Consider the following 45,599-nt stretch of genomic DNA (forward strand, 5'->3'; position numbering starts at 1 on the left):
TTGGCGCGCTTACGGCTGGGGCCACCGAAGCCACCACCAAAGCCACCACCGCCGCCAATGCTGAAAAAGCCCTGGTTGCCACTGCTAGCCCCAGGGGCGCCGTCGCGGATGTTGACGGTTCCGCCGCCGTTTTCAGGTAGTACGTTCTGAGTCATACAGAGTCTCCTCGTCTGTATGGCTCAGGGTCTTTTCCAGCAGGGTCTTGGCTGCGCTACATAACGCTCAGGCGTCAGCGGTCAATTACAAGAAGTGTCCGCGCGCAAAAAAGCCGCCGCAGAATGACTGCGGCGGCTTTCGCGTGAATCAGAGCGGTGAGATCAGCGCTTGTGCGCCAGCAGGTAAATCCCGATCAGCATGCCCAACACACACAACCCCGCCACGTAATACGCCGGTGCCAACGGGCTGAACTTGAGCAGCGCGGTGACCACCATCGGCGTCAGCCCGCCGAAGATCGCGTAGGCCACATTGTAGGAAAACGACAGCCCGGTGAAGCGCACCACTGCCGGGAACGCCTTGACCATCACGAACGGCACCGCGCCGATCACCCCGACGCACAGACCCGTCAGGGCGTACAGCCCGAACAGCAGCTCGGGGTGCGTGGCCAGGCTGTGGTAGAAGCTCCAGGAACTGGCCAGCAGCAGGAGGCTGCCGATCACCAGCACGCGGCCGGCACCGAAGCGGTCGCACAGCCAGCCGGTGCCGATGCAGCCGAGGCTGAGCAGGACGATCGCCAGGCTGTTGGCCTTGAGCGAATCGGTGGGGCTGACGTGATAGAGCGTTTGCAGCAATGCCGGTGTCATCAGGATCACCACCACGATGCCGGCCGACAGCAGCCAGGTCAGCAGCATCGAAAGGATGATCGCGCCGCGGTGATCGCGCAGCACCGCGCGCAACGGCAGCTCTTCGGCCAGGGCCTTGCGCTGCTGCATCTCGGCAAATACCGGGGTTTCATGCAGCCAGCGGCGCAGGTACACCGAGAACAGGCCGAACACGCCACCGATCAGGAAGGGAATGCGCCAGCCGTAATCGGCCACCTCTTCGGCGGTGTACAGGGTGTTGATCAGGGTCGCGACCAGCGAGCCCAGCAGAATCCCGCCTGTCAGCCCCGCCGTCAGCGTGCCGCAGGCATAACCGGTATTGCGCGCAGGCACGTGCTCGGAGACGAACACCCAGGCTCCCGGCACTTCGCCACCAATGGCCGCGCCCTGGATGACCCGCATCAACAGCAGCAGTACCGGCGCCATCAGGCCGATCTGCGCGTAGGTCGGCAGCAAGCCCATGATCAGCGTGGGCACGGCCATCATGAAGATGCTCAGCGTGAACATCTTCTTGCGCCCCAGCAGGTCGCCGAAGTGAGCCATGACGATGCCGCCGACGGGCCGTGCCAGGTAGCCGGCGGCAAAGATGCCGAAGGTCTGCATCAGGCGCAGCCATTCGGGCATTTCCGGCGGGAAGAACAACTTGCCGACGACCGCAGCGAAGAACACGAAGATGATGAAGTCGTAGAACTCCAGTGCGCCGCCCAGGGCCGACAGTGACAAGGTCTTGTAGTCGTTGCGGGTAAGCGGTCGCGCGGGCTGCTCGGTATTGCTGGGCACGGTGGTCATCGGGGTTTGCACTCTTGTGGGGCACGCAGGCCGCGCTGTTCGCGGCTTCTGGAATGGGCGGTCAAGGAAGATAGCAAATTGACCTGCCGCGCTCATAGGCACCTGGCCCTGTAGAGGATATTCATGAAGCGGCGGTCGAAGCGCTTGGCAACGGCCTATATACTGCGTCGCTCGTAGGAAAAGGCTGCATCTGATGTGGGATGTTGTGTGAAAACAGCGGTCAATCTGCTCAGGCAACGTTGCAGAGTTTTGCCACAAGCCGCCTGCATCGGTGAAAGGGGCGTACCATGTGCCGCGATCGTCGTTTATCTCGCGCCTTCAGGGCTATGGATGAATAGACTGACCGGGCCCGCGTGCGAACCTGCCTACACCGCAGCTCGACCGTCGCGCAGACCCTGTTCGCATCCAGTCTGATGCGCCCTCTCACGAAGCGTCACGGGTCAGAGGCCCCTCGGCATGATTGAGCTCGAACAAGAAGATCCCATTCCACAAGGCGACCTGGCCTTGCAGATCACCGCGCTACCGCGCGAAACCAACGGCTTTGGCGATATTTTCGGCGGCTGGCTGGTGGCGCAGATGGACCTGGCCGGCACCGCCATGGCCAGCCGTATCGCCGGGGGCCGTGTGGCGACTGTGGCTATCGACCGCATGGCCTTTCTGGTGCCCGTGGCCGTGGGCGCGCAGCTGTCGTTCTATACCCAGACCCTGGAGATTGGCCGCAGCTCGATCCAGATGATGGTCGAGGTGTGGAGCGACGACCCGCTGTCCAGCGAATGGCGCAAGGTCACCGAAGCGGTGTTCGTCTTCGTCGCCATCGACAGCAGCGGCCGCACCCGCGCCGTGCCGCAGCGTTAAGCTGCCGCTGGCCACCCTGGACAGCGGCCAGCGTAAGTGCGTCGCAACCTGGCCCCGGCGGCTCGCAACGTCCGCCGGCCCGCCGCGCTGACGCCAATGGCCGCCTTTCTCCCGCATCGCCAACAGGATCCTGCGAATGACCACTGCCAACGTCGACACCCTTGTGCTGGGCGAACTCAAATGCTGGCGCATCACCACGGCCCGGGCCGAGCTGGTCATCGCCCAGCAAGGCGCGCAGATTCTGCGGTACCGGAAAACCGGTGAGCCAGCGCTGTTGTGGCTGAGCGAACAAGCGCTGTTCAAGCAGGGCAAATCGGTACGCGGCGGTGTCCCGGTGTGCTGGCCGTGGTTCAGCAATCTGCGGCGCAACCCCGAGGCGGTGCAGGCGATGTACAACGGTGAGCCCGCGCCGGCTCATGGCCTGGTACGCGGCTGTGACTGGCAACTGCTGGGCATTGAAGAACAGGGCGATACGGTACGCCTCGAATTCGACATGCCGCAGGCGCAGGGCGGGTTGCCCGACTGGCCGCACAGCGTCGAACTCAGGCTGTGCATCGCACTGGGCGATTCCCTGCACATCACCTTGAGCAACCGTAATCTCGGTGCACAGCCCGTGACGTTGAGCCAGGCACTGCATACCTACTTCGCCGTCAGCGACGTGCGCCAGGTGCAGGTGCAAGGGGTGGAAGGCCTCGACTACATCGAGACCCTCGCCGACTGGGAGCAACGTACTCAGCAAGGCGCCCTCACCTTCGCCGGTGAAACCGACCGCATCTATCTCGATCCCCCGCCGCACCTGAGCATCGTCGATGCGCAGCACAAACGCCGTATCACCCTGCACACCCAGGGCTCGCACTCGGCGGTGATCTGGAACCCCTGGACCGAGCGCGCGACCGAGCTGCCGGACATGGCCAACGACGCCTGGCAGGGCATGCTCTGCATCGAGACCGCCAACGCCTGGCACGACGTGCTGACCCTCGCGCCTGGCGCCAGTCACGCCCTGTCAGTGAGAATCAGCAGCGAGCCGTTATAACGCGGCTGTCCATCCAATCGCGGGCCGGGCTCAGAGGTCCGCGTCCTCCACCACCCGCACCACCTGCGCATCCAGCGCATAGGCCGCATCGGCCAGGTCATTGCTGACCTTCTCCACCTTCAAGGGCCCGCTCACCCACAGTGGCGTATAGATGTCGCTGATCTTCAGGCCTTTCGGATAACGCACCAGCACCAGTTGGTTGGGTGGCGGCGGCGGTACGTGGATGCAGGCGCCCGGGTATGGCACCAGGAAAAACAACGTGCTGTTGCCTTTGGCGTCGCTTTCCAGCGGCACCGGATAACCGCCCAGGCGGATACGCTTGCCATTCATGGCAGGCACGGTCTTGGTGGAATACATCACGGCCGGCAGGCCCTTGCTTTGTTTCAGGCCGCCCTTGTCGGTGAAGGTGCCCATGGCTTCGGGCGAGTCATGGTCGATCTCGGGCATGGCTTCGAGCGCTTTCTGGTCCGACTTGGGCATCAGTTCGAGCCAGTCGGTTTCGGGCAGTTCGGCGTGAGCCAGGGCGCTGGCCAGCAGCAGGGGAAGGAGGAACAACGCGCGCATAGAGTGCTCGGCAACTCAGGGGATGAATTGCCGGGCATTCTATCTGCAATCAGCGCTTACGGATGAAGCCGTAGATCACCAGAATGATGATCGCGCCCACCAGCGCCCCGAAGAAGCCTGCGGCCTGACCGGCCTGGTAGATACCCAGTGCCTGGCCGCCATAGGTGGCGAGCAACGAACCTGCGATACCGAGCAGGATGGTCATGATCCAGCCCATGCTGTCGTCACCTGGCTTCAGGAAACGCGCCAGCAGGCCGACGATGAAGCCGATGAAAATGGTTCCGATGATGCCCATGGCAATCCCTCCTGAATGAAATGAAACGCGCCAGCGGCGGTCGAGCACGCTGGCACCTGTTCTCTCAGAGGGCAAGAAGCCCGGCGAGGTTCAATTCGCCGCGATCAACGCCTCTACCTCGGCGATCCTGGCCCGCAGGGTGGGCAGGTCCTGGCAGCGCAGGGTGGCGTGACCCACCTTGCGACCGACCTTGAACGCCTTGCCATAGTGATGCAGGTGGCAATCGCTGATGGCCACGGTCCGGGCTACATCTGGCACGGCGCCGATGAAGTTGAGCATGGCGCTCTCACCGACCTTGGCGGTCGAGCCCAGCGGCAGGCCGGCCACGGCGCGCAGGTGGTTCTCGAACTGGCTGCACTCGGCGCCTTCGATGGTCCAGTGCCCGGAGTTGTGCACGCGCGGGGCGATCTCGTTGGCCTTCAGGCCGCCATCGACTTCAAAGAACTCGAAGGCCATGACGCCGACGTAGTCGAGCTTCTCCAGCACGCGGCCAACGTAGTCTTCGGCCAAGGCTTGCAGCGGGTGCGCCTGGCTGGCCACCGACAGGCGCAGGATGCCGTTGTCGTGGGTGTTGTGCACCAGCGGGTAGAAGCGGGTTTCGCCATCGCGACCGCGCACCGCCACCAGCGAGACCTCGCCGGTGAACGCTACGAAGCCTTCCAGCAGGCACGGCACGCTGCCCAGCTCGGCGAAGGTGTCGACCACGTCAGCCGCGCTGCGCAGCACTTTCTGGCCCTTGCCGTCGTAACCCAGGGTGCGGGTCTTCAGCACAGCCGGCAAGCCGATGCTGGCCACGGCGGCGTCGAGGTCGGCCTGGGAAAGGATGTCGGCGAACGCCGGGGTGGGGATGCCCAGGTCGCGGAACAGACTTTTTTCGAAGAGGCGGTCGCGGGCAATGCGCAGGGCGTCGGCACTGGGGTAGACCGGGACGAACTGCGAGAGAAATGCGACGGTTTCAGCCGGTACGCTTTCGAACTCGAAAGTCACCAGATCGACCTCGTCAGCCAGCTGGCGCAGGTGGTCCTGATCGCCGTAATCGGCGCGCAGGTGTTCACCCAGAGGCGCTGCGCAGGCGTCTGGCGCCGGGTCGAGGAAGGCGAAGTTCATGCCCAGCGGAGTGCCCGCCAGGGCCAGCATGCGGCCGAGCTGGCCGCCACCGATTACACCGATTTTCATGGAATGAGCCTCAAGCCTGGCGCGGGTCTGGATTGTCCAGCACGGTGTCGGTCTGCTCGGTGCGGAACTGCTTGAGTGCCGCGTGGAACTGCGGGTGCTTGGCGCCCAGGATGCTGGCCGACAGCAGCGCGGCGTTGATCGCCCCGGCGCGGCCGATGGCCAGTGTGGCGACCGGAACGCCCGCGGGCATCTGCACGATCGACAGCAGCGAGTCGACGCCCGACAGCATCGAAGACTGCACCGGCACGCCAAGCACCGGCAGGTGGGTCTTGGCCGCACACATGCCAGGCAGATGCGCCGCGCCACCTGCGCCCGCAATGATCACTTCGATCCCGCGGCCTTCGGCCTCTTCTGCGTACTGGAACAGCAGATCAGGGGTGCGGTGCGCCGACACCACTTTCACCTCGAAGGGGATGCCGAGCTTTTCCAGCATCTCGGCGGTGTGGCTAAGGGTGGACCAATCGGACTTGGAGCCCATGATCACGCCAACCAGTGCACTCATCGTCGAACCTCTCCTGCAAGCGCCTGCGGGCGCGCTAAAAGCAACAAGCCACGCAGGGGACCGGCGTGGCTTGTTGTGTGGATTCTGATCGACCGGCTCGGCCGAAGGCGCGGGATTATAGCCTAGTGCAGAAGGAACCGCACACCCCTGCAAGCACAGAGCGGATCAAAGGGCAAGCTGTCTGGCGGGACAACTTCCACACCGGTTCACGGCGCCTCGCCCTGGCTGCCCACCGACTCCAGCTTGCGCCACAGCAACCGCACGTTGGCCTTGCGCACCAAGGCGCAGCGGTACAAACGGATTTCCAGCGGCACATGCCACTGCGCCGGACCGCAAATCGCCAGTTCTCCGCGCTGCAGCTCACCGCGCATCGACAGCCGTGGCACCCAGGCCACGCCCATGCCTTCCAGCGCCATGCTCTTCAGGCTGTCGGCCATGGCCGTTTCGCACACCGTGGTATAGCGCAGGCTGCGCTGGCGCAGCAGCAGGCTCACCGAGCGCCCCAGAAAGGCCCCGGCGCTGTAGGCCAGCAGCGGCACGCTGGTCTCGCCTTCCAGGTCGAACAGCGGCTTGCCGTCAGAGCCCACGGCGCAGACCGGAAGCATTTCGGTGGTGCCCATGTGCAACGAAGGGAAGATTTCCGCGTCCATCTGCAACGCCGCGTCAGGGTCGTAGAACGCCAGCATCAAGTCGCAGCCACCTTCCCTCAAGGCATGCACCGCTTCGCCGACGTTGGTAGCGACCATGCGTGTGGCGATGTTCAGGCCGTCATTGCGCAGTTGCGCGACCCAGTGCGGGAAGAAACCCGAGGCCAGGGAGTGGGCGGCGGCAATTTGCACCACTTCACCCTGCCCGCCTTCCAGATGATGCAAATGGCGCAGAACTTCGCCCAACTGGTCGACAACGGTCCGCGCGGTCACCAGAAAAAGCTGGCCGGCCTCGGTCAGTTCGATAGGCGTGCGTGAGCGGTTCACCAGGGTCAGGCCCAATGCCGCTTCAAGGCTGCGTATCCGTCGGCTGAAGGCGGGCTGGGTCACGAAACGCCGCTCCGCCGCCTGGGAAAAACTGCGGGTGGCGGCCAGTGCGCTGAAGTCTTCCAGCCATTTGCTTTCAAGGTTCATGAAGCCCGTCTCCGGCGCGCACCAAAATGGAACACGCTCGCTGGTCAGTTGACGTCACATCAATCGGTATGCCGTTTGTGCATAGGTTAGCGTGCATCAGCATTGGCCGCAAAAATGCCTCAGGCCTAGGATTGGCGGCATTCCGGCACATGCCGGGTCAACATCGAGATGATATCCATCATGTCCGCTGCTGCATCGTTCCGCGTCGAAAAAGATCTGCTTGGCACCCTGGAAGTTCCTGCCGATGCCTACTACGGCATCCAGACTCTGCGCGCTGCCAACAACTTCCACCTCTCCGGTGTGCCGCTGTCCCACTACCCGAAACTGGTAGTCGGCCTGGCCATGGTCAAGCAGGCCGCTGCTGACGCCAACCGCGAGCTGGGGCACCTGAGCGATGCCAAGCACGCCGCCATCAGCGCCGCCTGCGGCCGACTGATCAAGGGCGACTACCACGAGCAGTTCGTGGTCGACATGATCCAGGGCGGTGCTGGCACCTCCACCAACATGAACGCCAACGAAGTCATCGCCAACATCGCGCTGGAGGCCATGGGTCACCAGAAGGGCGAATACCAGTACCTGCACCCCAACAACGACGTGAACATGGCGCAGTCGACCAACGACGCCTACCCCACTGCGATCCGTCTGGGTCTGCTGCTGGGCCACGACGCGCTGCTGGCCAGCCTCGACAGCCTGATTCAGGCCTTCGCCGCCAAAGGTCAAGAATTCAATCACGTGCTGAAGATGGGCCGCACCCAGCTGCAAGACGCCGTGCCGATGACCCTGGGCCAGGAATTCCGCGCCTTCGCCACCACCATGACCGAAGACCTCAACCGTCTGCGTTCGCTGGCGCCGGAACTGCTCACCGAAATCAACCTGGGCGGCACCGCCATCGGCACCGGCATCAACGCCGACCCGGGCTACCAGGCCCTGGCCGTTCAGCGCCTGGCGCTGATCAGCGGCCAGCCGCTGGTCCCTGCCGCCGACCTGATCGAGGCCACCTCCGACATGGGCGCCTTCGTGCTGTTCTCCGGCATGCTCAAGCGCACCGCGGTCAAGCTGTCGAAGATCTGCAACGACCTGCGCCTGCTGTCGAGTGGCCCACGCACCGGCATCAACGAGATCAACCTGCCAGCGCGTCAGCCGGGCAGCTCGATCATGCCGGGCAAGGTCAACCCGGTGATTCCAGAGGCCGTCAACCAGGTGGCCTTCGCCATCATGGGCAACGACCTGGCCCTGACCGTGGCAGCCGAAGGCGGCCAATTGCAGCTGAACGTGATGGAGCCGTTGATCGCCTACAAGATCTTCGATTCGATCCGCCTGCTGCAACGCGCCATGGACATGCTCCGCGAACACTGCATCGTCGGCATCACCGCCAACGAACAGCGCTGCCGCGAGCTGGTCGAGCACTCCATCGGCCTGGTCACTGCACTGAACCCGTACATCGGCTACGAAAACGCTACTCGTATCGCCCGCGTTGCCCTGGAAACCGGCCGCGGCGTGCTGGAACTGGTGCGTGAAGAGCAGCTGCTGGACGAAGCGATGCTCGATGACATCCTGCGCCCGGAAAACATGATCGCCCCGCGTCTGGTGCCGCTCAAAGCGTAACCGACCGCTGTAACCGTCTCACCAGGTCGAGGGGCCTAGACACCCCTCCACCCTTCAAGGGCCCGCGTGCATGCACCGGGCCCTTTTTTTATGGCAGATCCAGCACCCCGGCGCGGCGCTCGATGCAAAGCATCAAAAGGTCGCGTGATCGCGCAGCGCCCTCTGCGCGTCTGGCTCACTAAAGTGCAGGGGTGCGAGGGTATCCGGCATGCAATTTGCTCGGCAATGTCCCTCACCCCCTGCGGACGCCCGAGCATGCTGCACAGCCACCTCACCACCCTCAATGCGGTTTCGCTGACCCTCAAGGTGTTCGCGCAGCAGGGCGTCGACCCGCAGCAACTGCTCGCCGGCAGCGGTATCAGCGCGGCAGACCTGGGCCAGGCCGACGCCCGCATCACCACCCAGCAAGAGTTGCAGGTGTGCGCCAACGCCGTGGCACTGCGTGAGGACATCGGCCTGGAGCTGGGGCGGCGCATGCACGTCTCGTGCTACGGCATGCTGGGCTATGCATTGCTGTCCAGTGCCACCTTGGGTGACGCCCTACGCTTGGCACTGCAATTTCCGGCACTGTTGGGAACAGTCTTCCACTTGCGCCTTGTAGAAGAGGGGAAACGCGTCTGGCTCAGTGCCAGCGAGCACCATGAAGCGCCCGGGCTGGCGGCCTTCAATGCCGAATTCTGCATGGTCTCGCTCAAAGTGATCTGCGATGACCTGCTGGGCCACTCGCTGCCCTTGCAAGCCGCCCGCTTCGCCCACCCTCGCCCCGGCTACCACGCGCTGTACGCTGACACCTTCGCGTGCCCGCTCGCGTTCCAGGCCGCCGACAACGCCTTTGCCTTCGACCGCACGTGGCTAGAGGCCCCGCTACCGCTGGCCGACGCTATCACTCACCAGGCGATGGACGAGCGCTGCCGGCGGCTGAACCTGGAGTTCACCGGGCGCCAGGCCTGGCTGGGGCGTATTCGTCAGCTGCTGCAGCAGCAATTGAGCGCAGCCCCTGGGCTGGATGGGCTGGCCCAGCAGATGAACTGCTCGTCGCGCACCTTGCGCCGGCACTTGCAGGCACTGGGCTGCAGCTATCAACAGCTGCTCGACGAGCTGCGTTTCGAGCAGGCCAAGCACTTGCTCAAGCAGGCGCACCTGCCGATTCACCAGATCGCCGAAACGCTGGGCTTCAGCGAAACCGCGAGCTTCCGCCACGCCTTTCAGCGCTGGTGCGGTGTGGGCCCTCGACAGTACCGCGGCTGAAGGCTGGCCACATCGATCCCCTTTTGGCCATTCCTGGCGTTCTTCGACCGGGTCAGCGCCCAGCACAATGGCTGCATGCCAGTGACCCGGAGAACAACAATGCTGACGATCTATTCCGATGACCACCGCCTGCACCACGGCCGCTGCGAGCTGATCGACGGCCAACTGATGCCCTGCTTCGAGATGCCTTCGCGCGCCGATCACGTCCTCGAGCGGGTCAAGACACGACAGTTGGGCGAGGTGCGTGGCCCCACCGACTTTGGCCGCGCACCGTTGCAGCGTATCCACAGCGACACCTACCTGGACTTCTTCGAAGGCGCCTGGGCCCGCTGGGCGGCGCTGGAGCGCGACGGTGACCTGCTGCCGTTCACCTGGCCAGCGCGCACCCTGCGCCAGGTCAAACCGACCAGCCTGCTGGGCGAGCTGGGTTATTACAGTTTCGACGCGGGTGCGCCGATCACTGCCGGCACCTGGCAGGCCGCCTACAGCGCAGCGCAGGTGGCCCTGACCGCCCAGGCCGCGATCGAGCAAGGCGCCCATGCAGCCTTCGCCCTGTGCCGCCCGCCCGGGCATCACGCCGCCGCCGAGGTCATGGGCGGCTACTGCTACCTGAACAACGCGGCCATCGCTGCCCAGGCATTTCTCGACCAAGGTCGGGCCAAGGTGGCGATCCTCGACGTCGACTACCACCACGGCAACGGCACCCAAGACATCTTCTACGCCCGCAGCGATGTGTTCTTCGCCTCGATCCACGGCGACCCGCAGGCCGAGTTTCCGTTCTTCCTCGGCTATGCCGATGAGACCGGCGAAGGCGCAGGGGAAGGCTGCAACGCCAACTACCCTCTGCCTGCCGGCAGTGACTGGGCTGCCTGGAGCGCTGCGCTGGAGGACGCTTGCCAGCGCATCGATGCCTATGACGCTGAGGTGCTGGTGATCTCGCTGGGCGTGGACACCTTCAAGGACGACCCGATTTCGCAGTTCAAGCTCGACAGCCCCGACTACCTGAAGATGGGTGCGCGCATCGCCCAGCTCGGCAAGCCGACGCTGTTCGTGATGGAAGGCGGCTACGCGGTCGAGGAAATCGGTATCAACGCGGTCAATGTGCTGGAAGGTTTCCAGCGCGCCTTGCCAGGAGCTTGCTCATGACCCTCAGCAAACGTCTGCTCGCCCCACTCGTCGCCGCCAGCCTGCTGGCCAGCGCCGTTCACGTCCAGGCCGAAGAGCAGCGCACCCTGCGCGTGTACAACTGGTTCGACTACATCACCCCGCAGACCCTCACCGACTTCAAGAAGGACAGCGGGGTCAAACTGATCTACGACATCTTCGACACCAACGAGGCACTGGAAGCCAAGCTGCTGACCGGCAACTCCGGCTATGACGTGGTGGTGCCGTCCAATGTGTTTCTGGCCAAGCAGATCGAGGCTGGCGTGTTCCAGCCACTGGACCGCAGCAAGCTGCCCAACTGGCAGCACCTGGACCCGGCGTTGATGAAGCTCATCGAAGCGAATGATCCTGGCAACACCTTCGCCGTGCCCTACATGTATGGCACGGTGTTGATCGGCTTCAATCCGGAGAAGGTCAAGGCGGCACTGGGCGAGAACGCGCCGGTAGACAGCTGGGACCTGATCTTCAAGCCTGAGAACATCGCCAAACTGAAGCAGTGCGGCGTGGCCATGCTCGACTCGCCTTCGGAAATTCTGCCTCTGGCCCTGGCCTACCTGGGCCTGGATCCCAATAGCAGCAAGCCGGCGGACTATCAAAAGGCCCAGGACCTGCTGCTGAAGATCCGCCCGAGCGTGACCTATTTCCATTCCTCCAAATACATGGGCGACATTGCCAATGGCGATATCTGCGTGGCGGTAGGCTATTCCGGCAGCTTCTCCCAGGCTGCCAACCGCGCGCGGGAAGCCAACAACGGCGTAGTGGTGGACATGCGCCTGCCCAAGGAAGGCGCGCCGATCTGGTTCGACATGCTGGCCATTCCGAAAAACGCCGCCAACCCCGAAGACGCCCATGTCTTCATCAACTACCTGCTGCGGCCTGAGGTGATCGCGCCGATCAGCGATTTCGTGGGTTATCCCAACCCGAACAAGGACGCTACCGAGAACGTCAGCCCGGCCATTCGCAACAACCCCAACCTCTACCCGACCGCCGAGGCAATGGCCAAGCTGTATACCCTCAAGCCGTTGCCGCGTGACGCCGAGCGGGCGCGGACGCGGGCCTGGACGCGGATCAAGTCCGGGACCTGAGGTCTGTGCGTGCGCTAGCGCGGTCTCTGACCGCGTCGGGTTCGAGCCTGTCTGCTCGACCTGCAATATCACTTGGCGGTTATCAGGCCGGCTACGCCGGCCATCGCGGCTGAAGCCGCTCCAACAGTCATCCACACACTCGCCAGGCCTTGCGCAGCCGTAGCAAGGCCTCGGCGATCTGCCTTTCCGGCACTGCTGCGAAGCCCAGCACCAGGCCGGCCCGGGCGTCCAGGGGTTCGTGGCTGTCTGGCAGCCAGTAGCTGCTCAACGGGTTGACCTCGATGCCCACCGCCTGCGCCCGGGCGACCAGGTCCTGCTCGCGCGCGAGCTTATCCACAGCCACTTTGACATGCAGCCCTGCTGCAACCTCAGGCATTGCCGCCAGCCCTGGTATGTCCAGCGGCCAGCCGGCCTTGAGCACGTTGCGCCGGCTGAGCGCCGCCTTGCGCATGCGCCGGATGTGCCGCTGGAAGTGCCCTTGGGCCATGAACTCGGCCATCACGCACTGGGTGCTGACCTCGGAGTGGCGCACTGCCAGCGCACGCGCCTGACCGAAGGCCGCTACCAGACGCTTCGGCAAGACCATATAGCCCAGGCGCAGCGCTGGAAACGCCACCTTCCCGAACGTTCCGACGTACAGCACCCGCCCCTGTCGATCCAGTGCCGCCAACGGTGCCAGTGGCGCACCCACGTAGCGATACTCGCCGTCGTAGTCATCCTCGATGATCCAGCGCCCCTCGCGCTCGGCCCATTCCAGCAAGGCCAGGCGCCGGGGCAGGCTCATGGTCACGCCGGTCGGGTACTGATGGGCAGGTGTGACATAGGCCAGGCGACAGTCTTGCACTGCGTTGAGCCGCTCACAGTCCAGGCCTGCCTCGTCCACCGGAACGCCGACGAGCTGAGCGCCGCCCATGGCGAAGGCGTGGCCGGCTGCGCGGTAGCCGGGGTTTTCCACAGCGACCCGGTCGCCCGGTCGCAGCAGCACCTGTGCACAAAGGCTGATGGCTTGCTGCGCACCACTGGTGATCATAATTTGTCCAGCGGTGCAGGCCAGGCCCCTCGAACGACGCAGGTAAGTCGCTATGAGCTCGCGCAGTACGAGTTCTCCAGCGGGGTCGCCATAGCCTAGCAAGGCAGGGTCTGGATTTCGCCAGAAACCCGCCTGCAGCCTGGCCCAGACGTCGAAAGGGAACAGATCGAAAGCCGGCACGCCTACCCGAAATGCGCGCGGTGCTCCCATAGCGGGCGCTGGCAGATGATGGGTTTTCAGCCACCCTAGCGACTCGGAAAGTCTGTCAGAACTGGATGAATGCTCAGTATCAGAATGTGTTTTTGTGGATAAGTCTGTTGATAAGCCTAGGGATAACCCTGTGGATAGCTGTGTGGATAGTTTCTCCAGCTCGGTAACATAAGTGCCATCCCCTACCCGGCTTTCGATGAAGCCTTCGGCATACAACTGGTCGTAGGCCCGCATCACGCTGTTACGCGACAGCCCCAGCATCTGCGCCAGATCGCGTGTAGCCGGCAGCCGCGTGCCACTGCCCAGCCGGCCATCCAGCACCCGCATGCGCAGCGCTTGATACAGCTGCTGGCTGAGGCCGCGACGCCGGTCCAGCACGATGCCGGCCGGATCGAAAGGCAACGCATGGGTACACTCGCGCATTGAATTGGACCTGTGAAAATAGCTGGAAATGGCGCTTACGCAGAGCCAATAGCCTGCCTAGGATGGGTTCATCGCACAAGGACCTTCAGCATGTACAGCAGTCCACCGCACCAGATGCATGACCTCGAACTGCTGCACCAGCACATGCAGGCCACCCGCCTGGCGGTGCTCATCAGCCATGGCGAACACGGCCTGCTGGCAACTCACCTGCCCGTGCTGGTGGATGTGGGGCAAGGCGAGTACGGCACCGTTCATGCCCACCTGGCGCGGGCCAATCCGCAATGGCGGGATCTTGCACAGGGCAGCGAGGTGCTGATCGTGTTTCCCGGTGCCGATGCCTACGTCAGCCCCGGCTACTACCCGAGCAAGGCCACACAGCCCAAGGTGGTGCCCACCTGGAACTACACCGCCGTGCACGCCTACGGCGCAGCGCAGGTGATCCACGAGCCCGCACCGCTGCTGGACATCGTCACCCGCCTGAGCGAACGCCACGAGCACCATCAACCCACGCCCTGGCGCGTGGCGGATGCACCGCTCGATTATCTGGACGGCATGCTGCGCGCCATCGTCGGCGTACGCGTGCCCATCACCCGCCTGCAAGGCGCACGCAAGCTCAGCCAGAATCGCTCGGCCGCAGACATCGCCGGCGTACATGACGCGCTGACTGCCAGCACAGACCCCATGGACAACCAACTCGCGGCGCTCATGCGCCCACGCTGAAGGAGCGACTCATGCCCAACGTAACCCTGCGCCCCGTCACCGCCCAGGACCACAGCCACTGGCTCGCGCTGTGGCAGGCCTACCTGGTGTTCTACAAGACCGAACTGGCCGATGAGGTCAGCAGCAGTACCTGGCAACGCTTGCTTGACGTGAACGAGCCGACCCACTCGGCGCTGGCCTGGGTCGATGGCAAGGCCGTGGGGATGGTCAACTGGATCTATCACCGGACCAACTGGAGCATCGGTGACTCCTGCTATCTGCAGGACTTGTATGTCGATGGCGAGCAGCGCGGCCTGGGGATTGGCGCGCAGTTGATCGAACAGGTGTGCAGCGCCGCCAAGGCGGCGGGCTGCAGCAAGGTGCACTGGCTGACCCAGGACACCAACGCCACCGCCATCCGGCTCTATGAGCACGTGGCGGAGCGTTCGGGGTTCATCCAGTTCCGCCGTAACCTGTAACGGTCAGCGCAGGTGGGCGTGCAACTGCGCAATGTGCTCCGGCCCGATGCCGCAGCAGCCGCCCAGCAGGCTGGCGCCGCGCGTGCGCCACTCTTGTGTCCAGCGCAGGTAGCCAGGCGGGTCGAGGTCTTCGCGCAGCTCGTCCAGGCCATCGTTGGCCGTGGCGTCCTTGGGTTGCGGGGGAAAGGCGTTGGCATAGGCGCCGATGGCGATGTCCACGCCCAGGTGCTCGAACACCGCCTTGGCCGCATCGATGGCCGCGCCGATCACTTCCGGCTGGCTGCAGTTGAACAGCAGGGTCTGCACGCCCAACCCGGCCACGGCCTCGGCCGCTTCGCTGACCGGCTCGCCGGAACGCAGGCGCGGGGTGTCGTCGGTGTCTTCGTCCTGCAAGGTGAACGAGACCCAGAACGGCTTGCCGTCTTGTGGCAGACGCGCCTGGATCGCGCGCACCTCGGCAATCGCGCTCTGGGTTTCCGCCAGCCACAGGTCCACGTAGGGTGTCAGCCCTCGCAGTAGCGGGGCCAGCACTTCATCGACCCGCTCCGGGGTGTACAGGTCCGGGCGATAGGAGCCGAACAGGGGCGGCAGCGAACCGGCCACCCGCACCTGCTGTGCCCCGGCATCAGCCGCCGTCCGTGCCAACTGGCCTGCGCTCGCCGCCAGCGCCTCACCTTCTTCAGCAAAGCGCTGCTCACCGATGTGGAACGGCACCACCGCATAGCTGTTGCTGGTGATCACGCTGGCACCGGCTTCGATGTAGGCCCGGTGCACGGCAATCACGGCCTCAGGCGCCTCGGTCAGCGCCAGTGCCGACCACTCCGGCTGACGAAACGGCGCGCCGCGACGCTGGAGTTCGCGGCCCATGCCGCCATCGAGAATGACTAACGGTCGTTCGCTCATATACATTCCACTTATATCGATATGAATAAAATTCACTAGTGACTTAATAGTTATAACTATTAAATATTGCCATACGATTTTTTTAAAACTATTTCAGGTATTTCCATGCGTTTTCCCGCCGTTGTCAGTGCAGGCCTGTTGGCCTTGAGCGTCATCACACAAGCCCATGCAGGCGCCACGCTGGAGCGGGTGGAGTCTCGCAAGGAACTGGTCAACGTGCTGATGGAAAGCTATCCGCCGTTCTCGTTCCTCAACGAGCAGAACCAGCTCGACGGTTTCGACGTGGACGTGGCCAAGGCCGTGGCAGACAAACTGGGCGTCAAGCTGCGCCTGGAAACGCCGTCCTGGGACGTGATCGCTGCCGGCCGCTGGAGCGGGCGCTACGACATCTGCATCTGCTCCATGACCCCAAGCAAGGCCCGTTCGCAGGTCTTCGACTTCCCCGTCGAGTACTACGCCTCGCCTGCGGTGATCGTGGTCAACGCCAAGGATGAGCGCATTCACTCGGCCAAGGACCTCAACGGCCTGAAGGTCGGCCTGACCAGCGCGTCGAGCTACGAAAGCTACTTGAACAAGAACCTGGTCATCGAAGGCGCCGAAGACAAGCAGCTCGACTACCCCTTCGAGATGGTGCAAGTCGCCCCGTATGACACCGACAACGTCGCCTTCCAGGACCTGGGCCTGGGCGCCGGCGTGCGCCTGGATGCGATCCTCACCAACCTGGTCACCGCGCAGCCGCGGCTCAAGCAGGACAGCCGCTTCAAACTGGCCGGCGCCCCGTTGTACGAAGAGCCCAACTCGGTGGCCATCGAGAAAGGCGACCCGGAGTGGGACGCCAAGGTGCGTGCGGTGTTTGCCGAGCTCAAGGCCGACGGTACGCTGGCGCGGCTGTCACAGAAGTGGATCGGCGCCGATATCAGTAAATGAGTGCTCATCGACCTGATGCCGGGCCCGGCGTGAAAGCCTCGGGCCCGCGCCTGCTGGGCTTTCGCACGCGCCTGTACCTGACCTGGCTGGCGCTGCTGGCGATCTTCGTCGGCTTCTTTCTCAGCTTCGATCTGCAGTTCGCGATCATCGTCGAGAAATTTCCCAATCTGGCAGGCTTCAAGCTCGGCCCTAATGGTTTCCTGCAAGGCGCGGCGCTGACGCTGTTCCTGTGTCTCTGCTCGATTGGCGTCTCGGTAGCGCTGGGCTTTGCCGCCGCCCTGGCGCGGTTGTCGAACAGCGCGGTGCTGCTGGGCATCGCCAGCTTCTACACCTCGTTCTTCCGCGGCACGCCACTGCTGATCCAGATCCTGCTGATCTACCTCGGCCTGCCACAGATCGGCCTGGTGCCCGGCGCGATCAGCGCCGGCATCATCGCCCTGTCGCTCAACTATGGTGCCTACCTCAGTGAAATCTTCCGCGCCGGCATCATCGGCGTTGCCCATGGCCAGCGCCAGGCGGCCCTGGCCCTGGGCATGAGCCGCAGCACGATCTTCTGGCACATCACCCTGCCCCAGGCCATGCGCACCATCATCCCGCCCACGGCGAACCAGTTCATTTCGATGCTCAAGGACTCGTCCCTGGTCTCGGTGATGGGCGTGTGGGAAGTGATGTTCCTCGCGCAGTCGTACGGGCGCTCCAGCTATCGCTACCTGGAGATGCTGACCACGGCGGCGGTGATCTACTGGCTGCTGTCGATCGTGCTGGAGCTGCTGCAGGCACGGCTCGAGCGGCATTTCGGCAAGGGCTATCAGCGTTAGTCGGGCTCATCTGAACCGGCTGGGTCGCTTGACCATGCCCATCTGCAGGCCAAACGGCTTGAACACGGCATTCAGCGACTTGAGGGTAGGATTGCCCACGCCTTGCTCGATCTCGATCAGGGTGCGCACGGAGATCTTGCACATTAAGTGCAGGTAAAGAAAAAGGGAGAGCATTGCTCTCCCAGAGGTAACCTTTCGCTGATCAACGCTTGAGATCAGCCCTCGATCTCGATCAGGATCTCACCCGGCGTCACTCGGTCACCCTTGGCGACATGAATGGCTGCCACCTTGCCGGCAATCGATGCCTGCACCTCGGTCTCCATCTTCATCGCTTCGGTGATCAGCACCGCCTGACCGGCCTTGACCGTGTCGCCTTCCTTCACCAATACATCGACGATGTTGCCCGGCATGCTGGTGCTGACGTGGCCCGGTTCGCTGGCCTGCTTGCGCTTGCTGCTGCCACCACCGACGAACTCGTTGAGCGGCTCGAACACCACCTCTTCCGGCATGCCGTCGATGGACAGGTAGAAGTGGCGCTTGCCTTCGGCCTTGACGCCCACGCCGGTGATGTCGACACGATAGGTTTCGCCGTGCACGTCGATGACGAACTCGGTCGGTACACCCTCGCCGCCTGGCGCGGCCACGGCGCCGGCTTCAGGGATCGGCAGCAGCACTTCGGGGGTCAGGGTGCCGGCTTCGCGCTCTTCGAGGAACTTGCGCCCGATGTCCGGGAACATGGCGAAGGTCAGCACGTCTTCTTCCGAGTGCGCCAGCGCACCGATGTCGCCACGCAGCTTGGCCATTTCCGGCTTGAGCAGGTCGGCCGGGCGTACGTCGATCACCTCTTCGCTGCCGATGGCCTGGCGCCGTAGCGATTCGTTGACCACACCGGGGGCCTTGCCGTAGCCGCCTTGCAGGTACAGCTTCACTTCGTTGGTGATGGTCTTGTAGCGCTCGCCGGCCAGCACGTTGAAGAACGCCTGGGTGCCGACGATCTGCGAGGTCGGGGTCACCAGCGGCGGGAAGCCGAGGTCTTCACGTACACGCGGGATTTCGGCCAGCACTTCGCTCATGCGGTTCAGCGCTCCCTGTTCCTTGAGCTGGTTGGCCAGGTTGGAAATCATCCCGCCCGGCACCTGGTTGACCTGCACGCGGGTGTCCACGGCGGTGAATTCGCTTTCGAACTGGTGGTACTTCTTGCGCACCGCATGGAAGTACATGCCGATCTCCTGGATCAGCGACAGGTCCAGGCCGGTGTCGTATTCGCTGCCCTTGAGCGCGGCGACCATCGATTCGGTACCCGGGTGGCTGGTGCCCCAGGCGAAGCTGGAGATGGCCGTGTCGATATGGTCGGCGCCGGCCTCGATGGCCTTGAGCTGGCACATCGAACCCAGGCCCGCCGTGTCGTGGCTGTGGATAAATACCGGCAGGTCGATCTCGGCCTTCAACGCCTTGACCAGTTCGGCCGTGGCATAAGGCGTCAGCAGCCCGGCCATGTCCTTGATGGCGATGGAGTCGATGCCCATGGCCTGCATGGCCTTGCCCTGGGCGACGAAGGCCGCCACGGTGTGCACCGGGCTGGTGGTGTAGGCGATGGTGCCCTGGGCGTGCTTGCCGCTGGCCTTCACCGCCTCGATGGCCACCTGCAGGTTACGCACGTCGTTCATGGCATCGAAGATGCGGAACACGTCGATGCCGCTCTCTGCCGCCTTGGCGACGAAGGCGCGCACCACGTCATCGCTGTAGTGGCGGTAGCCGAGCAGGTTCTGGCCGCGCAGGAGCATCTGCAGGCGGGTGTTGGGCAGCGCCGCACGCAGTTGGCGCAGGCGCTCCCAGGGGTCTTCCTTGAGGAAACGCACGCAGGCGTCGAAGGTCGCGCCGCCCCAGACTTCCAGCGACCAGTAGCCGACCTTGTCGAGCTTGTCGCAGATCGGCAGCATGTCTTCGGTGCGCATGCGAGTGGCCAGCAGCGACTGGTGAGCGTCACGCAGGATGGTGTCGGTGACATGGATTTTCTTGGACATTCTTATCTCCTGTAAGCCGCAAGCTGGGCGCGTCAAGGTGCGAGTAAAAGCTGATCTGCCTCTACCTGCCTCTTGCCGCTCGAAGCTTGCCGCTCCTATCTCAAAGGCCTGCGTGGGCGGCGATGGCGGCAGCGATGGCCAGGGCCAGCTCTTCGGGTTTGCGCTTGATCGAGTAGTTGGTCAGTTCCGGGTGCGCCTCGACGAAGCTGGTGTTGAACTCGCCACTGCGGAATTCGGCGTTACGCAGGATTTCCTGGTAGTACGCGGCGGTGGTCTTCACGCCTTGTACGCGCATGTCGTCCAGCGCCCGCAGGCCGCGGTCCATGGCTTCTTCCCAGGTCAGCGCCCAGACCACCAGTTTCAGGCACATCGAGTCGTAGAACGGCGGAATGGTGTAGCCGGTGTAGATCGCCGTGTCGGTACGCACGCCAGGGCCGCCGGGGGCGTAATAGCGAGTGATCTTGCCGAAGCTGGGCAGGAAGTTGTTCTTCGGGTCTTCGGCGTTGATGCGGAACTGCAAGGCGAAGCCGCGGTGGATGATGTCTTCCTGCTTGACCGACAGCGGCAGGCCCGAGGCGATGCGGATCTGCTCGCGAACGATGTCGATCCCGGTGATCTCCTCGGTGATGGTGTGTTCCACCTGCACCCGGGTGTTCATCTCCATGAAGTACACCTCGCCATCGGCGAGCAGAAACTCCACGGTACCGGCGTTCTCGTAGTTCACCGCCTTCGCCGCGCGCACCGACAGGTCGCCGATGTAGGCGCGCTGTTCAGGCGTCAGTTGCGGGCTGGGGGCGATTTCGATGAGCTTCTGGTTACGGCGCTGGATCGAGCAGTCGCGCTCGAACAGGTGCACCACGTTGCCAAAGCTGTCACCGAGAATCTGCGCCTCGATGTGCTTGGGGTTGACGATGCATTTTTCCAGGAACACTTCAGCCGAGCCGAAGGCCTTGGTGGCTTCGGAAATCACCCGAGGGAAATTCTGTTCCAGCTCTTCACGGCTGTTGCAGCGGCGGATACCGCGCCCGCCGCCGCCAGAGGTAGCCTTGAGCATCACCGGGTAACCGATGCGCTCGCCCTCTTCCAGTGCCTCATGGATGTCGGCGACGTTGCCTTCGGTGCCTGGAGTGACGGGCACGCCGGCAGCGATCATGGCGCGACGCGCTTCGGTCTTGTCGCCCATACGGCGGATCACTTCAGCCGCCGGGCCAATGAACTTGACCCCTCGCTGCGCACAGATTTCCGCGAGCTCGGCGTTTTCCGAAAGGAAGCCATAGCCGGGATGCAGTGCATCACAACCGGTCTCCACCGCCAGGTTGACCAGTTTGCGCGGGTTCAGATAACCGGCAAGGGGTTCGGCACCAATGCTGTGCGCCTCGTCGGCACGCTTGACGTGCAACGCATGGCGGTCGGCATCGGAATAGATCGCTACCGAGCGGATACCCATCTCGGCGCAGGCCCGCACGATGCGGACTGCAATTTCACCCCGGTTGGCGATCAGGATTTTTTTTATCACTTGGAGTCTTCCCAAAGCCGTGGAACATAACGAGCCGGCCAGGCCGCTCGACGCGTGACCAGACACTGCAGTCAGTCGTGAATCCACCCTAGCGCTGTGGGACGATAAACAAAAATCAATATTTATTAGGGTCAGCATTAGTCAAAGCTTATAGTCGCCTGACAATTCATCGCCCCGAGCGTGTCTAAAATGCGTAAGTCATTGATGCGTATGACGTTGCGTCAGCTGCAGATTTTCAACGAGGTGTGCGACCTGCGTTCCTACAGTCGCGCGGCCGAGGAAATGTCCCTCACTCAACCCGCCGTCAGCTTGCAGATTCGCCAGCTGGAAGACCTGGTCGGGCAGCCGTTGTTTGAATATGTGGGCAAAAAGCTCTACCTCACCGAGGCTGCCGAGGCCCTGCAACGCGCCAGCCGCGACATTTTTGGCCGGCTGGAAAGTTTCGACATGCAACTGTCGGACATGCAGGGGTCGCTGCAGGGCCAGCTGAAGCTGGCGATCGAATCCAGCGCCAAGTATTTCGTGCCCCATGTGTTTGCAGCCTTCAAGCAGCGCAATCCGGACGTGAGCCTGACGCTCACGGTGGTGAATCGCGCCCAGGCGATTCGACGGCTGTCTGACAACCGTGACGATCTGCTCATCATGTCGATGGTGCCGCAGGACATGGGCCTGGATTTCCTGCCGTTCCTGAACAATCCGATTGTCGCCGTGGCGCCCGCTGACCACCCACTGAGCCAGCGCGGGCCGTTGCGCTTGCAGGACCTGGAGCCGCATACCCTGCTGATCCGCGAGCAGGGTTCGGGCACGCGCAAGGCCTGCGAAGAATACTTCAAGGAAAAGCGCGTGCACTTTACCGAAACGCTGGAGGTGGCCTCGGGCGAGGCGCAGCGCGAGTGCGTGGTCGCCGGCCTGGGCATCGCGCTGCTGACGCGCCATGCGGTGAGCATGGAGCTGGCACGCGGCCTGCTCATCGAGTTGCCGGTCGAAGAGCTGCCGCTGTACCGCAGCTGGTGCGTGGTGCAGTCCAAGGCCAAGCGCCAGTCGCCGGTGGCCTTGGCGTTTCAGGCGTTCATTCGCGGCGAGCGGGCGTTGATCAGCGAGATTGTTGAGCGCTTCTCGGGGAAGCCGCTGTCACCTGCCACACGCTGACATCGGGTGAGTCAGGGAAATAGGCAATGTCGCGCAGCAGCTGGCGCTGGTCGCAATAGCTTTCGATGGCGCGGCGGTATTCCATGCGGCGCTGGTCGCGTTCCTGCTGCTTGCGTGATTTGGCGTTGGGTTGGTACGAACCGTCTTCACGAACCATGACCTGTCTCCCAGACTGGATGCGGAAGCATCAGCCTGGGCGCAGGGGTTGACGGTTTGATGCCGGAATCATGACAGAATCGTGAAGATCGCCGCCTGGCGGCGGTTTTTAGACGAAGATTGTCAGATCAATCATCGGTTGCCTTGATCGACTTCGGCGACAGACGCAGGCTGCGCAAGCTGCGTTTGACGCTCTTGAGGTGGTTGACCAGGCTCGGACCGCGGGCCATCGCTACGCCCATGGCGAGCACGTCGATCACAACCAGGTGGGCAATGCGCGACGTCAGCGGGGTGTAGATTTCGGTGTCTTCATGTACATCGATCGCCAGGTTGACGGTCGAGAGCTCTGCCAAGGGGGTCTGGCTCGGGCACAGGGTGATCAGGCTGGCACCGGTTTCCCGCACCAGGTTGGCCGTGATCAGCAGGTCCTTGGAGCGACCGGACTGCGAGATGCACACGGCCACATCGCCTGGCTTGAGGGTCACCGCCGACATCGCCTGCATGTGCGGGTCGGAGTACGCCGCAGCGCTGAGCAGCAGGCGGAAGAACTTGTGCTGGGCATCGGCCGCCACCGCGCCCGAGGCGCCGAAGCCATAGAACTCGACGCGTTGCGCTTGAGCCATGGCGGCAACAGCGCGCTCAAGAGCCTCAGGATCGAGGTGCTCGCGCACTTCCATCAGGGTATGCAGGGTGGTGTCGAAAATTTTCAGGCTGTAGTCGGCGACCGAATCGTCTTCGTGAATCGCAAACTGTCCGAAGCTGGCGCCTGCGGCCAGGCTTTGCGCCAGTTTCAACTTCAGGTCCTGGAAACCCGTACAACCAATCGCCCTGCAGAACCGCACAATGGTCGGTTCGCTGATGCCGACGCTGTGCGCCAGGTCAGCCATCGAGCTGTGCATGACGGCAGCCGGGTCCAACAGCACATGATCGGCGACTTTAAGCTCCGATTTGCGCAGCAGGTGGCGTGATTGGGTGATGTGTTGCAACAGATTCACGGGCGGGACTCGTTGAGGATCGGCAGGCGGGATGTAGCTTTCTTGTAGTTATACTACATGACCGGCAAAGCGCCCAGTTAATCCACGGTGCGCCGCAGTGGGCATTGCTTTGCGCGTAATCGGGAAGCCCTTGTGATCATGTTTCTGACAGGGTTTTCAGGTTAATCGGACATCTGCCGCTCATGCACTACCTCCTCCTGCCCTGTGGGCGTCACGCAGTTTGCCAGAGGCCTTTCAGCCGTCGGCTTTTCACAGGCACCGTTGGAAACGTAGCCTTTGATTATCCCAGCGCAACCCCTGTCGCGATAAACGGCCATGCAGGGCTTGAAGAATTCGCCAGCCAGCGTTTGCCCCGCTACTGCGCCGGCCCTAGAATGGCCGGATGCCTAATGACGACCTCTCTCTCCTGCTGAACTCCCTCAACGATGCCCAACGCCAGGCCGTAGCGGCCAAGGTCGGGCGTCAACTGGTGCTGGCCGGTGCCGGCTCCGGTAAGACCCGTGTGCTGGTGCACCGCATCGCCTGGTTGATTCAGGTCGAGCAGGCCTCGCCGCACTCGATCCTGTCGGTGACGTTCACCAACAAGGCGGCTGCCGAAATGCGCCATCGGATCGAGCAGCTCATGGGCATCGGCCCGGCCGGCATGTGGGTCGGTACCTTCCACGGCCTGGCTCATCGCCTGCTGCGTGCGCACTGGCAGGAAGCGAAGCTGGTGCAGAATTTCCAGATTCTCGACAGCGACGACCAGCAGCGCCTGGTCAAGCGGGTGATGCGCGAGCTGGGCCTGGAAGAGCAGAAATGGCCGGCGCGCCAGGCGCAATGGTTCATCAACGGGCAGAAAGACGAAGGCCTGCGCCCGCAGCACATTCAGGCCGGCGGCGACCTGTTCCTGGCCACCATGCGCGAGGTCTACACCGCCTACGAGCTGGCCTGCGAGCGCGCCGGGGTCATCGACTTTTCCGAGCTGCTGCTGCGTGCCCTCGACCTGTGGCGCGACAACCCCAGCCTGCTGAAGCACTACCAGCGGCGTTTCCGCCATGTGCTGGTCGATGAGTTCCAGGACACCAACGCCGTGCAGTACGCCTGGCTGCGCCTGCTGGCCAAGGGTGGCGACAGCCTCATGGCCGTGGGCGATGACGACCAGTCGATCTACGGCTGGCGCGGCGCCAAGATCGAGAACATTCATCAGTACACCGCCGACTTCCCCGACGCCGAGCTGATCCGCCTGGAGCAGAACTACCGCTCTACCGGCGGCATCCTCAAGGCCGCCAACGCCCTGATCGTCAACAACAGCGGGCGCCTGGGCAAGGAACTGTGGACCGACCTGGGCGAAGGTGAGCCGATCACCCTGTACGCCGCCTATAACGAGCACGACGAAGCGCGTTACGTGGTCGAAACCATCGAAAGCATCATCAAGCAAGGCAGCGCGCGCAGCGACATCGCCATTCTCTATCGTTCCAACGCCCAGTCACGGGTGCTCGAAGAAGGCCTGCTGCGCGAGCGTATTCCGTATCGCATCTATGGCGGCCAGCGCTTCTTCGAGCGCGCCGAGATCAAGAACGCCATGGCCTACCTGCGCCTGCTCGAAGGTCGCGGCAACGATGCAGCGCTCGAGCGGGTCATCAACGTACCGCCACGCGGTATCGGCGAGAAAACCGTCGAGGCAATCCGCGAGCATGCCCGTCACAGCCAGGTGTCGATGTGGGAGGCCATGTGCCAACTGCTCGCTGGCAAAGGCCTCAAAGGCCGTGCCGCCAGTGCGCTGGGCGGGTTCATCGAACTGCTGGAGCAGCTGGCGGCCAGGGTGGCTGACATGCCGCTGCACCTGATGACGCAAACGGTCATCGAGCAGTCCGGGCTGATCACCTACCACCAGGAAGAAAAAGGTGAAAAGGGCCAGGCGCGGGTAGAAAACCTTGAGGAACTGGTCAGCGCGGCGCGCAACTTCGTGCCCAGCGCTGAAGATGCCGAGCTCACCGAGCTGTCGGCCTTCCTCGGCCATGCCTCGTTGGAAGCCGGTGACGCGCAGGCCGATGAACATGAAGACAGCGTGCAGTTGATGACCCTGCACAGTGCCAAGGGCCTGGAATTCCCTCACGTGTTCCTGGTCGGCCTGGAAGAGGGTCTGTTCCCGCACAAGATGAGCCTGGAAGAGCCCGGCCGTCTGGAAGAGGAACGCCGCCTGGCGTATGTCGGCATCACCCGGGCCATGCGCCAACTGGTGATGACCTATGCCGAGACTCGCCGGCTGTACGGCAGCGAGACCTACAACAAGGTATCGCGTTTCGTACGGGAGATTCCGGCGGGCCTGGTGCAGGAAGTGCGCCTGTCCAATTCCGTGAGCCGGCCGTTCGGTGGCGCCCAGACCCCGGCCAGCAGCCTGTTCGCCAATGCCAGCATTCCGCAGACCGCGTTCAGCCTGGGTCAACGTGTGCAGCACTCGGTGTTCGGCGAAGGCACCATCCTCAATTTCGAGGGTTCCGGTGCCCAGGCGCGGGTGCAGGTGAATTTCGACGAAGGCAGCAAGTGGCTCATGCTGGGCTACGCCAAACTCGAAGCGCTCTGAGTGGGTCATAAGGCGCAGGAATCTTCCTACGCCTTTATCCGAACGGTCTTTCACACTTTTAAGCAAAAGCTCGAAACACACTCGCGCTGGTCATGGCTTGCGCAACCTGTGCACCATTCGCGCGTGCAATTCACAAAAACGGGAAATCCCACCTATGCAACGTTTTCTTAGCATCGCCCTGGCGCTCTGCGTCGGTCTGACGCTGAGCCTCGATGCCAACGCCAAGCGTTTCGGCGGCGGCAAGAGCTCGGGTTCTGCGCCTATTCATCAAACCCGCCAGGCTGCACCTGCCACGCCTGCTCCAGGCGCTGCCGCAACGGCACCTGGGCGCGCCCCTGCCGCAGCCAGCGGTGCCTCGCGCTGGCTGGGCCCGTTGGCCGGCATCGCCGCCGGCGGCCTGCTGGCCTCCATGTTCATGGGCGACGGCTTCCAGGGCATGCAGCTGTTCGACATCCTGATCATGGGCCTGATCGCCTTCCTGGTGTTCCGCTTCATCGCCGCACGCCGTCGCAAGCAGCAGGCCGAAATGGCCCCTGCTGGCCACGCGCCGTACCAGCGCGAAGTGCATGCCCAGCCTGCTCAGCAGCCGTCTTTCGGTGGCGGTGCAGCAGCCGCAGCGCCAGTGATCAACGCGCCAGCCTGGTTCAATGAAGCCAGCTTCCTGGCCGCCGCCCGCTCGCACTTCCAGACTCTGCAGCAGCACTGGGATGGCAACGAGATGGACAAGATCGCCGAGTTCGTCACCCCGCAACTGCTCGAATCGCTCAAGCGTGACCGCGCAGCCGAAGGTGAAGGCTTCCAGTCCACCTACATCGATGACCTCGATGTGCAGCTGGAAGGCGTCGATGACCGTGCGGATGTCACCATCGCGACGCTGACCTTCCGTGGCGTGGCGAAAACCTCGCGCTTCGATCAGGGCGAGGCCTTCAGCGAAAGCTGGCACATGCAGCGCGCACAGGGCGAAAACCAGCCTTGGCTGCTCGCCGGTATCCGCCAGAACGGCTGATCCCGAGCGCTCCAAACGAAGCCCCCGGCTGGGCTGAGTCGATATTACCAGGGCTGCTTTGCAGCCCATCGCGGCTGAAGCCGCTCCCACAGGGTATGCATCTCCCGTGGGAGCGGCTTCAGCCGCGATGGGCCGCAAGGCGGCCCTGGTCGCTTGAGTGAACAGCACGGGAAGCTGGCCGTAGGGGGTTTTGCTTTTAGCCGAGCAGGCTACTAGGGTATAACGCGCAGCATTGCCAACAAGGTCAGAGGATGTGAACCGTGGAAGAAGTGATCGAACAGCTCCGTGAAGCCAACGAGCCCGTGCCCGTGCCCCTGGAGCTTCCTGACGATGACCAACTGGTTGAAATCGAAGAACAACTGTTCATCAACATTCCGTTCGTTTTCAAAGAGTTTCTGCTGACGGTCAGCGACGTGGTCTACGGCAGCCTCGAGCCCGTCACCGCGACCGACCCGCAATCGCACACCTATCTGCCGGAAGTCGCCGCCACCGCCTGGGACCTGGGCGTGCCACGCGAATTGATCCCGCTGTGTCAGGACGGCGAGAACTACTACTGCGTAGAAGAAGACGGCACCGTGGTGCTGTGGAGCGGCGAAGACGAGCTGGTCGGTGAAGAGAGCTGGGAATCGATCTGGCACTGGGCTCGCGACGTCTGGCTGGAAAGCTGACACCTGCCCGCGCCAGAACCTGCTGAACACCCCTGGGCCCCGCCCGGCAGCAATGCCGGGCGGGGCCTTTACCTGTCAATGGTGAGGCTGGTCACGGTTGTTCTCCAGCGTCTCCAGCAAGGCGATCTGCATCCGCGTATGCACGCGGATGAACCAGCGCCAGAGCACCGCCACCACCACGGCTGCCACGACACCGATGATCAGCAGCAGCTCATTGGTCGGCAGGATGCTGGCCGACAGCGCTGACAGCAGCAGGAAAATCACCAGCAGCGAGAGTAATGGAATCACCTCGGCAATCACCCGGCGCACACGTTGCGTATGCCGGCCCGCCATCTCTGGCGAAACGCCCATCTCCGCGAGCAGCATCGACAGCGCCTTGAGCTTGCGGTAGGCGGCGATCAGGAACGGCAGCGACAGCAGCAACGCTGCGCCCCAGATCATTGCCTTCTGTTGCCCGACATCGCCCACCCACTCGCTCAGCCACGCCCCGAGCCGGGTGGCGAAGTAGCCGCCGCTGAAGAAAATGGCGATCACCAGTGCCAGGTTGACCCCGACCTGCAACAGAATGCGCCGGATCATCGCGGCCAGCATCGCGCCCTCCCCCTGCGGCTGGATGCTGCGCAGCCACTCGCCATACAACGACAGCACGCGGCCGAGCCGCTGCGGCATCACCCGGCCCAGTTTCAGTGACAGGGGGTCGGCAGCGCGGATCAGGTAGGGCGTGAGCAACGTGGTGATCGCCGAGACCGCTACGGCCACTGGATAGAGGAAGTCGCTGGTTACCTGCAAGGTCATCCCCAGCGCCGCGATGATGAAAGAAAATTCGCCAATCTGTGACAGGCCCATGCCCACCCGCAGGGATGTGCGACCGTCGTTACCGGCAATGAAAGCACCCATCCCACACGACAGCATCTTGCCCATCACCACCGCGAAGGTGATGACCACGATCGGCCAGGCGTACTCGACCAACACCTGGGGGTCGATCATCAGGCCGATGGCGACGAAGAAGATCGCGCTGAACAGGTCCCGTACCGGCTCGATCAATTGCTCGATCTTCAGCAACTGGCGTGACTCGGCCATGATCGCACCGATCAGGAAGGCCCCCAGGACCATGCTGTATTCCAGCTTGACCACCAGCAGGCAGAAGCCGAAGCACAGCCCCAGCACGGTGATCAGCAGCATCTCGTTGCTTTCGAACCTGGCGACGTAGGCCAGCAGCCGCGGCACCAGCAGAATGCCGATGACCAGGGCCACGATCATGAACAGCGACAGCTTGCCGACCGTGGAAAACACCTCGCCGGAGCTGACCGTGCCGCTCACGGCAATGCCCGACAACAGCGCGATGATGCCGATGCCGAGAATGTCCTCGACGATCAGCACACCGAAAATCAGCTGGGCGAAGCGCTCGTTCTTCATCTTCAGGTCGTTGAGCGCCTTGACGATGATGGTGGTCGAAGAAATCGCCAGAATGGCGCCGAGGAACAGCGAGTCCATGGTGCTCCAGCCGAACCAGCGGCCGATCTCGAAACCGATCCAGATCATCAGGACGATTTCCAGGAACGCGGCAATGAACGCCGTGGCCCCGACCTTGAACAGCTTGCGCAAGCTGAACTCCAGCCCCAGGCAGAACATCAGGAAGATCACCCCCAGCTCGGCAAGGATCTTGATGGTGTCTTCGTCATGGATGAGGCCGAAAGGCGGGGTGTGCGGGCCGATGATGAACCCCGCAACGATGTAGCCGAGGACGACAGGTTGCTTGAGGCGGTGGAACAGGATCGTCACCACGCCGGCGACCAGCATGATCACTGCCAGGTCCTGGATGAAGCTGATGGCATGCATGGCGTGGTGCTCCTTTTTCAATGCACGGCGCAAGGCCTCGGCGCTGTGCAGGACACTCGCAGCGCTGAGTACAAACTGTTCCAGGAATAGTAAGCCCATGTTGCATGGGCGAAGTCAGGGTAACATCGCGTCTTGCTGAGGATGGCCTGCGCAATATGCCGAAACAGATCGCCGATTCAGGCGTATGGACTGGCTGGCCGTCCTCACAGGCCGTGACGATCCAGCGCTGCCTGACGTCCGGTAACAGGAAGAAAATCATAAAGGGGAAGACTGTGCCTTCGACTTCACACCCCCGTTCAACGCAACCCCACCGTGAGCATGCTATGGAACCTGGAAACGCCCAGTTGACGATGACCGTCCTGATGACCCCGGACATGGCCAACTTTTCTGGCAATGTCCACGGCGGCACGCTGCTGAAATACCTCGATGAAGTGGCCTACGCCTGTGCCAGCCGCTATGCGGGCAGCTACGTAGTGACCCTGTCGGTGGATCAGGTGATCTTCCGCGAGCCGGTGCACGTCGGCGAGCTGGTGACCTTCCTCGCCTCGGTCAACTACACCGGCACCACCTCCATGGAGGTGGGCATCAAGGTGGTGACCGAAAACATCCGCGAACGCTCGGTGCGCCATTCCAACAGCTGCTTCTTCACCATGGTCGCCGTCGATGACCAGCGCCGCCCGGTGCCCGTGCCGGCGCGTCAGCCGCAGAGCAGTGAAGAAAAGCGCCGGTTCCTGCAGGGCCAGCAGCGCCGGCAGATTCGCCAGGAGCTGGAGAAGCGCTACCAGGACCTGAAGACCGACGGCGTCTAGGCGTCCAGCGGCGTGGCCTCGAAGCGCACCCGTGGATGCGCGATGCGGTCCTGGGCGCGAACCAGTTGCAGCTCGTAGCTGGCGCAGGCCTGGGTTTCCAGCAGCACTTCATGCACGGCGGCGGCAGCGAACTCGAAGGCCTGTAGCCAACTGTCGCCGAGCAGGACGCGGGCCAGGAACAACCCCGAGGTCAGGTCGCCCACACCGACCGGTTGGCGCGGGAAGGCCAGCAGCGGCCGGCGCAGGTGCCAGATCTGTTCGGCAGTGACCAGGAGCATTTCGAAGGCATCGTCGGCGCGGCCGGGGTAGGCCAGGTGCTTGACCAGCACCACCTGCGGGCCGCGGGCCAGCAGGCTGCGGGCCATGTTGACGCAATCGTCCAGCGACTGCGCACGGCGCCCGCAGAAGGTATCGAGCTCAAGCTGGTTGGGGCACAGGATGTCGGCCTTGGCCAACGCGTGGTTGACCAGGAAGTCGCTGACCGCTGCCGGCACGCTGCAGCCCTTTTCCGCATGGCCCATCACGGGGTCACACAGGTACAACGCCCGGGGGTTGCTCGCCTTGATACGTTCGACGCCGGCCAGGATCGCCCGCCCTTGCTCGGCACTGCCCAGGTAGCCAGACAGCACCGCGTCGCATTCGCCAAGCTCACCGATTGCGCTTATCCCTTGCACCAACGCAGGAATTTGCGCCGGGGCGAGCACTTCGCCAGCCCACTGGCCATACTGGGTGTGGTTGGAAAACTGCACCGTGTTGAGGGGCCAGACATTCACCCCAAGGCGCTGTATCGGAAACACCGCCGCACTGTTACCGGCGTGGCCGAAGACGACATGAGACTGGATGGCGAGCAGATGCGGCGTACGTTTCATGCAGGGTTTTCCAAAACGGTCGTAGGATTTGCGCCGCGCAGTATGAACCCGAAAGCCACCTGTACGACAGGCCAGCGTCGCAGTTAAGCTGCGCCGTCCTGTCTGGAGCCCGAGCACATGTTGACCCTGGAAAACCTTTTCGTTCTGATGGTGCTGGCCAGCATTGGCGCGTGGATATGGCACAACCATGGGCTGCGGGAGAAGGCGCTGGAACGGGTCAAGCAGCATTGCGCCAAGCTCGACCTGGAATTGCTCGATGACGCCGTGGCGCTCAAGCGCGTCGGTTTCGTTCGTGATGCCAAGGGCAAGAAGCGCCTGGCGCGGATCTACAACTTCGAATTCACCGTCACGGGCGAGCAGCGCCATCCTGGCGTGGTGACTCAATTCGGCGCACATACGATGCTCATCGAACTGGCGCCCTACCCGTTCGAAATCAACACCCCAGCCAAAGCCACCAACGTGGTTGAAATGCAGCAGTGGCGCCAGCAGCACGATCGCTGGAAGCCCTGATCAGCCGTGCAAGCGGCACGCCGCCAGTGTCTGACTGAGCGCCTGGGCATCCTGAGCCTGCTCGAAGATCAGCTCGATACGCGTATCGGTACGCCATTCACTGCTGCTCCAATACGCCGCCGCTGGCGCCAGCGCATTGAACGACTGCCATCCGCCCACACTGTGGATAACACCCTTGGCCCGTTTCCAGGGCCAACCTGCAAGCCAGTCGATGAGCACATCACAGGCAAATCGCTGACTGGGATGCCAACGCCAACCGATGCTCCAACCGCCTTCCCCTTCAGCGACCTGACAGACAGGCTGGCCAATGTCCGTCCACAGCGTACCAACGGCGGACGAGATATCCACAGGCCCCGTAACCGCCACAGGCCCAGCAGGATCCTCTGGTTCGCCTTTCGGTAGCCTGTGGAAAAACAGCTCACCTTGATTTGTCCACAGGCGCTCTATTTCGGGCAGCTCAGCGTTTATCAACAGCCTTTTTGCGCTATCCACACAGGCGGCCTTGTTGATAACTACCAAGCCTGCCCCCGCCAATGCTTGCTGATGTACCTCCGGCAACGCTTTACCGCCCGCCAGACGCTGTGCATCCAGCACCACCACCATCGGTTGAACATCGAGCACGCCTTGCCATGGCGTCTGGCGCAGCTGTTTCAGCAACTGCAGCGGATGCCCGAGGCCGGACGGCTCGATGAATACACGGTGCGGCTTGATACGCCGCAGCAAACGCCCAAGACCCACCTGGAAAGGCACGCCGTTCACGCAGCACAGGCAACCGCCGGCGACTTCGGCGATCTCGAGACCTGCCTCATCACGCGTGAGCAGCGCCGCATCCAGCCCGACCTGGCCAAACTCGTTGATCAGTACCGCCCAGCGCTCGCCAGCAGGGCGCTGCCCAAGCAGGGAACGCAGCACGCTGGTCTTACCGGCGCCCAAAGGCCCGGCGATGATGTGGGTGGGAATGTTCTGAAGCATGATCGGCGCCGTGGATAAGGTTATCCCCAACTATGAAGCCTTATGCCAACCAGTCAAGACTCAACAACAAACGGCGCCCGCCCACAGGCACGTCCGGTGACCTGTGGATAATTCCATGCCCTTCATTTCCTTGGAATTTTTCTCCCTTGAGCAGGCAGACATCGCCTGTACACAGCCGCCTGATCTTATCCACAGGCGGCGTTTCGGCCTGCAGCCGCGCGCGGTTCACGCTGCCTTCCTCCAACCATTCGCTGCCTGCGCCGGTGTAGGTGGTCAGCAGACGCAGCGGCACATGGTCTACATGAAACCTGGGACACATGGCCGCTTCCAGCACCCGCAGACGCACGCCGATCCGGCGCGCCCCAAGCAGGCAGGTATAAGCCGCGATCAGCCAGGTGACATCCGCAACGAACGCCTCATAGCCGTACACATCTGCCGCACCTGCCAACAGCGCAGCCAGTACCGGCGCTTCATGCTCGTCGACCTCGATCACTCGCTCGTCGGCCAGCAGCGGATGCAGGCCCACCACCAGGCTGGCGAAATCCTGTAGCTGAGGCGGCAGCTGGCGCTGCCAGACCGCCAGGTTGACGTCATCTCGCAAGATGTCCGCCAGCACCTGAGGCGACGAATCGAACACTTGCAGGCTGTCGAGGCAACGCGCTGCCGGCATCATGCAGCCGCCTCCTCGACCCACGGCCCGAACGGGTCATCGAGGCGCTGCCAGGCAGCAGGGCCTGCGGCCATCTCAGCCTCGGTCAGCAAGCATGCTTCGAGGTCGCTGGATAGCTGCGCGAAGTCGATGCCCTGGCCGATGAACACCAGCTCCTGACGGCAATCACCCGTATCGACCGTCCAATGCTTGAAGATTTCAGCAGCGCTGTCGGCATCCTGCGGCCATTGTGCGCGCGGCACGAAACGCCACCAGCGACCGGCCAACCCATGGCGCATCATGCCGCCGGCCTGTGACCAGCTACCGGCGTCCTGGTGTTTGCTTGCCCGCCAGAAGAACCCTTTGGAACGCAGCAGGCGACCGTTGCGCCAAGGCCGCTGGATGAAGTCATGAAAACGCTGCGGATGAAACGGCCGACGCGCCTGCCAGGTGGTCGCGGCAATGCCATAGGCCTCGGTTTCCGGAACGTGCTCACCGCGCAGTTCCTGCAGCCAGCCCGGGGCTTGCGAGGCTTGCTCGAAATCGAACAGGCCAGTGTCGAGGATGCGATTCAAGGCCACCTGGCCCATGACCATCGGCACCATCTGCGCGCGCGGATTGAGCCGCGCCAGAATCGCCGCCAGTTCTTCGCGTTCGTGCTGGCTGACCAGATCGATCTTGCTGAGCAGGAGTACGTCAGCGAACTCCACCTGTTCGATCAGCAGGTCACTGATCGAGCGCTCGTCATCCTCGCCCAGGGTTTCACCGCGGCTGGCCAAGGCCTCGGCGGCTTGATAGTCGGTCATGAAGTTCAGCGCATCGACCACGGTCACCATGGTGTCGAGGCGGGCGAGGTCCGACAGGCTGCGGCCCTGCTCGTCGCGGAAGGTGAAGGTCTCTGCCACGGGCAATGGCTCGGAGATGCCGGTGGACTCGATCAACAGATAGTCGAAGCGACCTTCCTGGGCCAGACGCGCGACTTCTTCGAGCAGGTCTTCGCGCAAGGTGCAGCAGATGCAGCCATTGCTCATCTCCACCAGCTTTTCTTCGGCGCGGTTGAGGCTGACGTTGCGCTGCACGTCGCTGGCGTCGATGTTGATTTCGCTCATGTCATTGACGATGACGGCCACGCGCAGGTTTTCACGGTTGCGCAGCACATGGGTGAGCAGCGTGCTTTTGCCAGCGCCAAGAAAGCCTGACAGCACGGTGACGGGAAGACGGGTGGACATGATTTCGAGCCTCATCGACAGGCGCATTCGAGCGATGCGTTGTAATACGTTATATTATAACAATACAATGATGCAAAGCCGTTTCCGCCAGATTCACGCTGGATGCCTCGATGACTCCCCACCGCTTGCCCGTCCTTTTGTTGCTGCTTGTGCTGTGCCCATTGGCCTATGCCTTGCCCAGCGCTGACCTGCCGCTCTGTACACGTTCGGCCACGCTGGTGGCCTGCAACGATGGGCGCGGCAATTACTACAGCGTACGCACTGCCGGCGACTCGCTGTATCTGAGGGGTTATGAAGCGGCAGGCAGACGTCTATGGGCGCAGACCAACACGCGCTACGGGCCGATCACATTCTTCACGGGGCTGGCTTCCGACGGCGAAGCCTGGGTGGGTTACAGCCGGCGTGTGGGCTGGACTTCCATCAGCCGGGTGTCCAGTTCCAGCGGCCAGCGCTTCAACCTGCATTGCGGCTTGATCGGCGGCTGCCGCTGACCTTCTTCACTTCTCAGGAGCCCCACCATGAACAGCCTTACACTGCCGGACATCGCCGCCCAAGCCACAGCCCAATCGACCGCGCTGGACTGGGTGGGCATGTGTGGCATTGCCCTGCCGCTTCAACTGAACGGGCAACGTCTGCATGCCGTCGCCGATGCCGGTGTCAGCCTGGATGACCCACAGGCACGGGGCATCCACATGTCTCGGCTTTACCTGGCACTCGAACACCTCGAGGCTACCGAGCTGACGCCAGCCAGTCTGCGAGCGTTGCTGCAGGTATTTCTCGACAGTCATGCTGGTCTGTCACAAGCGGCTCATGTGACCTTGCGCTTCGACCACTTGCTGAAGCGCCCAGCCTTGATCAGCCCTCATGCAGGATGGAAGCACTACCCTACCGAGATCCACGCACGCATGATCCACGGAGTGTTCCACGTGGAACTATTTGTGGAAATTGCCTATTCATCGACCTGCCCCTGCTCGGCGGCGCTGGCCAGGCAACTGATTCAGGAGCGGTTCATCGCACGCTTCGGCACGACCACGAATCTGCAGCATGGCCAGATCGTCGAATGGTTAGGCACCAGCGAAGGTATTGTCGCGACACCCCACAGCCAGAGAAGCCTCGCGCGGGTGAAGGTCAGACTTGCAGATGAGGCCCGGACATTCCCGTTGCCCGGACTCATCGACCGGCTGGAAAAGGCGCTCGGTACAGCGGTGCAGACCGCCGTGAAACGCGCGGATGAACAGGCATTTGCCTTGGCCAATGGGCAAAATCCAATGTTCTGTGAGGACGCCGCGCGGCGGCTGCACAGCGCGCTGTCAGGGACAGGCGGGTTGCAGGGGTTTCACCTGCGCGTGGAACATGCAGAAAGCCTGCATGCCCACGATGCGGTGGCAGAAAGCCAATGGCGTTGGTAGCTCAGGTACGTGGGCGCACGGTGCCGCAGTCTTTGCCGATCCAGGTCGCACGGGTGTTCATGCTGCCCTGCTGTTGAACGCCCGACGCATTGAACGTGCCGCTCACGTTGGTCACGAACTCACGGTCGCTCAGGAACGTGGCCTGCCCCGTACCCTGCGCGCGCGGGCAACTGAACTGGAATTTCCACACGTTGCCCTGGCGGTCGGTGATTTTCTGCGTGCAGCCAGACTGTGGGTCTTGCAGCGGAATGTCGTTGGTATTGACCTGCTCCTGGGTCAGGCAAGACCGCACGCCCTTGCCCGCAACGGTGATGCCTTGCTTGGCCAGCACGCCTTCCATCATTGCCCGCTGCTCAGGCGGCAGGTTCTTCAGTTGGCCGAGCATGAAGTCCATGTCGGGCAGCGGCTTACCGTCGACCTGCATGTTGCTGGTGGTCAGCTCCCACAAGCCAGGCTGCAGCATCTGGGCCTGCAGCGCAGGTGAGGAAAGGCCCAAGGCCAGGGCAAGCAGTGGCAGACGGATGTTCATTGGTGAGTGCTCCTTGAAGGTTCCGGCCCCAAGCCGGACCCACGCTTAGACGTCATTTCGGCGCCTGGGTTGCACGCCGCGACGGGTTCGTGGTCTGTTGACGCTCTGCCCACGGATTGCAGGCATTACATGGATTATCACAACCCGTACTTCTTCGGTTACCTGCTTGGCACGGTTCACGTGATAGGCAGTGTGGCCGCCCTGCATGCACTGCTCACCGTACGCACTGCCCAAGGCTCGATCGCCTGGGCCATGTCGCTGCTGTTCATTCCCTACTTCACGCTCATCCCGTACCTGATCTTTGGCGCACGCTCGTTTGCGGCGTACATCAAGGCGCGGCGCCAGGCCAACCAGGAACTGCATGTGGCGATGGCGGACCTGAACTGGCGGCCGTGGGTAGAAGAGGCCTTGGCGGCCCGTGAATCGCAGAGCTACCGAGCCTTGCGGGCGATGCCGAAGCTGAGCCGCATGCCCTGTCTGGCCAACAATCAAGTGGCGCTGCTGGTCAACGGCAAGGCTACCTTCGAAGCGATATTCCAGGCCATCGACAACGCCCGCGACACCGTGCTGATCCAGTTCTTCATCATCCATGACGACACCATCGGCCTGGAGCTGCAGCAGCTGCTGTTGAAGAAAGCCGCCGAGGGCGTGCGCATTTTCGTGCTCTACGACCAGGTCGGCAGTCATGCCTTACCGGGGCGCTATGACAAGATCCTGCGCGACGGCGGCGTGGAAATCGAATCCTTCGCGACCCGCCGCGGCCTGTTCAATCGCTTCCAGGTCAACTTCCGCAACCACCGCAAGATCGTCGTGGTCGATGGCCAGGTGGGCTTCGTCGGTGGGCACAACGTCGGCGATGAATACCTGGGCGGCAACCCACGCCTTTCACCCTGGCGCGACACGCACATCCAGATCAGTGGCCCAGTGCTGGCCTGCCTGCAGGAATCCTTTGCCGAGGACTGGTACTGGGCCACCCGGCGCTTGCCGCCCCTGATCCTGCAAGACAGCTACCCGGACGACGGCGTGCTGTGCCAGGTGCTCGCCAGCGGCCCGGCCGACCCGCAGGAAACCTGCGCGTTGTTCTTCCTCGAAGCCATTCACTCCGCCACGCGCCGGGTGTGGATCACCAGCCCCTATTTCATCCCCGATGAAGCCGTGTCCGCAGCGCTGCGCCTGGCCGTGCTACGCGGGGTGGACGTGCGCATCCTGATCCCTGCCCGCCCCGACCATCGCATCGTCTATGCCGCCACCACCTTGTACGCCTTCGAAGCAGTGCGGGCCGGTGTGCGGGTGTTCCGCTATCAACCCGGTTTCCTGCATCAGAAAGTGGTGCTGGTGGACGACGACGTCAGCGCCATCGGCAGCGCCAACCTCGACAACCGTTCGTTCCGCCTGAACTTCGAGATCATGCTGCTGACCATCGACCGCGCCTTCGCCGATGAGGTGGAACACATGCTGCTCGAAGACTTCGAGCACGCCCGCGAAATCAGCCCGCAGGAACGACGCGACACGCACCGCCTGCACCAACTGGGCATGCGCATCGCGCGGTTGATCTCACCGATTCTGTAAGGGCTCAGCGATACAGGTCATCCCGGGTCCAGGGCAACGTGTGGTGGCCATCAGCATAGGGTTTCACGGCCAGCACCTGGTGCAGGTTGATCCAGCCACGGCTGAACGCGTAAGCACAGCCGGCCAGGTACAGGCGCCAGATGCGCAGGGTGTGCTCGGGCACCAACGCAGCGGCCCGGTGCAACTGGTTCTCCAGGTTCTGGCTCCACAGGCTGAGCGTGCGCGCATAGTGCAAGCGCAGGCTCTCCACGTCGACGACTTCCAACCCCGCCTCGCCACAGGCCGCGCTGATCATCGACAGATGCGGCAGCTCACCATTGGGGAACACGTAGCGGTCGATGAACGCCCCAGCGCCCCTGCCCACCGGCCGGCCGTCAACGCTCCTGGCGGTGATGCCGTGGTTCATCACCAGGCCACCCTCACGCACCGCGCTGAACAACGTCTTGCAGTACAGCGGCAGGTTGGCGTGGCCCACATGCTCGAACATGCCAACGCTGACCACCTTGTCGAAGCGCCCATCGCCTGGCAGGTCACGGTAGTCGAGCAGCTGCAGCTCGACCTTGTCCGCCAGCCCCTCCTCCACGACCCGCTGCTGCGCGAGCGCCAGTTGCTCCTTGCTCAAGGTGATGCCCGCTACCTGAGCGCCGTACTCACGCGCCGCGAACCGCGCCAGCCCTCCCCAGCCGCAACCGACGTCCAGCAGGTAGTCGCCCGCTTGCAGGCGCAGCTTGCGGCACAGGTGGTCGAACTTGTTCTGCTGGGCAGCATCGAGGGTGTCGTCTGGCTCGCGAAAGTACGCACACGAATACGCCATGTCGCGGTCCAGCCACAGCTGATAGAAGGCGTTGGAGACATCGTAGTGATAGGCGATCGACTGCGCGTCTGCCTGCTTGTCGTGGGCCACACGCACGGGCAGCGATTCGCTGAAGCTACCGACGAGCGCTTCACTGAGTTCGTCGCACACCCGCACCGCTTCGCCGATATCGCCTTCGAGCTCCAGCTTGCCGTCGACGAATGCCGAACCCAGCGAACCCAGGCTGGGATGCGCCAGCTCGCCGATCAGGCGTGGCTCCTTGATCAGAATGGTCACCTGCGGGTCAGGGCCCAGGTCGAACTGGTTGCCATCCCAGAGCTTCAGACGCAGTGGCAGGTGCAGGCTTTGTAACGCTGGTGGAAGTTGCCCAGACATGAATCTCCCCTCCCATGAATGAACGGGCGCCCGTCAGGTCGCGAGGGCGTCTTCGCATTGAGGGTAGTTCACCGGCCTGAATGTGCGGCGGGGACGGCCGGCAGCGCAGGCCTGAAGCGCCCGCCTGAAGCGCCCGCCTGAAGCGCCCACAGAGCCAGGAGCATGAGCGCGGCAGAACAGGACTGGATGGCGATGATTAGTTGTCGGACTCGACAACTTTTAAAATTGGGTTTGAATAAATAACATAAATCATGTTACTCGCGAGACATCTTGTTAAATCAGAAAGTTCATATAAAACTCTGTTGTTCTGATCGATATTTTTAGTGTGCTCCGCCGGGCAGCGGCGAACGAAAAAATTACAAATAGTTCAAACTTTACGTAAAACCCCTTCCAACTTTAAGGGTTTGCCTTGCCTAACTTCACCGAGTGATCCCGACCCAGCACCACAGACTAATTTTCGTGCATTGTCGTTGTCTGACTTACCCGCTCGCCTCTGTGGAACAGCCTGTAATGAAAGTCCTGATCTTGTTTGGCACTCGTCCGGAAGCCATAAAAATGGCGCCACTGATCAAGTGCCTTCAACGCAACAGCGATGTTCAAAGCATTGTCTGTAGCACCGGACAACACCGTGAAATGCTCGATCAAGTCCTGCAGCTTTTCAGCATCGAGGTGGATCACGACCTCGATGTCATGACCGCCGGGCAAACCTTGAATGGCCTGTTCGCGCGCCTGCTGGGCCGTATCGACAGCCTGCTCGACAGCACGCAGCCTGACTGCGTGCTGGTGCACGGCGACACGACCTCGGCGGCGGCCTGCGCCATGGCGGCTTTCCAGCGCGGCATCGCTATTGGCCATGTGGAGGCTGGCCTGCGCACCGGCGACATGGCCCAGCCCTTCCCCGAGGAAATGAACAGGCGCGTGGTCGATGTGATGGCCCGCTGGCTGTTCGCACCCACGGCTACCTCGCGTGGCAACCTGCTGCGCGAAAATCTGCAAGGGGACATCTTCATCACCGGCAACACCGTGATCGACGCTCTGGACTTGGTGGTGGAGAAGCTCGCGACCGAGCCTGAAACCACGCAACGCCTGGCGCGGCGCTATCCCTGGCTCGATGGCGAGCGCCGGCTGGTACTGGTGACAGGGCATCGTCGCGAGAACTTCGGCGAAGGCTTCAGGCAGATCTGCGAGGCGCTGCGCACCCTGGGCCAGCGCGGTGACATCCAGATCGTGTACCCGGTACACCTCAACCCCAACGTGCGCAACGTGGTGCTGGACCTGCTCTGTGACCAGCCCAACGTGCACCTGATCAACCCGCTCGACTACGTGGAATTCGTCTGGTTCATGCAGCGCGCGCATCTGGTGCTGACCGATTCGGGGGGCGTTCAGGAAGAGGCACCGCATCTGGGCAAGCCGGTGCTGGTGATGCGCAACACCACCGAGCGGCCAGAAGCGGTGGCGGCCGGCACGGTCAAACTGGTCGGCACCGACGCGCAGACCATCGTCCAGGCCGTCGGCCTGATGCTCGATGACCGCGACCTGTACGCCCAGGCGGCACGCAGCGCCAACCCCTACGGAGACGGCAAGGCCAGCGAGCGAATTGTCGCCGCGTTACTCGCCCGCAACTTCAGCCCGTTTCAGCAAGAAGGCCTCATGCTATATAAGTCATAATTATGGCGTGTAGGTTTTGACACTTTCCCGCATATGCGGATATTCATCAAAATATTGACGATGGCAACTTGATGACTGACAATGCCCAACTTGTCGCGCTGTGCGCACTTAATTTACCAGTGCAAGTAGTGGCTTAAACGTTAAAGCGACGACCCCCTCGGTTACTTTCAAATTCCAAACACAATTCGCATTTGCGAATCGTGCTGGCTATCGCTGCCCATGACTCAAGGATCTGATGTTAAACCTCACGCCAAGTCGTCTCAAGTTTGCCATTCTGAGCACTGCTTTTATTTCCGTGCAGTTCGCATCGGCCAGTCCAACCGTTGATTCTTCGGTCAGCAGCGCATTGCAATCGCTCACCGGTGAAGACTGGATTTCCCGCAGCACGTCCCTCAAGGACATGGGCATTGCCAACCCTGTGGTGCTGGATCAGGCAGACAGCCGGCAGGCGTTTTTCCTGCCGGTACCCAAAGGGGTTGCGATCAGTGATGCGCAACTGGAAGTTCTGGGCCAGATCATCAAGGGCGAGGAGCATTCGGCAACCTTGCGCCTGGCAGTGGAAGGCGAGCCACGGGTGGCTGAGCGGATCAACCGCTCGGACGAGGTGAAGCGCACCTTCAAGGTCGACAGCGGCCAGCACAGAAACGGTTTCGTCGACTTCACGGTGGACTGGAGCTCGCCGGTCTCCGAAGCGTATTGCAGCCCACCGCGCGCGACAGCCAACGTGCTGACCCTGTCGCCGCAGACCCGCCTGAGCTACCGCTTCTCGATGGCCTCGCTCAAGACCCTGGCTGACGCCTGGAGCATCCTCCCCTCCGAGCCCGTCATCCTGGTGGCTGGCGGGCCGCTGCAACGGCAGAGCTTCGACAGCGCCTGGCGCCTGGGCGTGACCCTGGAACGCAACGCACGTCGCGCCAGGGTACAGGCGCTGCCACGCGTGGGTGATCGGGTCAGCCTGCCGCCCTTCGTCTTGCCCGCGGCGCTGAGCAAGGTGCCCGCCTTCGCCGCACTGGCCGGTCAATCGCAGCACACCCTGGCCTACCCTGCCGAGCTGGGCGCGTTGTTGCTGCTCGACACCCCGGCCACCCGCGCAGACCTGGCCATCGCCGACGAGGCGCTGGTGGCACAACTGGACACAGCCCTGAAGGCACTGGCCGATCAGGTCAAGAACGAGCCCGGCGCCGCCGAGGCTCTGCAGCAGTGGCGCGACCAGCGCGGCACATTGGCCGCACGCGCGCTGCCGAGCCAGCAGATGCAGTTGCTCAGCCTCGGACACCAGGCACTGATTGGCGTCGCGGCCGATGCCGGGGCCAAGGCGGCCGGTGTTCTCGAACCGCGCTGGCGCGATGTGCTGATCGCCCCCACGGCGCAGATCAGAGCCGCCGAGGGTCAACTGCGCAACGACAAGGGTCACCTGCGCCTGAGCGCGCTGGGTGGCGACTTCGGCACCTTCGACGTGGTCAGCCGGGGCGAATGGACCGCCACCTTCCCCCTCAGCGCCGTGTCGCTGAACGGCCGGATGCCGGGTGAACTGACGCTCGATGTCGCCGCCGCGCCCGGCGCCTCGGAAACCCGACCCGTCGCTTCGGTCATCTGGAACAACGTGCTGATCAGCGCCGCCCAACTGGACGCCGATGGCAGCCCCGAACAGCTCAAGGCGCGCATTCCCGGCTATGCGCTGGGGGTCACCAACACGGTGCAGGTGCGCTTCCAACGTCAGCCGGTCTCACCCAGGTGTGCCGAAGTCCCGCAGGCCTTCCCGGTCAACGTGCTGCCGAGCAGCTACCTCAGTTCGGCCCCGGCCGAGCCCGATGGCACGTTCATCGGCTTGCTGCCGCTGATGGCGGGCAATCCACTGGTGATCGTCGACGAGCAGGCCCTGCAAACGCCCGTCGCCCCGCTCGGCAAACTGATCCGTCTGGCCACCGCTGCGGCGCTGTCGCCGGTCGATGCGCAGCTGCTGTTCAGCGATGGCAAGGCCGATGTTTCACCGACACGACCCTTCCTCGCGCTGGACGTGCCGCTGACCGGCGCCAGGCCGATCCTGGGCGTGGCCGAGCTGAAGCGTCTGCAGGCGCAGGGCAACGATCATCTGGCGCTCGACCTGCAAGGCCCGCAGCCGCTGGGCACCCTGTCGGTGGTCGACTCGGCCGGCCAGCACGGCATGCTCTGGAGCAGCCTCGGCACCCCCGAGATGGTGCCGCAGACGCCGTTTCTGCTGACCAGAGGCAATGCGGTCGTGGTCGGCGAACAGGGGCCACTGGCCTGGGTCGATACCACCGACCCGCAGCTCAACCTGACCGGCACGCCGTTCCACGCCTGGCGCAAGCACCTGGTCTGGGCGCTGCCGACCCTGGCAGGGGTTGTCCTGCTGCTGTTACTGCTGGCGATTCTCGCGCGCCGTCTGCGCCTGAAGAACAAAGGTCGGTAAACCGCCATGTCGTCGCTCTACTGGCCTTATCTGCTGGCTGACTACTACCGGGTGCTGCAGCTGGCCACCGGGGTGGTCGGCATTCTGATTCTGGTGTCGAGCCTCGATGACCTGTTCATCGACACCTGGTACTGGGTCCGCCAGGTCTACCGCAAGCTGCTGATGCGTCGCAGACGCTACCAGCCGCTCACGGTCGAGCAGCTCCTGGCCAAGCCGGAGCAGCCCCTGGCGATCATGATTCCGGCGTGGCTGGAATACGACGTCATCGCGCCGATGCTGGAAAACATGGTCGGCTCGCTGGACTACAAGAACTACTACATCTTCGTCGGCACCTACTGCAACGACCAGCGCACCATCGACGAGGTGGAGCGCATGCGTCGGCGCTACAAACAGCTGATCCGCGTCGAAGTCCCGCATGACGGCCCGACCTGCAAGGCCGACTGCCTGAACTGGATCATCCAGGCGATCTTCCTGCGCGATGCACGCATGCCCGAGCCCTTCGCCGGGATGATCCTGCACGACAGCGAAGACGTGCTGCATCGCCTCGAACTGCGTTATTTCAATTACCTGCTACCGCGTATCGACTTCACCCAGCTGCCCGTCACCTCGCTGGAGCGTGACTGGTACGAGCTGGTGGCCGGCACCTACATGGACGAGTTCGCCGAATGGCACACCAAGGACCTGGTGGTGCGCGAGAGCCTGTCGCGCATGGTGCCATCGGCGGGGGTGGGCACGTGCTTCTCACGCAGAGCGATGCTGGAGCTGTCAGCGGAAACCCAGAACCAGCCGTTCAACACCGACACCCTCACCGAGGACTACGACATCGGTGCACGGCTGGCCCGGCGCGGCATGAAACAGATCTTCGGCAAGTTTCCGGTCGACTACGTGGCCAGGCGCTCGAGCTGGTTCGGCAATGGCCAGGACAAGATGGTGGCGATCCACATGCCATTGGGCGTGCGCGAATACTTCCCCGACACCTTCCGCACCGCCTACCGGCAAAAGGCCCGCTGGACGCTCGGCATCGGGCTGCAGGGCTGGAGCCAGGTGGGCTGGCAAGGGTCGTTGGCCACCAAGTACCTGCTGTTCCGTGACCGCAAGGGCCTGATCACCTCGTTCATCGCGATACTGGCCTATGTATTGCTGGCGCAGCATGTGTTCTTCCTGATCCTCAGTGCCAGCGGGCAGTGGAAGACCTTCTTCCCCTCCGTCTTCACACCGCACAGCTGGCTGTTCGACCTGATGTGGGCCAACACCGTGGCGCTCAGCCTGCGCATCCTGCAGCGCGCCTATTTCGTGGGCCGCATGTATGGCTGGGAGCACGCGCTGCTGTCCGGGCCACGCATGATCATCGGCAATTTCATCAATGCCATGGCCGCTGCGCGCGCCTGGCGTCTGTACCTGGCCTATCTGTTCCTGGGCAAGCCACTGGTCTGGGACAAGACCATGCACGACTTCCCGTCTGCCGATCAGCTGCACCAGCAACGCTTGCGCCTGGGCGAGCTGCTGGTGTCGTGGCGTGCCATCGACGAAGCCACACTGGCGCGGGCGCTGAACGCCCAGGTCGAGGAGCACAAGCCGCTGGGGCAGATTCTGCTGGAGCATGGCTACCTGGATGCGGCAACGCTCAACGAGGCGATCCAGTTCCAGCAGGAAAGCGACGAGCCGCTTTCGCTTCACCCCGGCACAGCGCCTGGCGCTGCCTCTTCAGACTCCCATCCACAGGCCCCCGCACAGCCATGATTTCCGCTCGTACCGCCACCCTGTTGTTCGGCGCATGGCTGGGCTGCACCGCCGCACCCTGTGCCCTGGCCGCCGAAAGGCCGCTGCGCGGTGTCGCCTGGGGCGAGGCAGACCAGGCCTACCGCAACTACGACGCGGGCCGCTATCGCGAAGCGCTGGGGCACATCGATGGCGCGCTCAAGCTGCGCCCGGACGTGGTGCGGCTGCAACTGCTCAAGGTCTACACCCTGGAAAAGCTCGGCCGACGCGCCGAAGCCCGCCAGGCCGCACAAGCGGCGTTGAAGCGCGGACTGCGTGACCCGCGGCTGAAAGCAGCGGTGGTCAACCTGCAACCGCGCGGCGGCAGCCGTGGCGCAGGCCGCA

41 protein-coding genes and 2 pseudogenes are annotated in these 45,599 nt (G+C 63.1%); 23 read left to right on the forward strand and 20 right to left on the reverse strand.

Annotation, left to right across the window (positions count from 1 at the left end; genetic code table 11):
* Positions 1-317 precede the first annotated feature (317 nt).
* Positions 318-1,607: an MFS transporter gene (locus RT028_RS05105; protein WP_312933132.1), complete on the reverse strand. Its 1,290-nt coding sequence runs from the start codon at positions 1,605-1,607 to the stop codon at positions 318-320.
* A gap of 456 nt (positions 1,608-2,063) precedes the next feature.
* On the opposite strand from RT028_RS05105, the gene RT028_RS05110 reads away from it, so the two are divergent.
* Together RT028_RS05110 and RT028_RS05115 are read left to right on the forward strand one after the other, a co-directional pair.
* The gene (locus RT028_RS05110; RefSeq protein ID WP_312933134.1) at positions 2,064-2,462 is read left to right on the forward strand and encodes an acyl-CoA thioesterase; all 399 of its coding nucleotides are present in this window, start codon (positions 2,064-2,066) and stop codon (positions 2,460-2,462) included.
* 136 nt (positions 2,463-2,598) lie between these two features.
* A complete protein-coding gene (locus RT028_RS05115; RefSeq protein WP_312933136.1) occupies positions 2,599-3,495 on the forward strand; it encodes a D-hexose-6-phosphate mutarotase in 897 nt (298 codons plus the stop codon).
* 30 nt (positions 3,496-3,525) lie between these two features.
* Here the strand turns inward: RT028_RS05115 and RT028_RS05120 are convergent, their stop codons facing one another.
* From RT028_RS05120 to RT028_RS05140, 5 genes are all read right to left on the reverse strand, one after another.
* Positions 3,526-4,059, reverse strand: a complete 534-nt coding sequence (locus tag RT028_RS05120) for a DUF3299 domain-containing protein (protein WP_312933138.1) — start codon at positions 4,057-4,059, stop codon at positions 3,526-3,528.
* Between the two features lie 49 nt (positions 4,060-4,108).
* On the reverse strand, positions 4,109-4,354 hold the full coding sequence (locus RT028_RS05125) for a GlsB/YeaQ/YmgE family stress response membrane protein (RefSeq protein ID WP_312933140.1): 246 nt from the start codon (positions 4,352-4,354) through the stop codon (positions 4,109-4,111).
* Between the two features lie 90 nt (positions 4,355-4,444).
* Positions 4,445-5,530 (reverse strand): 5-(carboxyamino)imidazole ribonucleotide synthase, encoded by a 1,086-nt coding sequence (locus RT028_RS05130; protein WP_312933142.1) that lies wholly within the window; start codon positions 5,528-5,530, stop codon positions 4,445-4,447.
* 10 nt (positions 5,531-5,540) lie between these two features.
* The gene (purE, locus tag RT028_RS05135) at positions 5,541-6,032 is read right to left on the reverse strand and encodes a 5-(carboxyamino)imidazole ribonucleotide mutase (RefSeq protein WP_312933144.1); all 492 of its coding nucleotides are present in this window, start codon (positions 6,030-6,032) and stop codon (positions 5,541-5,543) included.
* A gap of 206 nt (positions 6,033-6,238) precedes the next feature.
* Positions 6,239-7,153 (reverse strand): LysR substrate-binding domain-containing protein, encoded by a 915-nt coding sequence (locus RT028_RS05140; protein WP_312933145.1) that lies wholly within the window; start codon positions 7,151-7,153, stop codon positions 6,239-6,241.
* Positions 7,154-7,333: 180 nt separating this feature from the next.
* Between RT028_RS05140 and aspA the strand changes: the two genes are divergently transcribed.
* From aspA to RT028_RS05160, 4 genes are all read left to right on the forward strand, one after another.
* The gene (gene aspA, locus RT028_RS05145) at positions 7,334-8,758 is read left to right on the forward strand and encodes an aspartate ammonia-lyase (RefSeq protein ID WP_312933147.1); all 1,425 of its coding nucleotides are present in this window, start codon (positions 7,334-7,336) and stop codon (positions 8,756-8,758) included.
* Between the two features lie 255 nt (positions 8,759-9,013).
* A complete protein-coding gene (locus RT028_RS05150) occupies positions 9,014-10,006 on the forward strand; it encodes an AraC family transcriptional regulator (protein WP_312933219.1) in 993 nt (330 codons plus the stop codon).
* A 99-nt stretch (positions 10,007-10,105) separates the two neighbouring features.
* Positions 10,106-11,152, forward strand: a complete 1,047-nt coding sequence (locus tag RT028_RS05155) for a histone deacetylase family protein (protein ID WP_312933149.1) — start codon at positions 10,106-10,108, stop codon at positions 11,150-11,152.
* The gene (locus tag RT028_RS05160; RefSeq protein ID WP_312933151.1) at positions 11,149-12,255 is read left to right on the forward strand and encodes an extracellular solute-binding protein; all 1,107 of its coding nucleotides are present in this window, start codon (positions 11,149-11,151) and stop codon (positions 12,253-12,255) included. The genes RT028_RS05155 and RT028_RS05160 overlap by 4 nt, the downstream gene beginning before the upstream one ends.
* 127 nt (positions 12,256-12,382) lie before the next feature.
* Here the strand turns inward: RT028_RS05160 and RT028_RS05165 are convergent, their stop codons facing one another.
* The gene (locus tag RT028_RS05165; RefSeq protein ID WP_312933153.1) at positions 12,383-13,918 is read right to left on the reverse strand and encodes a PLP-dependent aminotransferase family protein; all 1,536 of its coding nucleotides are present in this window, start codon (positions 13,916-13,918) and stop codon (positions 12,383-12,385) included.
* 90 nt (positions 13,919-14,008) lie between these two features.
* Between RT028_RS05165 and RT028_RS05170 the strand changes: the two genes are divergently transcribed.
* Entirely contained in the window at positions 14,009-14,638 is a 630-nt protein-coding gene (locus RT028_RS05170) for an FMN-binding negative transcriptional regulator (protein ID WP_312933155.1), read from the forward strand.
* Positions 14,639-14,649: 11 nt separating this feature from the next.
* Complete coding sequence (locus RT028_RS05175; RefSeq protein WP_312933157.1) at positions 14,650-15,096, forward strand: GNAT family N-acetyltransferase; 447 nt, start codon at positions 14,650-14,652, stop codon at positions 15,094-15,096.
* Positions 15,097-15,099: 3 nt separating this feature from the next.
* Here RT028_RS05175 and RT028_RS05180 read toward each other — a convergent pair whose 3' ends face one another.
* The gene (locus tag RT028_RS05180; protein ID WP_312933159.1) at positions 15,100-15,999 is read right to left on the reverse strand and encodes a homocysteine S-methyltransferase family protein; all 900 of its coding nucleotides are present in this window, start codon (positions 15,997-15,999) and stop codon (positions 15,100-15,102) included.
* Between the two features lie 105 nt (positions 16,000-16,104).
* On the opposite strand from RT028_RS05180, the gene RT028_RS05185 reads away from it, so the two are divergent.
* Both RT028_RS05185 and RT028_RS05190 read left to right on the forward strand, forming a co-directional pair.
* Entirely contained in the window at positions 16,105-16,926 is an 822-nt protein-coding gene (locus tag RT028_RS05185; RefSeq protein WP_312933161.1) for an ABC transporter substrate-binding protein, read from the forward strand.
* On the forward strand, positions 16,923-17,744 hold the full coding sequence (locus tag RT028_RS05190; protein ID WP_312933163.1) for an amino acid ABC transporter permease: 822 nt from the start codon (positions 16,923-16,925) through the stop codon (positions 17,742-17,744). The genes RT028_RS05185 and RT028_RS05190 overlap by 4 nt, the downstream gene beginning before the upstream one ends.
* Before the next feature lie 6 nt (positions 17,745-17,750).
* Here the strand turns inward: RT028_RS05190 and RT028_RS20290 are convergent.
* From RT028_RS20290 to RT028_RS05205, 3 genes and pseudogenes are all read right to left on the reverse strand, one after another.
* Positions 17,751-17,888: pseudogene (locus RT028_RS20290) on the reverse strand (transcriptional regulator); the annotation flags it as partial.
* A 71-nt stretch (positions 17,889-17,959) separates the two neighbouring features.
* Positions 17,960-19,768, reverse strand: coding sequence for a sodium-extruding oxaloacetate decarboxylase subunit alpha (gene oadA, locus RT028_RS05200; RefSeq protein WP_312933165.1), 1,809 nt, complete (start codon positions 19,766-19,768; stop codon positions 17,960-17,962).
* A gap of 100 nt (positions 19,769-19,868) precedes the next feature.
* Complete coding sequence (locus RT028_RS05205) at positions 19,869-21,284, reverse strand: acetyl-CoA carboxylase biotin carboxylase subunit (RefSeq protein WP_312933167.1); 1,416 nt, start codon at positions 21,282-21,284, stop codon at positions 19,869-19,871.
* A gap of 189 nt (positions 21,285-21,473) precedes the next feature.
* Here RT028_RS05205 and RT028_RS05210 point away from each other — a divergent pair, with 189 nt between their 5' ends.
* Complete coding sequence (locus tag RT028_RS05210; protein WP_312933169.1) at positions 21,474-22,433, forward strand: LysR family transcriptional regulator; 960 nt, start codon at positions 21,474-21,476, stop codon at positions 22,431-22,433.
* Here RT028_RS05210 and RT028_RS05215 read toward each other — a convergent pair.
* Entirely contained in the window at positions 22,378-22,590 is a 213-nt protein-coding gene (locus RT028_RS05215) for a PA3496 family putative envelope integrity protein (protein WP_312933171.1), read from the reverse strand. The two genes, RT028_RS05210 and RT028_RS05215, sit on opposite strands and share 56 nt — an antisense overlap.
* Positions 22,591-22,717: 127 nt before the next feature.
* Positions 22,718-23,584, reverse strand: a complete 867-nt coding sequence (gene hexR, locus RT028_RS05220; protein WP_312933173.1) for a transcriptional regulator HexR — start codon at positions 23,582-23,584, stop codon at positions 22,718-22,720.
* Positions 23,585-23,966: 382 nt separating this feature from the next.
* Between hexR and uvrD the strand changes: the two genes are divergently transcribed.
* The 3 genes from uvrD (at position 23,967) to RT028_RS05235 (ending at position 27,824) form a co-directional block, all read left to right on the forward strand.
* Positions 23,967-26,150 carry a DNA helicase II gene (gene uvrD, locus RT028_RS05225; protein ID WP_312933175.1) on the forward strand — a complete coding sequence of 728 codons (2,184 nt, stop codon included), beginning with the start codon at positions 23,967-23,969 and terminating at the stop codon, positions 26,148-26,150.
* Positions 26,151-26,304: 154 nt separating this feature from the next.
* Positions 26,305-27,156 (forward strand): TIM44-like domain-containing protein, encoded by an 852-nt coding sequence (locus tag RT028_RS05230; protein ID WP_312933177.1) that lies wholly within the window; start codon positions 26,305-26,307, stop codon positions 27,154-27,156.
* 260 nt (positions 27,157-27,416) lie between these two features.
* Complete coding sequence (locus tag RT028_RS05235; protein ID WP_312933179.1) at positions 27,417-27,824, forward strand: SMI1/KNR4 family protein; 408 nt, start codon at positions 27,417-27,419, stop codon at positions 27,822-27,824.
* 75 nt (positions 27,825-27,899) lie between these two features.
* Here the strand turns inward: RT028_RS05235 and RT028_RS05240 are convergent, their stop codons facing one another.
* Positions 27,900-29,663 carry a cation:proton antiporter gene (locus RT028_RS05240; RefSeq protein ID WP_312933181.1) on the reverse strand — a complete coding sequence of 588 codons (1,764 nt, stop codon included), beginning with the start codon at positions 29,661-29,663 and terminating at the stop codon, positions 27,900-27,902.
* A gap of 323 nt (positions 29,664-29,986) precedes the next feature.
* Here RT028_RS05240 and RT028_RS05245 point away from each other — a divergent pair, with 323 nt between their 5' ends.
* On the forward strand, positions 29,987-30,472 hold the full coding sequence (locus RT028_RS05245) for an acyl-CoA thioesterase (RefSeq protein ID WP_312933183.1): 486 nt from the start codon (positions 29,987-29,989) through the stop codon (positions 30,470-30,472).
* Here the strand turns inward: RT028_RS05245 and pdxY are convergent.
* Complete coding sequence (gene pdxY, locus RT028_RS05250) at positions 30,469-31,341, reverse strand: pyridoxal kinase PdxY (protein ID WP_312933185.1); 873 nt, start codon at positions 31,339-31,341, stop codon at positions 30,469-30,471. The genes RT028_RS05245 and pdxY overlap by 4 nt on opposite strands.
* A 117-nt stretch (positions 31,342-31,458) precedes the next feature.
* Between pdxY and RT028_RS05255 the strand changes: the two genes are divergently transcribed.
* A complete protein-coding gene (locus RT028_RS05255) occupies positions 31,459-31,851 on the forward strand; it encodes a DUF3301 domain-containing protein (protein WP_312933187.1) in 393 nt (130 codons plus the stop codon).
* Here the strand turns inward: RT028_RS05255 and RT028_RS05260 are convergent, their stop codons facing one another.
* Genes RT028_RS05260 through zigA form a run of 3 tightly spaced genes read right to left on the reverse strand, consistent with a single transcriptional unit; the run spans position 31,852 to position 34,701 of the window.
* Entirely contained in the window at positions 31,852-32,823 is a 972-nt protein-coding gene (locus tag RT028_RS05260) for a CobW-like GTP-binding protein (RefSeq protein WP_312933189.1), read from the reverse strand.
* A 40-nt stretch (positions 32,824-32,863) separates the two neighbouring features.
* Positions 32,864-33,496, reverse strand: a complete 633-nt coding sequence (locus RT028_RS05265; RefSeq protein ID WP_312933191.1) for a DUF1826 domain-containing protein — start codon at positions 33,494-33,496, stop codon at positions 32,864-32,866.
* Positions 33,493-34,701, reverse strand: coding sequence for a zinc metallochaperone GTPase ZigA (gene zigA / locus RT028_RS05270; protein ID WP_312933198.1), 1,209 nt, complete (start codon positions 34,699-34,701; stop codon positions 33,493-33,495). The genes RT028_RS05265 and zigA overlap by 4 nt, the downstream gene beginning before the upstream one ends.
* Positions 34,702-34,811: 110 nt before the next feature.
* On the opposite strand from zigA, the gene RT028_RS05275 reads away from it, so the two are divergent.
* Positions 34,812-35,192 (forward strand): glutamine synthetase, encoded by a 381-nt coding sequence (locus RT028_RS05275; RefSeq protein WP_312933200.1) that lies wholly within the window; start codon positions 34,812-34,814, stop codon positions 35,190-35,192.
* Positions 35,193-35,219: 27 nt separating this feature from the next.
* Positions 35,220-36,110, forward strand: coding sequence for a GTP cyclohydrolase FolE2 (folE2, locus tag RT028_RS05280; protein ID WP_312933202.1), 891 nt, complete (start codon positions 35,220-35,222; stop codon positions 36,108-36,110).
* A 1-nt stretch (position 36,111) separates the two neighbouring features.
* On the opposite strand, the gene RT028_RS05285 is transcribed toward folE2, so the two are convergent.
* A complete protein-coding gene (locus RT028_RS05285; RefSeq protein WP_312933204.1) occupies positions 36,112-36,639 on the reverse strand; it encodes a DUF3617 domain-containing protein in 528 nt (175 codons plus the stop codon).
* Between the two features lie 129 nt (positions 36,640-36,768).
* On the opposite strand from RT028_RS05285, the gene cls reads away from it, so the two are divergent.
* Positions 36,769-38,208 (forward strand): cardiolipin synthase, encoded by a 1,440-nt coding sequence (cls, locus tag RT028_RS05290; RefSeq protein ID WP_312933206.1) that lies wholly within the window; start codon positions 36,769-36,771, stop codon positions 38,206-38,208.
* Between the two features lie 4 nt (positions 38,209-38,212).
* On the opposite strand, the gene cfaB is transcribed toward cls, so the two are convergent.
* The gene (gene cfaB / locus RT028_RS05295) at positions 38,213-39,397 is read right to left on the reverse strand and encodes a C17 cyclopropane fatty acid synthase CfaB (RefSeq protein WP_312933207.1); all 1,185 of its coding nucleotides are present in this window, start codon (positions 39,395-39,397) and stop codon (positions 38,213-38,215) included.
* Between the two features lie 510 nt (positions 39,398-39,907).
* On the opposite strand from cfaB, the gene wecB reads away from it, so the two are divergent.
* The 4 genes and pseudogenes from wecB to RT028_RS05315 all read left to right on the forward strand — a co-directional run.
* Positions 39,908-41,065: a non-hydrolyzing UDP-N-acetylglucosamine 2-epimerase gene (gene wecB, locus RT028_RS05300; RefSeq protein ID WP_312933211.1), complete on the forward strand. Its 1,158-nt coding sequence runs from the start codon at positions 39,908-39,910 to the stop codon at positions 41,063-41,065.
* Positions 41,066-41,411: 346 nt separating this feature from the next.
* Complete coding sequence (locus RT028_RS05305; RefSeq protein ID WP_312933213.1) at positions 41,412-43,496, forward strand: hypothetical protein; 2,085 nt, start codon at positions 41,412-41,414, stop codon at positions 43,494-43,496.
* Positions 43,497-43,502: 6 nt separating this feature from the next.
* Positions 43,503-45,149 (forward strand): annotated as a pseudogene (locus RT028_RS05310) (glycosyl transferase family protein); the annotation flags it as partial.
* A gap of 83 nt (positions 45,150-45,232) precedes the next feature.
* Positions 45,233-45,599 (forward strand): tetratricopeptide repeat protein (locus tag RT028_RS05315; protein ID WP_312933215.1); only part of this gene is annotated, 367 nt, incomplete at its 3' end.

Source organism: Pseudomonas sp., from assembly GCF_032058845.1.
GTDB lineage: Bacteria > Pseudomonadota > Gammaproteobacteria > Pseudomonadales > Pseudomonadaceae > Aquipseudomonas.

Bases quoted from the DNA above. Each gene is read 5' to 3' on its own strand.
- RT028_RS05140 (WP_312933145.1), bottom strand. From the start codon at position 7,153: ATGAACCTTGAAAGCAAATGGCTGGAAGACTTCAGCGCACTGGCCGCC.
- RT028_RS05175 (WP_312933157.1), top strand. From the start codon at position 14,650: ATGCCCAACGTAACCCTGCGCCCCGTCACCGCCCAGGACCACAGCCAC.
- cfaB (WP_312933207.1), bottom strand. From the start codon at position 39,397: ATGTCTGGGCAACTTCCACCAGCGTTACAAAGCCTGCACCTGCCACTG.
- wecB (WP_312933211.1), top strand. From the start codon at position 39,908: ATGAAAGTCCTGATCTTGTTTGGCACTCGTCCGGAAGCCATAAAAATG.
- RT028_RS05180 (WP_312933159.1), bottom strand. From the start codon at position 15,999: ATGAGCGAACGACCGTTAGTCATTCTCGATGGCGGCATGGGCCGCGAA.
- RT028_RS05285 (WP_312933204.1), bottom strand. From the start codon at position 36,639: ATGAACATCCGTCTGCCACTGCTTGCCCTGGCCTTGGGCCTTTCCTCA.
- RT028_RS05105 (WP_312933132.1), bottom strand. From the start codon at position 1,607: ATGACCACCGTGCCCAGCAATACCGAGCAGCCCGCGCGACCGCTTACC.
- RT028_RS05110 (WP_312933134.1), top strand. From the start codon at position 2,064: ATGATTGAGCTCGAACAAGAAGATCCCATTCCACAAGGCGACCTGGCC.
- RT028_RS05165 (WP_312933153.1), bottom strand. From the start codon at position 13,918: ATGCGCGAGTGTACCCATGCGTTGCCTTTCGATCCGGCCGGCATCGTG.
- uvrD (WP_312933175.1), top strand. From the start codon at position 23,967: ATGCCTAATGACGACCTCTCTCTCCTGCTGAACTCCCTCAACGATGCC.
- RT028_RS05255 (WP_312933187.1), top strand. From the start codon at position 31,459: ATGTTGACCCTGGAAAACCTTTTCGTTCTGATGGTGCTGGCCAGCATT.
- aspA (WP_312933147.1), top strand. From the start codon at position 7,334: ATGTCCGCTGCTGCATCGTTCCGCGTCGAAAAAGATCTGCTTGGCACC.
- RT028_RS05120 (WP_312933138.1), bottom strand. From the start codon at position 4,059: ATGCGCGCGTTGTTCCTCCTTCCCCTGCTGCTGGCCAGCGCCCTGGCT.
- RT028_RS05125 (WP_312933140.1), bottom strand. From the start codon at position 4,354: ATGGGCATCATCGGAACCATTTTCATCGGCTTCATCGTCGGCCTGCTG.
- RT028_RS05190 (WP_312933163.1), top strand. From the start codon at position 16,923: ATGAGTGCTCATCGACCTGATGCCGGGCCCGGCGTGAAAGCCTCGGGC.
- RT028_RS05215 (WP_312933171.1), bottom strand. From the start codon at position 22,590: ATGGTTCGTGAAGACGGTTCGTACCAACCCAACGCCAAATCACGCAAG.
- purE (WP_312933144.1), bottom strand. From the start codon at position 6,032: ATGAGTGCACTGGTTGGCGTGATCATGGGCTCCAAGTCCGATTGGTCC.
- cls (WP_312933206.1), top strand. From the start codon at position 36,769: ATGGATTATCACAACCCGTACTTCTTCGGTTACCTGCTTGGCACGGTT.
- folE2 (WP_312933202.1), top strand. From the start codon at position 35,220: ATGAACAGCCTTACACTGCCGGACATCGCCGCCCAAGCCACAGCCCAA.
- RT028_RS05210 (WP_312933169.1), top strand. From the start codon at position 21,474: ATGCGTAAGTCATTGATGCGTATGACGTTGCGTCAGCTGCAGATTTTC.
- oadA (WP_312933165.1), bottom strand. From the start codon at position 19,768: ATGTCCAAGAAAATCCATGTCACCGACACCATCCTGCGTGACGCTCAC.
- RT028_RS05245 (WP_312933183.1), top strand. From the start codon at position 29,987: ATGGAACCTGGAAACGCCCAGTTGACGATGACCGTCCTGATGACCCCG.
- zigA (WP_312933198.1), bottom strand. From the start codon at position 34,701: ATGTCCACCCGTCTTCCCGTCACCGTGCTGTCAGGCTTTCTTGGCGCT.
- RT028_RS05170 (WP_312933155.1), top strand. From the start codon at position 14,009: ATGTACAGCAGTCCACCGCACCAGATGCATGACCTCGAACTGCTGCAC.
- RT028_RS05265 (WP_312933191.1), bottom strand. From the start codon at position 33,496: ATGATGCCGGCAGCGCGTTGCCTCGACAGCCTGCAAGTGTTCGATTCG.
- RT028_RS05160 (WP_312933151.1), top strand. From the start codon at position 11,149: ATGACCCTCAGCAAACGTCTGCTCGCCCCACTCGTCGCCGCCAGCCTG.
- pdxY (WP_312933185.1), bottom strand. From the start codon at position 31,341: ATGAAACGTACGCCGCATCTGCTCGCCATCCAGTCTCATGTCGTCTTC.
- RT028_RS05130 (WP_312933142.1), bottom strand. From the start codon at position 5,530: ATGAAAATCGGTGTAATCGGTGGCGGCCAGCTCGGCCGCATGCTGGCC.
- RT028_RS05230 (WP_312933177.1), top strand. From the start codon at position 26,305: ATGCAACGTTTTCTTAGCATCGCCCTGGCGCTCTGCGTCGGTCTGACG.
- RT028_RS05150 (WP_312933219.1), top strand. From the start codon at position 9,014: ATGCTGCACAGCCACCTCACCACCCTCAATGCGGTTTCGCTGACCCTC.
- RT028_RS05240 (WP_312933181.1), bottom strand. From the start codon at position 29,663: ATGCATGCCATCAGCTTCATCCAGGACCTGGCAGTGATCATGCTGGTC.
- RT028_RS05185 (WP_312933161.1), top strand. From the start codon at position 16,105: ATGCGTTTTCCCGCCGTTGTCAGTGCAGGCCTGTTGGCCTTGAGCGTC.
- RT028_RS05115 (WP_312933136.1), top strand. From the start codon at position 2,599: ATGACCACTGCCAACGTCGACACCCTTGTGCTGGGCGAACTCAAATGC.
- RT028_RS05260 (WP_312933189.1), bottom strand. From the start codon at position 32,823: ATGCTTCAGAACATTCCCACCCACATCATCGCCGGGCCTTTGGGCGCC.
- RT028_RS05275 (WP_312933200.1), top strand. From the start codon at position 34,812: ATGACTCCCCACCGCTTGCCCGTCCTTTTGTTGCTGCTTGTGCTGTGC.
- RT028_RS05155 (WP_312933149.1), top strand. From the start codon at position 10,106: ATGCTGACGATCTATTCCGATGACCACCGCCTGCACCACGGCCGCTGC.